Origin of the sequence: Nakamurella alba (assembly GCF_009707545.1) — a bacterium.
Taxonomy (GTDB): Bacteria; Actinomycetota; Actinomycetes; order Mycobacteriales; family Nakamurellaceae; genus Nakamurella; species Nakamurella alba.
Map to the genome: position 1 here is coordinate 1 of NZ_WLYK01000017.1, position 57,280 is coordinate 57,280.

Consider the following 57,280-nt stretch of genomic DNA (forward strand, 5'->3'; position numbering starts at 1 on the left):
GGCCTGGTCGACACCGTCTACGCCGAAGGCATCGCCGCCGGACAGCCACTCACCAGGCCCGCCGGTGAGGACCTGGCGGCGTTGGTGCCGCTGGCCGACCCGCACGGCATCGTCGCCACCAGCTGCCACCCTCTCGACGGCCACTACGACCCGGCCGCCGCCACCCGCCATTTCGCCGACCAACTCGCCCCCGCCGGCGTCACGTTGCTGCTGCGCACCACCGCCCGCCGCATCCGGACCCACCCCGACCACTCCGTCGCCGGCATCCACACCAGCCACGGCACCATCACCACCCCGATACTTGTCGTGGCCGCCGGCATCTGGACGCGGCACCTGTCCCGCACGGTCGGAGTCGACATCCCTTTCCAACAGCGCTCCGTCACCCTGGGCCGCACCACCCCCGCGACCCCCGGCCTGTTCGCCCCGGTGCTGCAGCACTCCGAGTTCACCGCCTGGCAACGAGAAGACGGCCGCATCGTCCTCGGCACCGGCCTCATCGGCCGCGACACCGTCCACCTGCCACCCGCCGCGCTGGCCGACCCGGACGTCCGCCGGCACCTGCGCGCCAACCGGCACGCCACCCGCATCCGCCCCGACCTGACCGGCACCACCCGACACACCCCCGACCACATCCCGGACACCATGCGCTGGTATCCGCCCGATCGCAGCGAGCTCACCCGGGCGCTGAAAGCCCTGCACCGGGCCGTCCCCGCCACCAGCAGCGTGAAGATCGAGCACACCTGGACCGGCATCCTGGACACCACCCCCGACGCCCTCCCCGTCCTGGACACCACCCAGGACGTCCCCGGACTCACCGTCCTGGCCGGCATGTCCGGCCACGGCATGGCCATCGGACCCGTCACCGGCACCATCGGCGCCCACCTCGCCCTCGGCAAAGACACCGGCTTCGACCTCACCGCCTTCCGCCACCGGCGCTTCGACCGACCGCGCAGAGCCACCGCCTCCCGACCGGGCTGAACCCACCATCCAGATCAACTGAGAGGTCACAGATGTCGCACTACCACGATCCGTCGGATGCCGACTACGACAAGGTCTACGCAGCGGAGACCCCGGATCTGCTGAAAGCTTTCGGCCGGTTCGACGCCGCGGTGTTCGCGCCCGAGGGTCGCGCACTCGATCTCAAGCACCGGGAACTGATCGCGGTGGCCGTCGCACTGACCACACAGTGCGTCTACTGCATCGAGTTCCACTCGCAGAACGCCATGAAGGCCGGCGCGACGACAGCCGAACTCGCGGAGGCAAGCTGGGTGGCGACCGCGATCCGAGCTGGGGGCGGCTTCGCGCACGGCCGGTTGGCCTTCAAGTACGCCGGGCAGACCGACGTCACTACCAGCTGAGTCGTTTTCGCCTAGCCAGCAGCAACGGCTGCGCTCGTTCCCCGATGGTGCCGGCCATTTAGCCGCTCGCAGTTGCTCACCGGTTGCAGGACCTCAGGTGTCGGGTCAGTGCACGTACTTCATCCAGTCGGCGGGCACCCGCCCGGCGGGGCCGGGGACGGGCTGGTCGGCGGGGTGCGCCTGCGGGTCGGCGAGCTCCGGCCCACCGAAACCGGAGTCCGAGGTGTAGTCCCAGAACCAGTCCTCGCCGGGCTCGAAGCTGCGGATGATCGGGTGGCCGGACTCCTTGAAGTGCGCCGTCGCGTGCTGGGAGGGCGAGGTGTCGCAGCAGCCGATGTGGCCGCACAGCGCGCACCGGCGCAGGTGCACCCACCAGCCGCCGGCCGCGTCGCACTCCACGCAACCGGTGCCGCTCGGCGGCACACTCGGGTCCACGCCGGGGATCTCGGACATCGGGTTCTCCTTCTGTCAGGCTCTATCTGGCACTCTCAGGCAATGTCCGGCACCGTCAGGCGTCGGTGGGCTGCGGGCCGGACAGTGGCAGCCGGACCAGGAACCGGGTGTCGCCAGGGGTGGACTGCAGGCTCAGGTCGCCGCGGTGCTTCTTGACGACGATGCGCCAGGAGATGTCCAGCCCGAGGCCGGTGCCCTCGCCGACCGGCTTCGTGGTGAAGAACGGCTCGAAGATCCGGTCGCGGATCTCCTCCGGCACACCGGGTCCGGTGTCGGCGATCTCGACGAACAGGTGGTCGTCGCCGAGCGGTCCGGTGGTGATGGCCAGCGTGCCCTCGCCGTGCATCGCGCCGACCGCGTTGTCGATGAGGTTGGTCCACACCTGGTTGAGTTCGGCGGCGTAGCAACCGATCCGCGGCAGCGAGGTGTCGTAGTGCTTGACCACCTGCACGCCGCTGCCGATCTTCTTGCCGAGCATCACCAATGTCGAGTCGAGCAGCTGGTGCACGTCGACGACCTGGAACGGCGCGCGATCCATCTGCGAGTACTGCTTGGCCGAGTCGACCAGGGTGGAGATGCGGGTGGTGGCGTCGGCGATCTCGTCCATCAGCTGCTCGGTCTCCACCGTGTAGCCGAGCCAGCGGACAGCACCGGGGAAGGCCTGCTCGCCGACGGTGTCACGGACCTCCTGCAGCCAGTCCGGTTCCAGCCCGGCCTGCACCAGGGTCGGCGCGATGTCCCAGCCGCCCGGCACGTCGTGCTCGTCCAGCCAGTCGGCGAGGGCGTCCTCCCGGTCCCCGGCCTCCAGCGGGCTGAGCTGCGGCGCCTTGGCCGCACGCTCGACCGCCTCCTCCTGGATCTTCACCACGGCCGCCATCGCGTCCGGGGTGAAGTGCCCGGAGGCGATGAAGCCGAGTTTGTGCCGCATACCGGCCACCCGCTCGCGCAGCGCCGCGGTCGCCCGGACCGCGGCCGCCGCCGGATTGTTCAGCTCGTGGGTGAGCCCGGCGGACAGCGAGCCCAGGGCCAGCAACCGCTCACGCTGGCCGACCGCGGCCTGCGAGCTCTGCAGGCCGAGGAACAGGCCCTCCAGCATGTGCATGGCCATCGGGAACCACTCGCGCATGATCCCGGCGAAGGTGCCGGCGTCCAGCACGTAGAACCGCGACGGCCGGATCACCCGGACCGAGTTGCGGTAGATCTGCGGCACCTGCTCGCCGAGGTAGGACTGCACCGCGCCGCTGTACACGCCGCGCTGCGAGGTCCGGGACGTCTCGATGTCCTCGCCGCCGACGCGGCGGAGCAGCGCGATCTCGCCCTCGAGCATCACGTAGAAGCAGGTGGCCGGGTCGCCCTCGGTGAACAGGTTGCCCGGCTCGGCACGGATCACGTGACCCTCACTGCAGATGCGCTGCAGCTGCTCGGGTTCCAGCTTCTCGAAGAGGAACAGCGTGCGCAGTTCCTCGATGTCGCAGGGCAGGGTCTCAGACATGTGCGGACTCACTCATGATCGCTCCAGGTATCGATGGACCAGCATCACGGCCATGGCTCCCTCGCCGACGGCGGAGGCCACCCGTTTCGCGGACTCGGACCGGGCGTCACCGGCGACGAACACGCCGGGCACGCTGGTCTCCAGGTGGTACGGCGGCCGCTCCAGCGGCCAGCTGCGCGGGTGTCCGTCGTCCAGCGGCAGGTCGGGACCGGCCACGACGAAACCCTTCCCGTCCTTCACCACGACGCCGTCCAGCCAGTCGGTGCGCGGCGCGGCGCCGATGAACACGAACAACCAGCCGGCCGGCACCGTCTCGGTCTCCCCCGTCGCGGTGCTGCGCAGGGTCAGCTCCTCCAGGTGGTCGGACCCGGTGCCGGCGATCACCTCCGTGCAGGTGCGGACGTGGATGTTCTCGATCGCAGCGATCTGTTGGATCAGGTAGTAGGACATCGACGACTCCAGCGTCGACCCGCGCACCAGCAGCGTCACCGACCGGGCACCACGGGCCAGGTACACCGCGGCCTGGCCGGCCGAGTTGGCCCCGCCGACGATGTAGACGTCCTGCTGCGCACAGGATGTCGCCTCGGTCAGTGCCGCGCCGTAGTAGACGCCGCGGCCGGTCAGGTCGCCCAGACCGTCGGCCGGCAGCTGCCGGTAGGACACGCCGGTGGCCAGCACCACGGCCCGGGCGTCGACCGAGCTGCCGTCGGCGAACCGCACCCGCCGGGCCGGGCCGTGCACCTCCAGGCCGACCACGTCCCGGGTGGTCAGCAGTTCGGCACCGAACCGGGTGGCCTGCCGGCGGGCCCGGTCCGCGAGCTGGGCGCCGGACAAGCCGTCCGGGAAACCGAGGTAGTTCTCGATCCGCGAGCTCTGCCCGGCCTGGCCCCCGGTCGCGGTGCGCTCCACCAACACGGTGCGCAGACCCTCGGAGGCCCCGTAGACCGCCGCGCCGAGACCGGCCGGCCCGCCGCCCACGACGATCAGGTCGTAGAAGTCGGAGATCGGTGTGGTGGCCAGCCCGACCCGGTCGGCCAGCTGGGCGTCCGACGGCGCCACCAGCGGTTGCCCCTCGGTGGTGATCACCACCGGCAGCGACTGCGCGTCCTGACCGGCCGCGGCCAGCAGCCGCTCGCCCTCCGCCTCGTCGGCGGCGAACCAGCGGTACGGGATCTGGTTGCGCGCCAGGAAGTCCCGCACCTCGGCCGAGCGCGCCGACCAGCGATGCCCGATCACCTTGGTCTCCGGCACCGCCCGGTGATCGGCCGCCTTCCATGCCTCCAGCAGGGAGTCCACCACCGGGTAGAGCTTCTCCTCCGGCGGGTCCCAGGGCTTGACCAGGTAGTGGTCCAGGTCGACGACGTTGATGGCGGTGATCGCCGCATCGGTGTCGGCGTAAGCGGTGAGCAGCACCCGGCGGGCCGCCGGGAACAGGTCCATCGCCTGCTCCAGGAACTCGATGCCGTTCATCTGCGGCATCCGGTAGTCGGCCAGCAGCACGGCGACCTGGTCCCCGCGGAGCTTCAGCTCGCGCAGCGCGTCCAGGGCCTGTGCCCCGGACTCGGCCCGCACGATGCGGTGGTCGGAGCCGTAGCGGCGGCGCAGGTCGCGGGCGACCGACCTGGACACCCCGGGATCGTCGTCGACGGTCAGGATCGCCGATCGGGAAGGACCGGGCACTGCTGCGGTCATGCCACTCCCTGCTGCCGTGGGACCCGGCCCTGCCGGACCGCGCCCCTCCAGTCTAGGAACGCCCGGGCCCGGCGCGCCGGGGTTGTGCGCTCAGGGCGCAATCGGCGCGACGCGGCGCCGGCCGTTCACGGAGCGACCCGGCCGGTGATCGACACCGGCAGCGGCATCCCGAACGGCCCGCCGCCGATCGGCGGCCGGTGCAGCAGGCCGGTCAGCACCACCGCCAGCACCTCCTGCAGCGCCGGGGCGAAGTCGAGCTTCATCGCGGCGAGATCCGGTGCGGCGCGGTAGGCCTCGAGCATCGCCGCGGACGGCTGGGTGTGCTGCCACAGCGCGCCGGCGACCACCGAGACGCCGGCCGCGGCCTCGATCGCCGCGGCGTCGGTCAGCTCCGGGACCGCCGCACCGATCACCGCCCCGAGCCGGGTGGCGTCGGTCAGGGAGGACCGCTTCCAGGCCGCGGCGACCTCGGGCGAGAGGTTGCGCTCCAGCACGCCGGCCTGCGCCCCGAGCAGGTCGCAGAGCACCGGTCGGGCGGCGGCCGCGGACGCCACCAGCTCCGCCACCCGCTCCACCCGGTCGGCCACCGGCGCGTCGGCCGGCACCGCGGCCAAGAGCCCGGGCAGCTCCTCGAGCCAGTCCGCCCACTGCGCGGTGAGCAGCTCGAGCAGCACCGCCTCGCGGGACTCGAAGTAGCGCAACACGTTCGACTTGGCCAGGCAGACCCGGCGGCTCAGCGCGTTCAGGCTCAGCTCGGCGACCGGCATCTCCTGGAGCATCTCCGCCGCGGTCGCCAGGATGGCGGTGCGGCGCACCTCGCGCTGCTCCGCGGAGCGCGCCCGTTGGAACCCGGTCATGATCGCCGATCCTACAGACCATCGGTCTGTAGGACGCGGGTCAGCGGGCCAGGTGCGCGCCCTGCCCGACCGCGTAGGCCTCGCCCAGCCAGCCGGCGAACTCCTCGTCCAACTGATCCGGCCGGGTCACCGTGACGTGGTGGACGAACAGCGACGTGGTGTACGGCGACACCGAGCTGATCCGCGGATCCCGGACGATCCGCTGCAGGTCCAGGTAGCAGCGCAGGCCGGTGGCCGTCGGCCGGGCGCCGGCGAACCCGCGCCGCGCACCTTTGAAGGTGATCGTCGTCTTGGACGGCGACAGCTCGTACGGCCCGCACCGGTCCAGCAGCTCCACGAACGACCGGTACAGCTCGAGCGATCCGGCGGGCTTGCCGCGCATGTGGTCCTCGACGCTCCATCGCGGGTCACCCATCCGGCCAGAGTGCCGGACCGGACCACGATCGACAACCGCCCACTTCGACTGCCGTTGGCCGACCGCACGAGCCGTCGGAAAGAACCGCCGGTCTGTTGATAACGAACCACCGGTCCGCTACGGTCGACGACAACAGACCGACGGTCTGCTGTACAACGGACACGAGGAGGACACCATGCTCGAGATCCCCGACCTGACCGGCCGCACCGTGGTCGTGACCGGCGCGAACAGCGGCACCGGCAAGGAGGCGACCCGTCGGCTCGCCGGCGCGGGCGCGACTGTGGTCATGGCCGTCCGGACGCCGGAGAAGGGCGAGCAGGCCCGATCCGAGATCCGGGCCGGGCTGCCGGACGCCGACCTGCAGGTGCGCCGGGTCGACCTCGCCGACCTGGCGTCGATCGCGGACTTCGCCGACGGCCTGGTCGCCGACGGCACGCCCATCGACCTGCTGATCAACAACGCCGGCGTGATGGCGCCGCCGCGGCGGCTGGAGACGGCCGACGGCTTCGAGCTGCAGTTCGGCAGCAACTTCCTCGGCCCGTTCGCGCTGACCCTGCGGCTGCTCCCGCTGCTGCTCGAAGCGGGCGGTGCCCGGGTCACCACCATGAGCAGCGGCGTCAGCCACATGGGCCGGATCGACGTCGATGACCTGCAGTGGCAGCGCAAGCGCTGGTCGCCGATGCGCAGCTACGCCCAGTCGAAGCTGGCCGACCTGATGTTCTCGCTGCAACTCGCGCGGATCGCCACCGAGCGTGACCTGGACCTGGTCAGCAATGCCGCGCACCCCGGGTTCACCCGGACCAACCTGCAGACGGCCGGCGCCAACCTGGGGCGGGCCACGCCGAAACGACGGCAGTCGCTGATGTTCTCGCTGGTGCCCTCGCAGTCGGTCGGGCCGGGCACCGAGCCGCTGCTGCACGCGGCCACGTCGCCGATCGCCGGATCCGGTTCCTATTGGGGCCCGGGCGGTTTCGCCAGTCTGATCGGCCCGACCGCGGTGTCCCGCATCCCGCGGCACGCGCTCGACGAGCAGGTGGCGGCGCGGCTCTGGACCACCGCCGAGGAACTGACCGGCGTCACGCTCGACGCGGCGGTGCGACCGCGCGCCTGAGGCCCGATGGCAAGGCACCGGCCTCAGGTGCGCGGTCCTAGGATCCGGGCATGGCCTTCCTCGAACCCGTCACACTCACCGGCGATCTCGTGGTGCTGGAGCCGCTGTCCACCGATCACCTCGAGGGTGCGGTCGCGGCGGTCCGGGACGGCGAGTTGTGGAAGCTGAGCTACACCGCCATCCCCGATCCGGACGGTGTCGCCGCCGAGATCGACCGCCGACTGGCCGAGCAGGCAGCCGGCCGGATGCTCCCGTTCACGGCCGTGCGTCGGGACACCGGCGAGGTCATCGGGATGACCACCTTCATGAACCCGGACCCGGTCAACCGCCGGGTGGAGATCGGGCACACGTGGAACGCGACCTCCGCGCACCGGACCGGCACCAACACCGAGAGCAAGCTGCTGCTGCTCGGCCACGCCTTCGAGACCCTCGGCTGCATCGCCGTGGAGTTCCGGACGAACTGGTTGAACATGCAGTCCCGGGCGGCGATCGCCAGGCTCGGCGCGAAGCAGGACGGCGTGCTGCGGCACCACATGGTGATGCCGGACGGCAGTTTCCGGGACACCGTGGTGTTCTCGATCATCGCCGTGGAGTGGCCGGCGATCCGTGGCGAGCTGCGCCGCCGGTTGGCCGCACACCGCTGAGGTCGGCCGTGCTCAGGCCGAGCCGACCCACTCGTCGGACCCGTCGGCGAACACCTGACGCTTCCAGATCGGGATCCGCTTCTTGACCTCGTCCACCAGTTCGGCGCAGGCGGCGAACGCCTCGCGCCGGTGGGCGGCGGACACCGCGGCGGCCAGTGCGACGTCACCGATCCCGAGCAGCCCGAACCGGTGACTGACCGCGACGGCGAGAACACCGTCCCGGGCGGCGATCTCGGCGGCGACCTCGGCGACCACCCGGGCCGCGGTGGGGTGCACCTGGTACTCCAACTCCTGCACCGACCGGCCGCCGTCGTGGTCACGCACCACCCCGGAGAAGCTCACCGTCGCGCCGGCGGCGGCCACGTCCACCGCCGCGACATGCGCTGCCACGTCCAGGTTCTCGTCGGACACCGCGGCGATGATCACCCGGCCGGTCATCCGGTGCCCGATCCGGGGTGGTCGCCGCCGGCCAGCTGGTCCAGGGCGTGGTCCAGCACCCGGTCCAGCACCGCCATGCCGTCCTTCACCCCGCCGGTCGACCCCGGCAGGTTGACCACCAGGGTGCGCCCGGCGACACCGGCGACCCCGCGGGACAGGATCGCCGTCGGCACCTTGTCCGCGCCCTCCCGGCGCAGCGCGTCGGCCAGGCCGGGGATCTGGTAGTCCAGCAGGGCGGCGGTCGCCTCCGGGGTGCCGTCGGTGGGGGTGAGGCCGGTCCCGCCGGAGGTGATCACCAGGTCGGCGGTCAGTGCGCCGCGCAGCGCGATCGGCAGGTCCGGCCCGTCGGCGACGACCACCGCGTCCTCGCAGTGGAACCCCTTGCCGCGCAACCATTCCACCAGCAGCGGTCCGGTCCGGTCCGGGTAGACACCGGCCGCCGCGCGGGTCGAGGCGACGATCACCACGGCGGTGCGCGGACCGCTCATCGGTCCGCCGGCCGCTGCCAGGACCCGGTCTTGCCGCCGTCCTTCGACTCGACGCGGACGGCATCCAGCACCGCGGCCGGGTCCACGGCCTTGACCATGTCGTGCAGCGTCAGCCCGGCGACGGCCACGCTGGTCAGCGCCTCCATCTCGACGCCGGTGCGATCCGCCGTCCGCACCGTCGCGGTGATCCGCACCTCGTCCCCGCCGAGCGAGAGATCAACGGTGACACCGGAGATCGCGATCGGGTGGCACAGCGGCACCAGGTCCGGGGTGCGCTTGGCGGCCATGATCCCGGCGATCCGGGCGGTGGCCAGCGCGTCGCCCTTGGGCAGACCGTCCCGGCGGAGCAGGTCGACCACCTCGGCGGTGGTCCGCAGCACGCCGGTGGCCACCGCCGTGCGAGCGGTGACCTCCTTGCCGGTCACGTCGACCATCCGGGCGGACCCGGCGGCGTCGACGTGGGTCAGCCCGGCTGCGTCAGTCATCGTCCTCGCCGACCGAGGAGAAGCTGGCGGCCGGCGCCGCGTGGCCCTGCTCGTGCGCGACCCGGGACACCGCCGCCGCCACCGCCTTCGAGACCTTCGCGTCGAACACGCTCGGCACGATGTAGGAGGCGTTGACCTGGTCCGGCGCCACCACGTCGGCGATCGCGGCGGCCGCGGCCAGCAGCATGTCGTCGGTGATGTTGTGCGCCTGGGCGTCCAGCAGCCCGCGGAACACCCCCGGGAAGGCCAGCACGTTGTTGATCTGGTTCGGGAAGTCGCTGCGGCCGGTGGCGACGACGGCGGCGTACTGCTGCGCCTCCAGCGGGTCGATCTCCGGGTCCGGGTTCGCCAGCGCGAACACCACCGCGTCGGAGTTCATCGCCCGGATGTCCGCGCCGGTCAGGATGTTCGGCGCGGAGACGCCGATGAACACGTCGGCCCCGACGATCGCGTCGTGGATGGTGCCGGTCTGCGCGTCCTTGTTGGTCTTGCCGGCCACCTCGGCCAGGTTCGGGTCCATGCCCTCCCGGCCGCGGTGCACGATGCCGTTGATGTCGACGGCGACGATGTCGGCCGGGGTCTGCTTCAGCAGCAGCCGGATGATGGCGTTGCCGGCGGCGCCGACCCCGGAGACCACGATCCGGCAGTTGGTGATGTCCTTGCCGACCACCCGCAGCGCGTTGCGCAGGGCCGCGACCACGACGATCGCGGTGCCGTGCTGGTCGTCGTGGAACACCGGGATGTCCAGCATCCCGCGCAGCCGCCGCTCGATCTCGAAACACCGTGGGGCGGCGATGTCCTCGAGGTTGATGCCGCCGTAGACCGGGGCGATCAGCTGCACCGTGCGGATGATCTCCTCGGTGTCGGTGGTGTCCAGGCAGACCGGCCAGGCGTCGACGCCGGCGAACTTCTTGAACAGCGCCGCCTTGCCCTCCATCACCGGCAGCGCCGCGGCCGGGCCGATGTTGCCCAGGCCCAGCACGGCGGTGCCGTCGGTGACCACGGCGACCGTGTTCCGCTTGATGGTGAGCCGGCGGGCGTCGTCCGGGTTGTCGGCGATGGCCCGGCAGACCCGCGCGACGCCGGGGGTGTAGGCGCGGGAGAGGTCGTCACGGTTGCGCAGCGGGACCTTGGAGGTGACCTCGATCTTGCCGCCGAGGTGGACCAGGAAGGTGCGGTCGGAGACCTTGCGCACCTCGACGCCCGGCAGGCTGCCGACCGCCTCGGTGATCAGGCCGGCGTGGTCGGCGGACAGCGCGTTCGCCGAGAGGTCGACGACCATCAGCCCGGCGGCCGATTCGACGACGTCGAAGGCGGTGATCACGCCGCCGGCCTTGCCCACAGCGGTGGTCAGATCCCCCGCTGCGGTGGCCGACGGCGGGGCCGCGATCCGCATGGTGATCGAGTAACCGGGACCTGGCATCGCCATGGGGAGGACTTCCTTCATCGGGTGGCGCGGGGCGCTTCTTCGGTGGCACGGGGCGTGACGCCGGCACGCTGACGGATGCCGTCCGCATTTCCGGCACCAGAAGGCTAGTCCGTCGCGGCGTGGTGTGCCGCTGCCCGACGTCCGTCACAGCGGTGACCCCGCGCACGCCGGTCACCTCAGGCAGGCGGCTCGTCGACGTCCAGTCCGGTGGCCAGGTCGCCGCACTCCACCAGCACGACGTCGCCGCGGGCCAGGTGGTCACGGGCGCCGCGATCCCCGGTGGCCGACGCGGCGATCGCCGCCAGGTGGTCGCGGCCGAGCAGCACCGGGTGTCCGGGCACCCCACCGTACGAGGCCCTGGCCAGCACCGACGGTCCGTGTACGACAGCGGCGGCGGCCACCCGGTCGACGACCCGGATGTCGACGTCGGGCAGGTCGACCAGCATCACCAGGACGGCAAGAAGGTCGGGCCGGGCGGCGAGTGCCTGCAGCCCGAGCCGCAGACTGCCGCCCATGCCGGTCTCCGGTTCCGGGTTCCGCACCACGGCGGTGCCCGGTGGCAGCACATCCTCGACCTCCTGCGCCGCTGCGCCGGTGACGACCAGCACAGGGTCCAGGGACCGCAGGGTGCTCAGCGCTCGCAGGACCCAGGGTCCGTCGCCGGTGTCGGCGAGCGCCTTCGGGCCGCCGAACCGGCGACCGGCGCCGGCAGCCAGCAGCAGCCCGGCGACCCCCGGATCAGCGATTGATGACCGTGCTGGGGTGGTGGTAGGGCAGAGAGGCCGGATCGAGCGGGAACTCGGTCTCGCCGAACGGCGACAGCGCACCCTGGCGGTCGGCGTTGAACTCGCTCACGGCGTGCTCACCGTCCGGCACCCGGGGCCATTCCGGATCGACACCCTTGCCGCGCTTGTCCGCCACCGGACCTCCTCGTTCGCCGCCGGTCCGCCACCGGCACGCGCCGCCCGGTCGACCGCGCGGCGCTCCCATCATCCCCGACCGCCGGGCGTCGCTCAACACGCTGTCCACACCCGCGCGGGACCCGTCCGGGACCACCGCCCGGACTGCGTACCGTGACCGCTGATGACCTCGTGCCTGGACTGGATGCGCGGGCGGTCCGACGCCGCCCTGATCGCGCTGCTGCGCGCCCGTCCCGACCTCGCCGTCCCGGCGCCGGGCGACCTGGCCGTCCTCGCCCGGCGGTTGGACACCCCGCCGTCGGTCTGGCGGGTGTTGGAAGGGCTGAACCGGTTCGAGGTCCAGTTGCTGCAGGCGCTGGTGCTGCTCCGCGGCGCGGCCCCCTCCGCCGGGGTGGTCACCCGCCTGCTCGGCCCGGACACCGATCCGGATGCGGTCCGGGCCGGCCTCGACCGGCTGGAGACCGTCGGCCTGGTGCGCGGACCGGACCTGGAACTGGCGCCGCCGGTCCCGACGGCGCTCGGGGAGTTCCCCGCCGGGCTCGGCCCGCCGGGGAGCCTCGACCCGGTGGCGGCGCGGCGCGCACTGGCCGGCCTCGACGAGGATGCGGCGGCCCTGCTGCGCCGGCTGGACGGCGGTCAGCCCCGCGGCACGCTGACGCCGGGCAGCCCGGTCGCCCGGCTCGCCGACGACCTGGTGGAGAAGGGTCTGCTGGTGCGGGCGGACGCGGCGACCGTGGTGCTGCCCCGCGAGGTCGGCATGGCGCTGCGCGGTCATGCCCCGCTGGGCGAGGTGCAGCCTGTGCTGCCGGACGTCCCGGTCGGCCGGCACACCCGGAAGACCGTCGACGGCACCGCCGGCGGCCAGGGGCTGACGGCGCTGGCCGCCGCCCGCGGGGTGATCGGCGCGATGGGCCGGAACCCGGCGCCGGCGCTGAAATCCGGCGGGCTCGGCGTCCGTGAGCTGCGCCGGATCGGCAAGGAGATCGACCTGCCGGAGTTCCGGGTCGCCCTGCTCGCCGAACTGCTCGCCGCTCTGGCGCTGATCGCCACCAGCGAGCCGCGCACCCGGTCCACCTCGATCGCCTGGGCACCCACCCCGGAGTCCGACGACTTCCTCGACGGCGAGGAGGCCGAGTGCTGGTCGCTGCTCTCCCGCACCTGGTTCGAGTTGCGCCGCGAACCGGCCCGGGCCGGCAGCAAGGACGCCGCCGGTCGCACGGTCAACGCCCTGGCCGCCGAGATGTCGTGGCTGCGCGGTCCCACCGACCGCCGGTTCGTGCTGCAGATGCTCGCCGACCTGCCGCCGGGCAGCGGTCTGGAGGGGGATGCACTCACCCAGCGGTTGGCCTGGTTGGCCCCGCTGCGTCCGCCGGAGCGCCGGGACCCGCTGGCCCGCGTGCTGGTGGAGGAAGCGACCTTCCTCGGCATCGTCGCCTTCGGTGCGATCACCTCGGCCGGCCGGGCACTGCTCGGTGATGATCCGGACGCGGTCACCCTGGCCTACCGGGAGTCACTGCCGGACCCGGTCGACAAGGTGCTGGTGCAGGCGGATCTCACCGTCGTCGCACCGGGTCGGCTGGAACCCGGACTGGCCGGCCGGCTGGCCGAGATCGCCGACATCGAATCCGCCGGCAGCGCCACCGTCTTCCGGGTCACCGCGCAGAGCCTGCGCCGCGGGTTCGACGGCGGTGCCACCGCCACCGACGTGCACAGCCTGTTCGAGCGTCACTCGGCGACCGGGGTGCCGCAGGCGCTGACCTACCTGATCGACGACACCGCCCGGCGGCACGGCATCCTCCGCGTCGGCGCCGCGACGAGCTACCTGCGCAGCGAGGACTCGACGCTGATCGACACCGCTCTCGCCCACGCGCAGGCCGCCGGCATCGAGTTGCGGCGGCTGGCGCCGACCGTCGCGCTGTCCACTACCCCGCCCGAGGACCTGCTGGCGGTGCTCGCCGCGGCGGGGCTGCTGCCCGCTGCCGAGGATGCGGACGGCACCGTCGTCGACCTGACCGCGGCGCCCGCCCGGGTGCGTTCGGCGCCGCCGGCGATCACCGGCCGCCGGGAGCCACCGGCGCCCAGCGAGGAGCAACTCGTCGCGCTGGTCCACCGGATGCGGGCCGGCGACCAGGAGTCCCGGCAGCGGGCCGGCGGGCAGTCGCCGGAGGAGTCGACGGCCCGCTCCCTGCAACTGCTCCGCGATGCCGCGGCCCAGCGGCAGCAGGTCTGGATCGGGTACGTCGACGCGGAGGGTGGGACCAGCCGGCGGCTGATCGAACCGATCGCGGTGTCCGGCGGTACCGTCGCCGCCTTCGACCAGCTGCGGCAGACCATGCGGACCTTCGCGCTGCACCGGATCACGGGGGTGGGCATCCCGGAGCCCGGGGAGACCTCGGGCGCGACCGGGGCCTGACGGCTGTTCTGTTCTGCCCGGTCCGCCCGTCAGGTCCGCCGGCCACCGGACGGGTCTGCACACCCCCATGGCTGCACCGGTGCCGTTGACGCTGCCGGTCCTGTCCGTCCTCTACGGCAGATCCGACTCCGTGACCCCAACGGGTGAAACTCGGCGCGAAGCGGACGACCTGCCGATCCGGGTCCGGCCGAACTCAACCGATCCGTGACTTCGCGCGTCTAACCTGCACATCAGGTCCTCACGTGCACCGATCGCGCTCCGCGCCGCACCCCGGGATCACCAACAGCACGGCGAGGGGCCCTGCGGGGCGGGACGGGTACCACCATGAAGCGATCACTCCTTTCCGGGATCACTGCGGCCTTCGCGGCCGTGGTCACCGGGTTCGCGCTCACCGCGTGCACCTCGGCCGGCGCGGCCGACCCGGCGATCACCGCGCCCGCGATCGGCACCACCTCCCCGGCCGCAGCGACCACCACCGCCCCCAGCGCCACCACCTCGGTGAGCGTGCCGAGCCTGCCGTCGGTCACCAGCGTGACCACCTCCACCGACTCCTCGACGACGTCCTCCTCGTCGAGCAGTTCGACCTCCACCTCCACGACGACCTCCACCACGACCTCGACCCCCGCGCCCATCGCGAAGCCGACCGTGGCCACCAGCCCGAAGTCCGGCGCCGACAACATCTCCCCGCGGACCGCCATCACGGTCAGCACGAAGACCGGCACCATCACCTCGGTCAAGCTGGTGAACGAGGAGGGCGGCTCGGTCATCGGCAAGTTGAGCGCCGACAAGAAGTCCTGGACCACCGCCGAGGTGCTCGGCTACGGCCGGACCTACACGCTGTCCGGTACCGCGAAGAACGCCGGCGGCAGCACCGCGCTCAAGGGCTCCTGGAAGACCGCGGCGCCGGACGGGATCGTCTCGGTCAACATCTCCCCGCGTGAGGACCGGGTCGTCGGCATCGCCGCCCCGATCCTGGTCAGCATCGGCACCGACATCACCGACCAGACCGCCCGGGCGAACATCGAGAAGGCCATCACCGTCACCACGTCGCCGAAGACCGAGGGCTCCTTCGCCTGGATCCAGCACGACGACGGCTGGGGCCTGGACTGGCGGCCGAAGAACTACTGGAAGGCCGGCACCAAGGTCACCGTGACCGCCGACATGTACGGCGTGGACATGGGCAACGGGCTGTGGGGCGAGGAGGACAAGGTCGCGACCTTCTCCATCGGCCGCGCCCAGGTCACCAAGGGCGACGTGCAGACCCACCGGCTGCAGGTCTTCCGCGACGGCAAGCTGGTCCACGACTACCCGGCGTCCTTCGGCTACGAGGGCGATCCGGGCCGGGTGACCCGCAGCGGCACCTACATCGTCATGGAGAAGCACGACCTCTACCTGATGAGCAACCCGACCTACGGCTACACCGACTTCAAGGCCTACTACGCCACCCGGATCTCCAACAACGGCGAGTTCATCCACGCCAACGACGGGACCGCCGACGTGCAGGGCTACGAGAACGTGACCCACGGCTGCATCAACCTGACCTACGACCGGGCCAAGGAGTACCAGGAGGAGGCGCTCTGGGGTGACCCGGTCGAGATCACCGGCTCCTCCATCCCCCTCACCGAGTCCGAGGGCGACATCTACGACTGGGCCATCCCGTGGGAGGACTGGATCACCCGGTCCGCCCTCTACGGCTCCAGCTGATCCATCGTCCCTGAACGCCCCCTCCCGCTCGTCGGGTGGGGGCGTTCGGCGTTGGTGCCCGGTGCCGGCTGGTGGACAGCGCCTGGAGGGGCGGGAGTCCCGCAGCGGGCGGGTTTCTCGACGCCCCGGAGCGGTTCCGATCGCCGGCTGATCGGCACCGGGTTCCGCGATCCGGGCGGCGGTGGGCGTGGCCCCGACCACGGGTGCGAACGCAGGCCCACCTCGAAGGAATCGGGGACCGGAACCATCGGCCGGCGATGGAAATGGTCCCCGATCGGGCCACCCACCGCACCACCCGCGGCCGGCCCCTCACCGCGCTACGGACCCGACCACCTCCCCACCGGCGTCGACCGCTCCGATCGGGGACCGCAACCATCGGCAGGCGATGGAAAAGGTCCCCGATTCCGGTGCGCACCCTCGACCACCTCGTCTCCAGACCGGAGCACCCACCACAGACGGGATCAACGAGCAGCGGTGAGCAGCACCCCGGCGATCTGGTCGGCGGAGTCGACGGTCATCACGGTGCCGTCGACGGCGTCGGCGAGGCGGCCGAGGGCATCGAGATCGGCATCACCGAAGGCGAGTAGCACCAGGGTGACCGGGCGCTCCGGATCGCGGGCCGCCTGCAACGCCGCGACCGTGCCGTCGAGGTCCTGCCCGCCGTCGACATCCTCGTTCCGGCCGTCGGTCATCACGGCGAGCACGGTCCGGGCTCCTGGTCGGGCCGAGTCCCTCGCCGCCGCATAGGCATCGACGAGGGTGTTGTAGAAAGCGGTGCCGGTCGGCAGCACCTCCGCCCGGGCGAGCGAGTCCTGCAGGGTCGCGGTGCCGGCGGGGTCCAGGGTCGTCAGCGGCACCCGCTCGATCCAGTCCCGCGGGGCGTCGAGCTGGTTGCCGAAGATCCAGAGGCCCATCCGGGACCCGACCGGCAGCGCCGCCGGCAATGCCTCGCCGGCCGCACGAGCGGTCGCCAGCGGGGTCGGCGTGCCGTCCCCCTTGTCCCCCATCGATCCGCTCACGTCCACGACGGTCAGCACGTCCAGCGGCCAGGCCTTGTCGGTCAGCGAGCGGGCGTTCGTCAGGGTGACCGCGTCCAGCGGCGGCAGCACCGCCATCCGGCCGACACCCGGAAGATCGATCTCCTTGGTGCCGGGCTTGGTGAAACCGGCAGCGGCACGGGCCTTGTCGCCGGCCGCGCCGAGCAGCGACTGCTGCAGGGCAGCGGTCGCCGGGGACGACGGGCGCAGGTTCATCCACGGATACGCCAGTGCCGGAACACCTTCGGCGGTCTTCACCACCACTCCGAGCGGCCCGCGCGGGCTGTTCAGCAGTCGCTGCTCGGTGACCCGCAGGTGCCCGTCGGGGATGACCCGGCCCGCATCGACCGGACGCGCCGTCTTCAGCACGGCCGACGCCACCCCGACCCCGGAGTACCCGTCCCCGGTGTCCGCGGTGGCGAGACCGGTGAGCCGGCCGGCGATGTCGGTGGCGGTGCCGGACGTCGCCGGTGACTGGATCTGCAGGGTGGTCCCGGCGTGGGCGGCCGGGTCGAGCAGCGAGGCCCAGCTGGACCCGGAGGAGTTCAGCGAGCTCGCCAGCGCCGGCGCCGCCGCGAGCACCACGGGGCTGCCCGCCATGCTCCGCGCGCCGGTCGCAGCCGCCACCCCGAGGGCCGCGGCGCGTTCGCGGGAGTCCGGGATCCACGCGTCGACGGTGCCGTTGCGCAGCAGCCGCGCACCGTCGGACGTGTCGACGACGGTGAGGGCGAGATCGACGCAGGCGTCCTCCGCCGCCGCCCGGACGACCGGGGCGAACCCGGTGGTGGTGGCGATGCGGACGGTGCCGACCGACGTGCAGGTGGCCGGCGGCGTCGCGGGCGGAGTCGTGGCCGGCGGCTCCGAGGTCGGCGGAGCAGTGGTGGACGGCGCAGTGGTGGACGGCGCAGTGGTGGACGGCGCAGTCGATGGTGAACCGCTCGTTGATACCGAAGAGGTGGGCGTCGGAGAAGGAGCGGGCGCACCGGTCGACGTCCCGGAACCGGAGGGCACGGAAGGCACGGAAGGCACCGCCGGCGGGGACGCGGCATCCGTCCCCGTGGTCCCCGTGGCGCCAGGCACCGAGTTTCCGGGATCGGATTCCTCGGGATCGGACACGACCGGAGCGGCCGACGGATCCGAGGTACCGCGCTGTGCAGCACCTTCCGTACCGGATCCGGGGCGGATGATCAGCAGCGCCACGGCAGTGATCACCGCCGCAGCGACCACCACGACGATCGCCGCGACCCACCCCCGGTGCACCTTCGGCTGCTCGTGCCTTCCCACCGCACCTCCTCATTGAGGTCACGGAGCGTGGTCAATCAGCTCCGCAAACGTCGAATCCCACCCTTTCAGCCGGTGATTCGACACCCAGCCTACCCAAGATGGGCACGATACGAGCGGAATGCAGCACGTTCGGGTGCATCGGGAGTCGGCAGGATCAAGAGGATCAGGCCGGACCGACGTCACGCAGCGTCAGAACGATCTCGCCCTCCTCGTCGGAGGCGGCCAGGTCGACGTCGGCGCGCAGGCCCCAGTCGTGGTCGCCGTCGGGATCGTCGAAGATCTGCCGGACGTGCCAGACGCCGGGCTCCTTGTCGATGACGACCAGCGCCGCCGAGCGGGCAGGCCCGCCGGTGCCGAGGTGGTCGTACTCGTCGCGGTAGTCCTCGATCGCCTCCTGCCAGCGGGCCGAGTCCCAGCCCGCCCCGCCGTCGAGTTCCCCGAGTTCGGCGAAGGCTCCCCGGCTCGCCAGCTCGACGCGCCGGAAGAGCGCGTTCCGCACCAGGATGGTGAAGCCCCGCACGTTCGCACTGATCCCCCGGGACGCCGACGGCGGCCGGATCCCGGCCCCGGGTGTCGCCGGATCCTCGTCGTCCGGGTGCGCGAGTGCTTCCCACTCGTCGAGCAGGCTCGAGTCGACACCACGGACCAGTTCGCCGAGCCAGGCGATGATGTCCTGCAGGTCCTCGGTCCGAGCCTGTTCCGGCACCGTCCGGCGCAGCGCCCGGTACGCATCGGCCAGGTACCGCAGCACCACGCCCTCCGACCGCTGCAGGCCGTAGAAGGCGATGAACTCGCCGAAGGTCATGGCCCGCTCGTACAGGTCCCGCACCACCGACTTCGGCTGCGGCTCGTACTCCGCCACCCACGGGTGACCCTTGCGGTAGGTCTCGTAGGCCACCTCGACAAGATCGGCCAGCGGGCGTGGGTATTCGACGTCCTCGAGCAGCTCCATCCGCTCCTCGTACTCGATGCCGTCGGCCTTCATCGCGGCCACCGCCTCGCCGCGGGCCTTGAAGCGCTGCGCCGAGAGCACCGGACCGGGACCGTCCAGGATCGCCTCGATCAGCGAGACCACATCCAGCGCATACGATTCCGACTCCCGGTCCAGGATGTCCAGGGCGGCCAGCGCCAGCGGGGCCAGCGGCTGGTCCAGGGCGAAGTCCACCTGCAGGTCGGCGGTCAGCCGGTACCGACGGCCGTACTCGTCCGGCTCGTCCAGTCGCTCCACCACGCCGGCGGTCAGCAGCGCGCGGCCGATCGCGAGTGCCCGCAACGCATGTCGGAGCTGACGTGGTCGCGGGTCGTGGCTGCTCTCGATCAACCGGCGCATCGCGGTGAAGGCGTCCTCGGGGCGGGCCAGCAACGACAGGATCATGCTGTGACTGACCCGGAAGTGCGATCCCAGTGGCTCCGGATCAGCGGCGAGCAGTCGGTCGTAGGTCTGCTCCGTCCAGGCCACGAAACCCTCGGGAGGCTTGCGGCGCTGCACCTTCCGGCGTTTCGCCGGGTCGTCCCCGGCCTTCGCCAACGCCCGCTCGTACTCGATCACGTGCTCCGGCGCGAGCACCACGACATCGCCGGAGGTGTCGAAGCCGGCCCGGCCCGCGCGCCCGGCGATCTGGTGGAACTCGCGGGCGGTGAGCAGGCGGGTGCGGTGACCGTCGTACTTGGACAGCTGGGTGAGCAGCACGGTGCGGATCGGTACGTTGATGCCGACGCCGAGGGTGTCCGTCCCACAGATGACCTTGAGAAGGCCTGACTGGGCGAGCTTCTCGACCAGGCGACGGTACTTGGGGAGCATGCCGGCATGGTGCACGCCGATGCCGTGCCGGACCAGCCGGGACAGCGTGCGGCCGAACCCGGCGGAGAACCGGAAGTCGCCGATCAGCTCGGCGATGGCGTCCCGGTCGGCACGCGAGGCGACGGTGACGCTCATCAGCGCCTGTGCCCGCTCCAGCGCCGCGGCCTGGGTGAAGTGCACGATGTAGACCGGCGCCAGTCCGGTGGACAGCAGTTCCTCCAGCGTCTCCTGCAGCGGCATGGTGACGTACGAGAAGTGCAGCGGCACCGGACGTTTCGCGTCGTCGATGATGCTGACCGCACGCTCCGTCCGCTGCTCGAGGTCGTCGGCGAGCGGGCGGATGTCGCCCAGGGTCGCCGACATCAGCACGAACTGCGGACGGTCCAGCTCGAGCAGCGGCACCTGCCAGGCCCACCCGCGCTGCCGGTCGCCGTAGTAGTGGAACTCGTCCATCACCACCATGCCCGGGTCCGAGTCGCGGCCGCCGCGCAGGGCGACCAGCGCGAGGATCTCGGCGGTGCAGCAGATGATCGGGGCGTCGGCGTTGACCGCGGAGTCGCCGGTGATCATCCCGACCGATGCCGGGCCGAAGATGTCGGTGAGGTCGAAGAACTTCTCGCTCACCAGCGCCTTGATGGGGGCCGTGTAGTACGACCGGCGGCCGGTGGCCAGCGCGACGAACAGCGCGGCGGTGGCGATCATGCTCTTGCCGGAGCCGGTCGGGGTGGCCGCGACCACGTGGTTGCCGGAGACGATCTCCAGCAGGGCCTCCTCCTGGTGCGGGTACAGCACCGTCCCGCGCCGCTGCGCCCAGTCGGTGAAATGGTCGAACAGGGTGTCGGCGTCGGTGGCCGGCGGCGGCGTCAGCAGCTCGACGACGGCCTCGGGGTCCAGCACCTCGTCGGAGGCCGGGCGGTCGGCGAGGTCGTCGGTCACCCGTACACCCTTGCACGCCGCGGGCGGCGGATCAGCCGGTCCGCTCCCGCGACAGCTGGGCCAGGACCTGCTGGATGCCGCGGGTGGAGGTGTGCAGGCCGAGGTAGTGCGGCCAGAGCCGGTCGTACACCTGCTGCCAGTCGCCGTCCGGCCGGGTCTCGCCGACCACCGGGTTCCACTCCGTGATGTCCGGGTCCAAGCCGGTCGCCACCGCGGCGAGGTAGGCATCGCCCAGCGCGGCGCCGATGTTCTCCCTGGTCAGTTGCTGCGGGAAGCCGGTCACCGAGCTGACAATGCGCGGCCAGAGCGCGCTCTGCGAGCCACCGCCGACGGCGACCAGCCGGTCGAGTCGGGCGCCGGCGTCGGTGAAGGCCTGCAGGTTGTGCCGGACGCCGAAGGCGATCGCCTCCAGGATCGCCCGGTAGAGCTCGCCGCGGCCGGTGTCCAGGGTCAGGCCGGCGACGACGCCGCGGGCATCCGGCTCGAACAGCGGCGTCCGCTCACCGGCGAAGTACGGCAGCATCAGCAGCCCGCGGGATCCGGCCGGCACCTCCCCCGCCGCGTCCACCAGGCCGGCGTAGTCCTCGCCGGTGATCCGGCGGAACCAGTCGGTGACCGCGCCGCTGGTGGCCATGCCGGCTGCCAGGGTGAAGGTGTCGCGGCGGGCGCCGGCGGTCGACCAGAGGCCCGGGCTGGACAGCGGCTGCTCGGTGACCGCGGTGATGAACATCGTCGTGCCGTACATGACCATGACGTCGCCGACCCCGGTGGCGCCGACGCTGACCCCCTCGGCCCAGGCGTCGATGGTCCCCGCGGTGACCGGGATGCCCTGCGGCAGGCCGGTGGCGGCGGCAGCCTCGGCGGTCACCGTGCCGACGACGTCCTCCGGCCAGGCCAGCGCCGGCAACTCGAGCTCGGGGAACAGCTGTGCGCACCACTCCCGGTTCCAGTCGCGGTCGGCGGGCCGGTACAGCGGTGCTGACTGGCTGGCCGAGTGGTGGTCGAGCACGTACTCGCCGGTGAGCCGAGCGACGAGGAAGGAGGCCGTGGTGTGGAACCGCCGGGTCCGCGACCAGGCGTCGGGTTCGTTCTGCCGCACCCAGAGCAGCTTCGGGCCGACCGCCTGGCTGGTCAGCCGGTTCCCGGACTGCCGGAGGATCTCTGCCTCACCGAGAAGTGCGTCCAGCTCGTCGATCTGGGCGCCGGCGCGGGTGTCGATGCCGTACAGAATGCCGGGGCGCACCGGCCGGTCCTGCGCGTCGGTGGGCAGCACGCACGGGCCCAGGCCGCTGATCCCGACCGCGGTGATCCGGACGTCCGGCGTCGCTGCGAGCTCGCGGGTGAGGGCGACGAGGTCGCCCCACCAGACGGTGTCGGCGTCCTGCTCGAACCAGCCGGGGTGCGGGGTGGACGTGCCGTGGGGCCGGGTCGCCCGGGCGACCACCGTGCCGCCCGCGTCGACCAGCACGGCCTTGCTGCTGGAGGTTCCGATGTCCAGGCCCAGAACGACCGCGTTGTCACCCATGCGGCCACCCTAGAGCAGCACGCCGCGCGAGGATCTTCTTCGGCTGCGCGTACGAAGTCGGCGACTCGCGCCACATCCGTCCCAGATGCGGCATCTTCGTACGCGTCGTGGAAGTTGATCCTCGCGCGGCGGGGGTGGTGCGGGAGAAGGGGTGCGGGTCAGACGTTCTCGCTCATCCGCAGATCCTTGTGGTGGTCCAGCGGCCCGGTCATCCGCAGCGGCGAGTCCAGCAGGTACTTCACGTAGGCGTAGTTGGTGAAGAACCCGGGCATGTACTCACCGAGGGCCACCTCGGTGAAGACGTCCTCGGCCGCGGCGAACCGGGCCTTCGCGGCGTCGTCGGCGTCCCGGGTCAGCCGGGTCATCTCCTCGGCCAGGATCCGCTGCACCAGCGGTCGGCTGACGGTGATGCCCTCGGCCAGCCGGGTGGAGTTGCGGATCCACTGGAACACCTGCGCCCGGGAGATCTCGACCGTGGCCGCGTCCTCCATCAGGTGGTGCAGCGCCACCGCACCGGAGCCGCCGATCCAGGCGGCCAGGTACTCCAGGGCCACGGCGACGTTGGCCCGCAGGCCGCTCATCGTCGCCTCCCCGGCGGTGCGGGACAGCGACAGCAGGTCCGCCGCGGTGGTCCGGACCTCCGGCCGCTGCCGCTCGAGCTGGTTCGGGCGGTCGCCCAGCACCTTCTCGAACACCTCGGCGACCACCGGGACCAGGCCCGGGTGCGCCACCCAGGAGCCGTCGAAGCCGTCGCCGGCCTCCCGGGTCTTGTCGCCGCGCACCGCGGTCAGCGCCCGGGTGGTGGCCGCCGGGTCGTCCTTGGACGGGACGAACGCGGCCATGCCGCCGATGGCGTGCGCACCGCGCCGGTGGCAGGTCGACACCAACAATTCGGTGTAGGCCCGCAGGAACGGGGTGGTCATGGTGACCTGACCGCGGTCCGGCAGGTCGTAACCCTGGCCGCGCTGGGCGAAGGTGCGGATCGCCGAGAAGATGTAGTCCCAGCGACCGGCGTTCAGACCGGCCGCGTGCTCCCGCAGTTCGTAGAGGATCTCCTCCATCTCGAAGGCCGCGGGCAGCGTCTCGATCAGCACGGTCGCCCGGATGGTGCCGCGCTCCAGCCCGTAGGTGTCCTCGGCCAGGGTGAACGCGTCGTTCCACAGCCGCGCCTCCAGGTGCGACTCCAGCTTCGGCAGGTAGAAGAACGGCCCCTGCTCCCGGTCGGCCAGCAGTTGCGCGTTGTGGTGCACGAACAGGCCGAAGTCCACCAGGCTGGCCGGAAGCGGCCGCCCGTCGATGGTCAGGTGCTTCTCGCAGAGGTGCCAGCCACGTGGCCGGACCACCACGGTCGGCGTGACATCGCCGACGCTGTAACGCTTGCCGTTCTTCTCGAAGTCCAACTGCCCGCGCAGCGCCAGGTACAGGTTGTGCTGCCCGTCGACGATGTTGAACCAGGTCGGTGCGGTGGAGTCCTCGAAGTCCGCCATCCAGACGTCGGCGCCGGAGTTCAGCGCGTTGACCGTCATCGTCGGCGTCGGCGGGCCGGTGATCTCCACCCGGCGCCGGGTCAGCGCCGGGGCGGGCGGGGCGACCTTCCAGGACCCGTCGGCGCGGATCGACCGGGTGGATCCCAGGAAGTCCAGGTTCTCGCCGGCCGAGATCCGCTTGGACCGTTCGCGTCTGGCCTGCAGCAGTTCCGCGCGGCGGCCGGCGAACTCGCCGTCCAGGGTGGCCACGAAGGCGAGCGCCTCGGCGCTCAGGATGGTCTCGAAGCCGGGGTGGATGGTGCCACGGACCGTCGGGGTGCGGGGCAGGGTGGTGGTCATCGGTCGTGTCCTCTCGTCATCGCTGTGCTGGTACCGGCGTCGATCAGTGGAACTGCTCGGCCTCGGTGGACCCGGCGAGGGCCAGCGTGCCGCTGTCGGGGTTGATGGCGGTGGACACCTTGTCGAAGTAGCCGGTGCCGACCTCCGCCTGGTGCTTGACCGCGGTGTAACCGTCTGCGGCAGCGGCGAACTCGGCCTCCTGCAGCTCCACGTAGGCGGTCATGCCCTGCCGCGAGTAGCCCTGCGCCAGGTGGAACATCGAATGGTTCAGCGCGTGGAAGCCGGCCAGCGTGATGAACTGGTAGCGGTAGCCCAGGTCCCCCAGCTCGTCCTGGAAGGTGGCGATCTGCGCGTCGGTGAGCGCCGAGCGCCAGTTGAACGACGGCGAGCAGTTGTAGGCGAGCATCTTGCCCGGGAACTCGCGGTGCAGCTCGGTGGCGAACTCGCGGGCCAGACCCAGGTCGGGGGTGCCGGTCTCGACCCAGATCAGGTCGGAGTACGGGGCGTAGGCCTTGGCCCGGGCGAGCACCGGATCCAGGCCGCTGCGCACCCGGAAGAAGCCCTCCGAGGTCCGCTCGCCGGTGAGGAACGGCTCGTCGATCGGGTCGACGTCGCTGGTCAGCAGATCGGCGGCGAGCGCGTCGGTGCGGGCGATGACCAGCGTGCGGGTGCCGCTGATGTCGGCCGCCAGCCGGGCCGAGTTCAGCGTGCGGACGTGCTGCGAGGTCGGGATGAGCACCTTGCCGCCGAGGTGGCCGCACTTCTTCTCGGCCGCCAGCTGGTCCTCCCAGTGCACACCGGACGCGCCGGCGGCGATCATCGACTTCATCAGCTCGAAGGCGTTGAGCGGGCCACCGAAGCCGGCCTCGGCGTCCGCGACGATCGGCACCAGGTAGTCGGTCTCGTCGTTGCCCTCGGCCCAGTCGATCTGGTCGGCCCGCAGCAGCGCGTTGTTGATCCGGCGGACCACGGCCGGCACCGAGTTCGCCGGGTACAGGCTCTGGTCCGGGTAGGTCTGCCCGGCGAGGTTGGCATCGGCCGCGACCTGCCAGCCGGAAAGGTAGATGGCCTCCAGCCCGCCGCGGACCATCTGCACCGCCTGGTTGCCGGTCAGCGCGCCCAGCGCGCGGGTGAACGTCTTGCGCTGCAGCAGGTCCCACAGCCGCTCCGCGCCGATCCGGGCCAGGGTGAAGTCCTCGGTGACCCGGCCGCGGAGGTTGACCACGTCGGCCGCCGAGTAGGTCCGCTTGATGCCGGCCCAGCGCGGGTCGGTCGCCCAGTCCTGCTCGAGCAGGGTGGCGGCGTCGGCGCGGGAGAGAGTGCCGGGAGTGTCCAACGTGGCGGTCATGTCGGCCGTTCCTTTCGGGTGCTGCGGGACCGTCGGTGGTCCCGCCGGTGAGGCGTGGGACCACCGTCGCGTCAAGGAACAACTCTCTTCAAGACAGATTTCCTGTCAAGAACTGCACTTCTTGCGATAACGTGCAGCAATGTCAAAGGCCACGGTGACAGCGGTCACCAGCGACACCCGGCGGCGCGGATCCGGCGAAGCGGCCAGGCCACGCACGGTCGCCGGGCCGCAGCTGCCGCCGCCCGAGGTCGAGGAGGCCGACGGCGCCACGGATTCGCTGACCCTGGGGCGCCGTATCAGGCACCTGCGGCGGGCCAAGGGGCTCACCCTGGATGCGGTCGGCGCCGAGGTCGGGCTGTCCGCCAGCGCCCTGTCGCTGATCGAGAACGGCAAGCGCGAGCCGAAGCTGAGCATGCTGGCCGCGCTCGCCGCCGCGCTCGGCACCGACCCGGCCGGGCTGCTGTCCGAGCAGGCCCCGAGCCGCCGGGCGGCGCTGGAGATCGAGCTGGTCCGGGCCCAGCGCTCCCCCGCCTTCCAGGCACTGCAGGTGCCGGCGGTGCGGCCGGGGCCGCGGCTGCCCACCGAGGCGCTGGAGGCGCTGGTCGGGATGCACCGCGCGATGGCCGCCATGCAGGCCGAGAGGGCGGCCACCCCGGAACAGGCCCGCCGGGCCAACGCCGGGCTGCGCGAGCGCATGCGGGCCCAGGACAACTACTTCCGCGAGGTCGAGCAGACCGCCGAGGACCTGCTCCGGCACACCGGCTACCAGGGTGGCCCGGTCACCCGGGTCACGGTGGACCGGATGGTGGCGCACCTGGGCTTCGAGATCCAGCACGCCACCGACCTGCCGCCGTCCACCCGGACGGTCACCGATCTGGCGAACCGGCGGATCTTCCTGCCCCAGCCGGCTGCGGGCCAGCACAACTCGCGCACCCTGGCACTGCAGGCCCTCGGACACGTGGTGCTCGGGCACAAGGTGCCCGCCGACTACGGCGACTTCCTCGAGCAGCGGGTGGAGACCAACTACTTCGCCGCCGCCGTCCTGGTGCCGCAGACCCCGGCCGTCCGGCTGCTGAGCACGGCGAAGGCGAGCAAGGACATCGCCATCGAGGACCTGCGCGATGCGTTCGGGGTGTCGTACGAGACGGCCGCGCACCGGTTCACCAACCTGGCCACCGAGCACCTCGGCCTGCCGGTGCACTTCATGCGCATCTCCGCCTCCGGGATCATCTACAAGGCCTATGCCAACGACGGCGTGCACTTCCCCACCGACAGCTCCGGGGCGATCGAGGGGCAGCGGGTGTGCCGCTACTGGACCGCGCGGGTGGTCTTCGACCAGCCCGACCAGACCGCGTCGTACCAGCAGTACACCGACACCGGGTCCGGCACCTATTGGTGCACGGCGATCGTCGATCACACGTCGCAGGGCGACTTCTCGGTGAGCGTCGGCGTGCCCTACGCCCATGCGAAGTGGATGCGCGGCCGGGAGACCACGGAGCGCGGCGCCTCCCGCTGCCCCGACCCGGCCTGCTGCTCGCGGCCGTCGGACGAGCTCGCCGAGCGGTGGTCCGGCCGGGTCTGGCCCAGCGCCCGGGCGCACTCGCACCTGCTCGCCGCCATGCCGCCCGGCGTCTTCCCCGGCGTCGACGACTCCGATGTGCTCGACTTCCTGGAGCGGCACTCCGGCCGCTGATCGGTCTCCGGCGCGACCGCAGGGCCGGGAATGCGCCGGCAGGGCCGGGAATGCACGAACGTCCGGGGACGCGGTCGTGACGACCACGTCCCCGGACGTTTCCGGGTGGAATTGTCAGACGTCGCCGAAGCAGTAGACGATGTTGCGCTTCTCGATCGGCAGCACCTGCGTCGTCTCGTCGGGACAACGGTTCTCGTCCGCGCTGTCGGTGATCACCTCGAGCACCTTGAAGTCGGTGGCGGCGGAAGCCGACGCACAGTCGACCTTGGTCGGCGCGTCGAAGTCGGTGGCCCCGGGATCGAAGCACTCGCCCGCCTTGAGATTCAGTCGCAGGCAGACCTTGTCGGTCGGATCGTCGCTGGTGGTGCCCTCGGTGTACGCGGCCTCCGATCTGTCGCAGGAGATGTCACTGCCTCCGGTCTCGGTGACGACGTACACGGCCTTCGGGTCGTTGCAGTCGATCTGCGCGGTATCGGCGTCGGTGGCGCTCGCGCTCTTGACCTCGATGCAGGCGCCGACCGCGGCGCGGGTGGTCTCGGTCTTGCCCTCCCGCACGAACAGGAAGATGCCGACGCCGATGATGGCCAGCACCAGCACCCCGATGAGCACGTAGACCACCGGCGACTTCTTCGCCCGGGCGGGCGGGGGCGGCGGTGCGCCGAAAGGCGCGCCGGGAACTCCGCCGGGCGGCGGGTAGCCCTGGCCCGGCGCGGGGTACGGCTGACCGGGCGCCGGGTACTGCTGCCCCTGCGGGTACGGCTCTCCGGCCGGCGGGTACTGGCCGGCCGGCGGGTACTGGCCGCCGGGCTGGTACTGGCCGGCCGGCGGGTACTGCTGTCCGCCCGGGTAGCCGCTGGCCCCTGCCTGCGGGTCGGGGTTCGGCCCGGCGGGCCCGGTGGGTGTGGACATGGCAATTCCCTTCGCGTACCGAATCGATCGGTGCGAACCCTAACGGCTTCCACACACCGCGGAGGGCCGTTCGGGGCAGGTGTGGACAACTGACCGGGGCGAACCCGGAGGAACCGGACACAACGCCGTCCCGGTACCCGGAATGTCACTCCGGTGCCCGCCGTTGAACGACGACGAAGGGGTGTCGGCGGGGCGGGGCACACTGGACGGGTCGAGGGCTGCAGTGACGGCCCGGGCCGCGGGCGATGGTGAAGGAAGAGGATCGGGTGAACGACGGACCGTTGATCGTGCAGTCGGACAAGACGCTGCTGCTGGAGATCGGGCATGCCGATGCCCCGGCGGCGCGCGCGCAGATCGCACCGTTCGCCGAACTGGAACGCTCCCCGGAGCACGTGCACACCTATCGCATCACCCCGCTCGCGCTGTGGAACGCGCGGGCTGCCGGGCACGACGCGGAGCAGGTGGTCGACGCGCTGGTCCGCTGGTCACGGTTCCCGGTCCCGCAGGCGCTGCTGGTCGACGTGGTCGACACCATGGGCCGGTACGGCCGGCTGGTGCTGCAGACCCATCCGACGCTGGGGCTCATCCTGGTCAGCCGGGACCGCGCCGTGCTGGAGGAGATCCTGCGGCACAAGAAGGTCTCGCCGATGCTGGGGGCGCGGATCGACGATGACACCGTCGCTGTCCACCCGTCCGAGCGCGGCCGGCTCAAGCAGATCCTGCTGAAGGTCGGCTGGCCCGCCGAGGACGAGGCCGGGTACGTCGACGGCGAGGCCCACCCGATCAGCCTGGACACCACCAGCGGCTGGGAGCTGCGCTCCTACCAGGCCGATGCGGTCACCGGCTTCTGGGCCGGCGGTTCCGGCGTGGTCGTACTGCCCTGCGGTGCCGGCAAGACCCTGGTCGGCGCCGCGGCGATGGCGCAGGCGTCGGCGACCACACTCATCCTGGTCACCAACACGGTGTCCGGTCGGCAGTGGAAGCGGGAGCTGATCGCGCGCACCTCGCTCACCGAGGAGGAGATCGGCGAGTACTCCGGCGAGCGCAAGGAGATCCGGCCGGTCACCATCGCCACCTACCAGGTGATGACCCGCAAGTCCGGCGGCGTCTACAAGCACCTCGACCTCTTCGACTCCCGGGACTGGGGCCTGGTGATCTACGACGAGGTGCACCTGCTGCCGGCACCGGTGTTCCGGATGACCGCCGACCTGCAGTCCCGCCGCCGGCTCGGCCTGACCGCCACCCTGGTCCGTGAGGACGGCCGGGAGGGCGACGTCTTCTCACTCATCGGGCCGAAACGGTACGACGCGCCGTGGAAGGACATCGAGACGCAGGGCTGGATCGCACCGGCCGAGTGCACCGAGGTCCGGGTCACCCTCACCGAACACGAGCGGCTCACCTACGCGGTGGCCGAGCCGGAGGAGCGGTACCGGATCGCCTCCACCGCCCGCACCAAGATCCCCGTGGTCCGGTCGATCCTGGACCGGCACCCGGACGAACCGACCCTGGTGATCGGCGCCTACCTCGATCAGCTCGACGAGCTCGGCGAGGCGCTCGACGCCCCTGTCATCCAGGGCTCCACCCGGAATGCGGAGCGGGAACGGCTTTTCGACGCCTTCCGCAGCGGCGAGATCAGCCGGCTGGTCGTCTCCAAGGTCGCCAACTTCTCCATCGACCTGCCGGATGCGACGGTGGCCGTGCAGGTCTCGGGCACCTTCGGGTCACGCCAGGAGGAGGCGCAGCGGCTCGGCCGGCTGCTCCGCCCGAAGGCCGACCAGCGACAGGCGCACTTCTACTCGGTCGTCTCCCGGGACACGGTCGACACCGACTACGCCGCGCACCGGCAGCGGTTCCTCGCCGAGCAGGGCTATGCCTACCGGATCGTGGACGCCGACGACCTGCTCGGCCCGGCGATCCCCGGCACGGAGGGCTGAGCGCCGGGCGGTGCGGGCACCGCTGCGGTGAACCCTTCGCCGAACGCGGCGGGCAGAGCGCTGCTCCACAGCGCCGTCGACACCAGCTCCACCAACAGGCCGCCGCCCACCTCGAGATAGACCATCGGCAGGCCGACCGGCAGCCGGCCCCGGACGAGGTCTGCGACGAAGTCCTCGCCGGCATCCGGCGGCACCCTCGCCGTGATCAGCCGCGCACCACGCCGGATCAGCCGGTTCCCGGCGGAGGCGACATCGTCCACCCAGTAGCCGATGTGGGACGTCGCGGTGATGCGCGCCGGATCCCACGCCCACGGAACTGAGCCGCTTCGATCGGTAGCGATGAGCTCCAGGCAGGTGTCGCTCCCGAGCCGTCCCAGGGCGATGCTCACCCCGGTGTCGACGACCTCTGCGCGGTCCGCGTCGAAGTAGTGGCCGACAGTCCGGCCGCTGCTGACCCATGTCCGGACGCCGAGCGAGCGATGCAGGTCCATCGTGGCGTCCAGATCGTCGACCAGAGTGCCGATCTGGAACGGAACGAGGCCGTCGATCACGCGTCGCCGCCGCCGACCCCCAGCGCGATGAGGGCATCCCGCATCATCACTGCGGCGTCACGGGGATCTCGTCGCTGCAGGTCCGTGGACAGCACCTCGGGGCTGATCACACCGCGATACCCGATGGCGGCCAGGGATTCCAGGAACCGCCGGAGGTCGAACCTACCTGCCCCGGGCACCACGCGGCGGAACCGGCTCTCGAATCGTTGATCGTCCGTGATCGGCGGCGGGGCGTCGTTGATCTGGACGAAAGCGATCTGTTCGCCGTCCATCTCGCTCAGCACCTGCCAGGGGGACCCGCTGTTGAAGAAGTGCCAGCTGTCCAGCAGGACCCCGCAGTTCGACCAGCCGACCTGCCCGCACAGGTCGACGGTGTCCTCGAGCGCGGACAGCGGGCCGTAGGGCAGGAACTCCAGCGCCATCCGGACGCCGTACTCCGCCAGCACGTCGGCGCTCGCCCGGAGCCGCGCTGCCACGTCGGCCGACGGCGGCACATCGATCACCGTCACGCACACCGGGGCACCGACCGCGGCGGCGAGTCCGCCCAGGCGTTCCGCCGCGGCGAGCCCGTCGTCCGAGCCGACGGACAGGACTCCGACGTCGGTGCAGCGCAACCCGCGGGAGTCCAGGGCGTCAGCGACGCCGGCAGGCTTCAGCCCGGATGCCTCGAGGGTGAAGAGGTCGATCCCGACCGCTCCGAAGCCTGCGTCGGACGCTGTGGTGAGCAGGTCCTCGAGACCTCTGGTGGCCTCCGGGATCCCGGTGTCACCTTCGGGGAACCGTACCCAGTTGATGGTGGGGAGGGACAGTGTCATCGATGGTCCGTCGTCCTCACGCTGTGAACCTGCCGCCGTTGCTCAGCACCACGGCGCCGATGACGTTCACCGCGCCGGGCGAGGCGAGATACACGATGGTGTCGGCCAGTTCGTCCGGCGAGGCGTATCCCCGCGCTCCCGATGCGGCCAGCACCTCCCGCACCGACGCCGGTGTGCGCGCCGCCATCGCGGTGTCCACCGGTCCCGGGGCCACGGTGTTGACCCGGATGCCGAAATGCGCGAGTTCCTTCGCCACCGACTGACTCATCGCCTGGACCCCGGCCTTGGACGCGGCGTACGCGGCGTACCCGGCGAAGGTGTCGAACGCCGCCGAGGAGCCGATGGTCACGATCGCACCGGAACGACGCGGGATCATCGCGCGGGCCGCGGCCCGGAGCACGTAGAAGGTCCCGTCCAGGTTGACCGCCAGGATCTTCCGCCACATCTCGTCGGTCACCTTGTCGGTCACCAGCACCGGGCGCTTCTCCTCCGCGGCTGACAGGATCTCCGCCTTGGCGAACGGATCGTCGATCCCGGCCGCATGCACGACGACATCGATCTGCCCGTGCTTCCCGAGCGCCTCCGCGAACACTCCGTCCACCGCGGCCGGGTCCGAGATGTCCACGACCGCGGTGTCGATCACCTCCGAGAACTCCGCCGTGTGGCGCAGCCCCTCGGCCGACAGGTCGACCGCGACGACGGCCCGGCACCCCTCGCGGACCAGCCGGCGCACGGTCGCGGCACCCATCCCGGATCCACCGCCGGTGACGAGCGCCACCTGTCCGTCGAACCACCCGGCAGCGGCCCGGTCACTCACGAGCGCTCCAGGGCAACGGACGTCGACGTCGCGACGGCGTCCTCGGCCGCGGCCAGCCCGAAGACCACGGCCGGCGCCAGGGAACCGGCGTAGGCGCGGACGTACAGGCCACCGGAGTCCGACCCCGCGGCGTACAGTCCCCGGATCGGCGTGCCCGCTGCGTCGAGAACCCTTGCCCGGTCGTCGATCCGCAGCCCGTGGAACGGGAAGGTGATGGCCGGGATCGCCTCGATCACGTAGTAGGGCGGCTCGTCGAGCGGCGTGGCGTCCAGCTTCCGGCCGGGAGTCAGGGACGAGCCCGCCGCCACCGCCTCGTTGTACGCGCGAACCTGTGCGGCGATCGCGGCGCCGTCGTACCCCCAGGATTCCGGCAGGGCCTCCAGCTCGTCGATGCTCTCGGCGATCCCGCACCGGCCCCCGCGCCGGTAGGCTATCGCGTACTTGTCGGTGCTCGGCGCCCCGGCGACGTACGGCTTGATGATGTAGTCGCGGTGCACGCGCGCGTCCGCGATCAACAGCCCCCTGGCCTCCGGCTGCTCGAGCAGTGCCATCGTGGTCAGGTGGTCGGCGAGACTCTCGTCGGTGAAACGCTCGTTGTCCAGGTTGAACAGCAGGCCGTGCTCGCTGTAGTACAGGGACAGGTCGACGAAGTCGGCAGGATCGGCGAACGGGATCCCCGACGGGATCAGATGCCCGTAGAAGCCCGCGTTGTCCCCGGCCTCCGCAGCTCCCACCACCCGCCCGAGCCGGAGGCCGTCGCCCCGGCTGGCCGGACCCGAGCGCAGCGGGATGTCCCGCGCCGCCGGGTGCACCAGCTCGGCGACCAGGTCCGGGTCGCCCTGGAAGCCGCCGGTCGCCAACACCGTCGCGGTGGCGTGCACCTCACGGGAGGAGCCGTCCGGGAGCCGGAGCAGCGCACCGACGACGGCCCCGTCCTCGGTCAACAGCCGCTCGGTGAACGTGCTGGTCAGCAGCTCTCCGCCGGCCACCACGACGGCCCGGCAGAGGTCAATGTAGTGGTTCGTGTCGAACTTGTACCCGACGCCGAAGGCCAGTTGCTTCTGCGCCGGCCCGACCTCCACACCGACGTGCCGCAGCCAGTCCAGGGCGTCCGGGAGGCCGTCGACAAGCGTGCGCCGCAGCGACTCGTCGCCGTCCGGGTTCCACTCGGCCATCACCTGGTGATCCGGCGCGGTCCAGATGTAGCCCGCGTACCGGCCGTTGCCCCCGACCACGTCGTTGCTCTCGACCAGCAGCACGGATGCGCCCCGGTCCACCGCGCGCGCGGCCGCCGTGAGTCCGGCCATCCCGGCCCCGATCACGAGAAGGTCGACCTGCGACTGCGGCTCGACGGAGGAGTTCATCCGCGCCGCCTCCTTTCCCACGCCGCCGGGCACCGCCGGAGCGTCCGGCCGGGCCTCGATGCCTGGCGCGCCCCCAGCTTACTGAACTGAAACCGGTTCATGTCAAGACTCCGACGGCGAATGTGCTGTCCGCCAGCAGGTTCGGACCACGCAGTCCCCGGCGACCTGCCGGTACCGCTCACCCGCCGAGCGCGCGCAGCCCTGCCTTCGCCCAGCGTCCGGCCCGGTCCGCCCGTCCGCGGCCGGTGCCGGACATCGCGGCACCGGCCAGCAGCAGGTTCCGCTCGGCCTTGCGGCGGGCACGCGGGTCGACACCGGACCCGTCGAGGGCGTTCTCCAGGTTCTCGATCAACGCACGGGCCTCCACCTCGCTGATCGCACTGCCACGGCGCCGGTTCCGCCGCAGCACCGGCCACAGTGCGACCACCACGATCAGCACCGCCACCACGATCCAGACCAGCAGCTCCACGTTCATCGCGACGCTCCCTTCCCACGCCCGTGTGCGTCGTCCTCGTCATCGTCGCCGTCCGCGCCCCACTGGGCCGCGTCCAGCAGCGCCTTGGCCTCCCGGGTCAGATCCGCCAGGCCGTCCTCGCCGGCCGCTCCCATCCGGTGGGCGAGATCGGCGTAGCCGGCAGCGGTCCCGGCTGCCCACGGCTGCATGGCCGTCCGCCGTGGATCGGCCGGCGCCGCACCGACGACCACCAGGGCGAGTTCGTCGAGCACGTCCTGCAGGTCCTCACGCCGGCGACGCAGCGCCTCGGTCCTGGCCCGGCTGCTGACTGCCACCAGCGCCAGGGCCCGGATCCCGACGACCACCAGCACCACCCCGGCCACCACGCCGAGCGCGACTCCGACGCCGGCCAGGGTCGCCCCGACCGGGGCCCGGAACTCCCGTTCACCGGCGACCAGCCGACCGCTGCGGACCATCGAGTCGTACTGCAGCGCAGCGGTTCTGGCGATGTCGACAGGTCGGTCGTCGAGGTACCGGGTCGACAGGTCGAGGGACCGGGAGAGGTACGCGTCGAAGGCCACCCAGCTGTCGTCGGTGTAGGGCAGGTCCTCGCTCCAGCACTCGTACGCGAACTCGCCGTCCTGGATCACCAGCAGGATGACGCCGTCGATCCGCTCCACCACCGCACTGCAGAAGTCGCCGGCATCGGTGTCGTCCCCGGCCAGGAAGGCGAGCATCAGCGGGCGGGTGCCGACGGCGCCCGCCACCCCGGCCCGCTGCTCCTGATCGAGCGTGCCCTGGTCGTACACCACCGACGAGTCCAGCACCTCGACAGCATTTGCGGCCTCGGAGAACGGCAGGGTGAGCCGTGGCCAGAAGGCCCAGGTCCAGCCGGCGAGGAGCGCGACGAGCACGAGCAGCAGCATCCGCCGCGGGCGGCGCGGCGACAGGCGCGCGGCAAGGCCGACGGAGAGCGGGACCGGCCGGCCCTTGCCGGTGCCAGGACGGCCTGGCTTCGAGAGCTCGACGGTGGTGCGCTTCTTCGTGGGGTTCCGGCGGTTCATCGCAGGGCTCCGGGCACGTTCGGCACGTCGAGAAGGTCGGCGGCGGTGGCGATCTCCCGGCCCGCGGTGTCGACGAGCTCGCCGGCCCGATCGGAATCGGGGGTGCCGGTCAGGATCTGGCGGGCCTCGCGGTAGTTCCGGCTCGCCCGCTCGAGCGCGATGCCGGCATCGGTGCCGGTGCGGGCCAGACCGTCCAGGGCGAGGATCCCGGCCGCCAGGTCCGGCAACCGGGCGGCCGCAGCGGCCCGGCGGTCGGCGGCGTCCGCCGCCTCCTGCAGTTCTTGCACCCGTTCCTGCGAACGCCGCCGGAGGGTCACCACGACAAGGACGAGCACGGTCGCGAGCGCGACGAACGGGAGCACACGCAGGACGAACCCGAGCGGGTCGGACCGGTCGGGGGTCGCCTGGTCGGTGACGACACCGGAGCGGATCTCCGCCAGTCGTCGCGCGACCAGGGCCACCTGCGGACCCGGGTCGAGCTCCCAGCCGAACAGCCCGCTGGAGGCGAAACCGTAGGACCAGGCGACCGCGCTGTCCAGTTCCTGCTGGTCCGGGCCGGCGATGTCGATCCACCGCCCGCGCAGCACCACCACCGTCTCACCGGGGAACGACGGCGCGAGATCAGCTGCGGTCGGCCCGATGTCGTCGCTCCCTACGGCGATCGGCGGCATCACCACCAGCCGCAGCGCCCCGTCCGGCAATCTGTTGCGCCACAACTGTTCCGGGTCGCTGTCCACCACCGCGCCGTCCCGGACGACGACCGGATCCCGCCGCAGGTCGGCCACCGTCGCGGCCACCTCGGCGGCCGTGGCGGCAGTGGCCGGTGTGGCCTGCGGCGCGTCGTCGGGCAGTTCCCGGGTCTGCAGGTACACCGCTGCGGCCACCACCTGCCCGGTGACGTCGAAGCGCTCCAGCACGGGGTGCAGCTCCGCCAGGTCGCTGGGCACGATGTCGAAGATGCTCGCGCCGACGCTCAGCCCCGTCACCTCGATGACCTCGACGTCGTCGACCTCGATCGCATCACGCACCTCGCTGATCGCGTCGTACTGCGCGTCCCGGTCCTCCTCGGACAGCCCGGAGAACGGCGTGACCAGCACCTTGATCCCGGAGTCGCCGATCGCGGCCTCGACGGCCGTCCGGTCGATCACCGCCACCGACCCCGGCATCACCGCCCAGTCGGAGGTGCGCAGCTCGCCGATCGCCGCTTCCGGGCTCCAGGTCACCTCGCCGGCGGGCTCGGACTGCTCGGTCCCGGTCGGGTCATCAGGTGCGGCTGACACAGCGGTCGGCGCTGCGATCAGCAGCAGCGCGAGCAGCGCCAGCAGCACCGGGACGGCACGGGTCGGGCGGGACGAACGGGCGGTGCGGATGCCGGAGATCCCTTCGGCGCGGGTGCAGGACCCGGCCAGTCTGACACGAACGGCCCAACCACCGTGGCCGTTCGGCCCATGCCCCTGCCGGAGCCCTGGCCCGGCCCCGGACCGACCGGGACAGCGGCGTCAGGCGGAGCGACGCCGTCCCTGCCGGGCCCTGAGGTAGTCGGACACCACGTACTGGCCGAGCTGCCCGAGCTCCGGGGTGAACACCCGGCCGCCGGAGCGGCGGGCCACCGAGTCCATGAACCGGGCCAGGCCCGGGTCGTCGCCGAGCATGAAGATGTTCAGCGTCGCCCCGGACCGCGTCACCTGGTCCACCTCGGCCACCGTCGCGCGCACCGACTCGGCACTGGGCGGCCATTGGAACCGCGGCGTCCCGTCGGTGTCGATGTGCGCCGTCGGCTCGCCGTCGGTGACCACCAGGATCACCGGTTCGGCCTCCGGGTGCCGCCGGACGTGCCGCTGGGCCAACTGCAGCGCGTGCTGCAGGTTGGTGCCCTTCACCCACTCCGGCTCGGCGACCGCCAGCTCCTGCACCGACATGTGCCGGGCGACCAGGTCGAACCCGATGATCTGCAAGGCGTCCGAGCGGAACCGGGTCGAGACCAGGTGCGCCAGCGCCAGTGCCGTCTGCTTCATCGGTGCCCAGCGGTCCTCCATCACCATGGAGAAGGACAGGTCGACGCAGAGCGCGACGGCCGCCGCGGTGCGCTTCTCGGTCTCGGCCGCCTCGAAGTCGGTCACCTGCAGGTCCAGCGGGAAGTCGCCGAACCCGTCGCCCGCCCGGGCGCGCCGGGTCACCGCGTTCTGCACGGTCCGGACGGCGTCGATCGGCCGTTCCGAGCCGATCTCCCACGGCACGAAGGCACCGGTGCGTTCTTCGGCGACCCCGGTCCGTCGGTCGTCGTGCGAGCCGGAGTCCTGCCCGGTCAGTTGCTGGAAGATCCGTTTGAGCGCGGTCTCGCCGAGCCGGCGCAGCGCCTTCGGCGACAGCCCGAGATCGCCGGCGTCCCGGGTCAGGTACCCCTGCCGCTCCATCTCGCGCTCGAGATCGCGCAGCGCCTTCAGATCCGCCGCGGCGGACGGCGGCAGCTGCCGCTCCAGTGCCTCCACGTCCACGTCGTCCAGCGTCGATCCGGGATAGTCCTGGCCGAGCTGCCGGTCCAGCGACTCCAGGTCCGCCAGGTCCGACATGACCCCGACCGCCTCGCCGTAACCCAGGCCCTCCTCGCCGTCCACGTCCATCGGCCGGGCGCCGCGCATCATGCCCGGCCGCAGCGCCGTCAGGTTGTCCTGCAGCTGGCTGAGCTGGGACTCCAGGTCGACGTCCTGCATGGCCTGCTCGATCAGCTGCTGCATCTCGGCCCGCTGCTCCGGGGTGAGGGAGCGCATCAGCCGCTCCGCATCGGCCTGCCGGCGTGCCAGCAGATCGATGAGATCGTCGATGTTCTCAGGGTTCTCGGGGAAGAACCGGCCGTGCTTGTCCATGAAGGAAGAGAACCGGTCGGTGACGTCCTCGCCGCGGGCGTGCGATGCGAGCATCTCGTTGAGGTCACCGAGCATCGCCTGGATCGCCTTCATGGCCTCCGGGTCGTTGCCCTGCAGCGCCTGCTTCATCCCGGCGAACTGGCGGTCCAGCACCTGCTCGCGCAGCATCTGCCCGATCTGCTCGAACTGCTGCCTGGCCTCCTCCGAGTGCCACTGGTAGTCCTGCAGACCCTTGACCGCCGAGGCGGTGTCGTCCGGCAGGTCGTCCAGCGTCATCTCGGCGAGACGGGCCGCGTCGGTGTCCTCCGCGCCGAGCTGCTCGCGCTCCGCGGCCAGCGCCTGGTCCAGCATCTGCCGCACCTGGTCCAGCGCACCGGAGAGCCGGCCGCTGCGCTGCAACTGCCGCCGCCGTTGCCGGATCTGCTTGCGCAGCTCGTCCAGGCCCTTCCGGCCGGACAGCCCGCGCCGCAACATCTCCCGCATCGCATCGCGCACGCTCGAGCCGGCCAGCACCTTCTCGCCGAGCTCGTCGACGGCGGCACGCACGTCGAACGGCGGCTTCAGCGGATCCTCGCCGCCACTGAAGGACCCGTACCGGTACCTGCCCGGCACCTCCGGCATCGCTCAGCTCCCGTAGATCGTCGTGCCGTCGACGCTGTCCTTGGACAGCCGGCGGGTCAGGTACATGCCCTCCAGGACGAACTCGACGGCGGCCGCCGCCTGCCCCGGGGTGACGGTGTCCTCCTCGACCTGCAGGCCGCGCAGCACGGCGGCCAGACCGGGGACGGACCCGAACTGCGACAACAGGTCCCGGGCCGGGACGATCGCACCGGTCTCCACGGTGCGGCCGTCCTCGAACACCGCGGCGAAGCCGGCCAGGTCCAGCCCGCGCAGCCGCTCCCGGAACACCGCGGCAGTGGCCAGCCGGAGCAGGTGCGAGAGCACCTCGTCCTCCCGGCCCTCCTCGCCCATCTCGAACTCCAGCTTGCCGCGGAGGGTGCCGAGCACCCCGGGCAGGTCGCCGATCCGGGCCACCGCGTCCTGCTCACCGGTGAGCGCGGCACGGCGCAGCGCCGCGGCGGCCACCGCTTCCGCGGCCGCGACGGCGAACCGGGCGGACACCCCCGACCGCTGGTCGATCGCGGTCGACCCGCGCAGCTCCGAGACGAACCGGGCGATCACCCGGATCACGTGGTCCGGGACGGCCGCGTGCAGCTCGGCCTCCTGCTCCAAGAGGGCGATCTCGTGGTCCAGGTCGAGCGGGTAGTGCGTACGGATCTCCGCACCGAACCGGTCCTTGAGCGGGGTGATGATGCGCCCGCGGTTGGTGTAGTCCTCGGGGTTCGCCGACGCGATGACCAGCATGTCCAGCGGCAGCTGCAGGTTGTAACCGCGGATCTGGATGTCCCGCTCCTCCAGCACGTTGAACAGGCCGACCTGGATCCGCTCGGCGAGGTCCGGCAGCTCGTTGATGCCGAAGATCCCGCGGTTCGCCCGGGGCAGCAGCCCGTAGTGCACCGTCTCCGGGTCGCCGAGCGAGAGGCCCTGGGCCAGCTTGGTGGGGTCGACGTCGCCGATCAGGTCGCCGACGCTGGTGTCCGGCGTGGCGAGCTTCTCGGTGTACCGGGTGCTGCGGTGCTTCCAGCTGATCGGGGCGGCGTCGCCGAGCTCCTCGACCAGGCGTCGGGACCCGACGGTGACCGGGGCGTAGGGGTGTTCGTTGAGGTCGGAGAAGGCCAGCACCGGCGTCCACTCGTCGAGCAGGCCGGTGAGGGTGCGCATCAGCCGGGTCTTGCCCTGGCCGCGCTCGCCGAGCAGCACGAAGTCGTGCCCGGCCAGCACGGACCGCTCGACCGCCGGCCCGACGGTGTTCTCGAACCCGACGATGCCCGGGAGCGTCTCCTCGCCGGCCCGCAGCCGGGCCAGCAGGTTCTCCCGGAGTTCTTCCTTGACGGTGCGGTGCACGTGCCCGGACGCGCGGAGCTCGCCGAGGGTCGCGATCTCCGGGGCCGGTGCTGCGGTGTTGTCTGCCACCCGTCCGACAGTACGACCGGCCGGACCCGGCAACCAGGGTCCGGCCGATACCTCCCGCCGGAATGCGCCCGCAGCTGAACGGCTTCCCTGCCGCCCGGGCGGAGCGGTAGAATCCGGGGCCTGCCGGTCAGTCCAGCCGTTCCCAGGTCCGGCTGCCGGCGCTTCCGGTGACCCGCCCCCACTGCAGGCCGGGGAAGTGCGCCCCGGCCACCGGCAGCCCCTCGTCGATCACGATCCGACGGATCCGCTCCAGCGACTCCAACGCCTTCGCCTCGTCGTGGTGGAAGCAGAAGTTCCACTGCCCGCGGGCGTTCTCGTCGTACAGCTCGGGCGCGGTGTGCACGGTGTCGCCGAGGAACAGCCCGCTCTCACCGGCGGAGGTCAGCCGCAGCACCGTCTCGCCCGGCGTGTGCCCGGACGCCTCGATCGACGACAGTCCCGGCAGCAGCTCGTCGTCGCCCTCGAACAGCTCGATCCGGTCCATCACCGGGCCGAGACGCACTCCCGGGGCGTCGGTCTCGGGAGTGCAATAGGCGGCCTCCACCTCGTTGAAGGTGAAGTCCGGCGCGCAGTAGAGGTCGAAGTCGCGCCGGTCCACCCGGTGCACGGCGTTCGGGAAGAACGCCTTCCCGTCCACCGAGGTCCAGCCGATGTGGTCGACGTGCAGGTGGGTGAACACCACGTCGGTGACCTCGTCCCGCCGCAGTCCGGTGGCGGCGAACGCCGACCGGAAACCGCCGCCGACGAACGGGAACGTCGCATGCACTCCGACACCGGTGTCCACCACGATCACCCGGTCGCCGTGGCGGATCACGAAGCCGCCCAACGTGTACAGGTGCATCGCCTCGCCGAACACCGGCTCCAGGAACTGCTCGCTCCCGCGCCAGTCCGCCGCCGTCTGCCCCGGGTAGAACGCATCCGCAGGCACCACCATTTCGCCGTCCACCAGAGGGTCAACGACTGCATCGCCGATCTTCATCGATCCGCCCATCTGAACTGAATTCGGTCTGGGAGGCTGAGTGTTCCCTCTGCCGGCGCCCGGCGTCAAGACCTGATCAGGTCTCGACCAGGATCCGGAAACCAGGAGCAGCCAGGGCATGTCGCAGGACGTCGTCGAGCAGTCGGCGCTCTGCCACGGTCCAGCGACGGCTCTGCACGTCGGCCCATTCGACGAGCGAGCGCATGCGGAAGGTCTCCACGACGAGCACCGCATCGCCACCGTGCCCCGGCCCTCCCTCCTCCCGCCACGCGGCCCAGCGCTCCGCGCCGAGCCGCCGCCTGGTGCCTTCCAGCAGCCGCAGTGCTGCCATGAACGGCTCCACCCCGCAAGGATCGACCCGGTACTCGACCACGAGCAGCACCGCCCGCCGGTCGTCACCGACCGGATTCCGGAACTGCGACGGTGCGGCCGACGGGTCCATGCCGTCGACCGGGAGCATGCCCCACCGGACGGCGGTGAGCGCGGCGGCGGCCATCACCCCGCCGGCGATCACCGCGGTCGTCCGCACCCCCAGCCCGTCGGCGATCCATCCCCAGAGCAGCGCGCCGCCACCCTGACACACCTGGTGCACCACCAGGATCAGCGCGATGCTGCGCGCCCGCACCCAGTCCGGCAGCACCCGGTGCGCACCCGTGAGCCAGGCGCTCTGCACCGTCACCCAGGCCGTCCCGATGACGAACAGGGCCACCACCAGGACGGCGACCGGGACGTCGAGGGCGACCAGCACCAGTCCGGCGGCGTAGCCGGTGCAGCCGACCGCCACGAAGACGTTGACCGGCCACCGGCGCCGCACCGGCTGCACCAGCGCCGGACCGAGCACCGCTCCGGCCCCGATCACCAGGAAGGCCAGACCGAACTCGACCGTGCCGAGGCCGATCACGTCGTGCGCGATCACCGGGAACAGCGCCCAGAACGCCGCAGCCGGCAGCGAGAACAGCACCAGGCGCAACAGTGTCCGCCGCATCCAGGGCGAGTGGCGGACGAACCGTACGCCACCACGGACGGCCGGACCCATCGACCCCGGCGGGGTGGCATCCGAGCGCACCGGGGTCGGGAACCGGGTGCAGATCGCCGCCGCCGCCGCGAAGATGAGCGCGTCGACGGCGAACACCCAGGCCGCCCCGAGGAAGGCGAGCAGCAGTCCGCCGACCGCCGGACCGATGGCCCGGGCGCCGTTGAAGACCATCCCGTCCAGGGTCGCCGCGGAACCCATCCGCTCGCGGCCGACCAGCTGCGGCATCCGGTTCTGCCAGCCGACGATGCAGAGCACCAGGCCGCACCCGAGCACCGCGGTCGCGGCGATCAGCAGCCAGGACCCGACCGGGCCTCGGGCGGCCACGAGGGCCAGACCGGCGGAGGCCAGCGCCATCGCCGCCATCGCGCCCGGGATCATCCGGCCGGCGCCACGGCTGTCCACCACGTGTCCCACCGGCAGCGCCAGCACCAGGAAGGGCAGCACCAACGCCGCCTGCACCCCGGCCACGGCCGCAGGCGAGGCGCCGCCCACGGTGAGCACCCACTGCGCCACCACGGTGTGCAGCCAGAGTGCGGTGTTCGCCCCGAGCAGCGCCAGCAGCAGGACCCGGAAGGCCCGGACGCGGAGCGCGGAGAACAGCCCCGGGGCGGGAGCCTCGGCGTCCGCCCCGGGCCCGGTCATCAGGCTGCCCGGCGTTCCGTCGGGTAGAGCCGCACCAGCACCTCGGCGACACAGGCCGGACGGTCGGCGTTCTCGACCGCGATGACGAGCTCGAAGGTCGCCTGGTAGCCACCGGCGACCGGGTCGGCGGCGAGCAGGGACAGTGTGCCCCGGACCCGGCTGCCGGACGGGACCGGCGACGGGAAGCGGACCTTGCCGAGCCCGTAGTTCACCGCGCTGCCGAGATCGCCGATGTGCAGCACCTGCTCCATCACCGGGGCGGCCAGCGCCAGGGTCAGGTAGCCGTGGGCGATCGTGCCGCCGAAGGGTCCGCCGGCCGCCCGGTCCGGATCCACGTGGATCCACTGGTGGTCGTCGGTGACGTCGGCGAACCCGTTGATCCGGTCCTGGCCGACCTCGATCCAGTCACTGGTCCCGATCACCACGCCGACGGCATCGGCCAGGTCGGTCACACTGTCGAAAACCGGCACGGTCGACCTCATCTCGTTGCAGAAGCAGCTCGCAGAGGGCAGAGTGTAATCGAAGTGAGTTCAGCTCGACAACTGGAGGCATCGTGGCCACTGCAGAAGGCGGCACCGTCGTACTGACCGGGGCGACCGGCGGTATCGGCGAGGCGACGGCGAGGCGGCTCGCCGCCGACGGTCACACGGTCCTGGTGACCGACCTCGACGGCGGTCGGTGCGCCGCTCTCGCGGACGAGTTGCGCGCCGCCGGGGGCTGCGCCGAGCCGTTCGCCCTGGACGTCGGGGACGAGTCGCAGTGGGCGGCGCTGGCCACCCGACTGCAGGAGAACGGTGACACCACGGTTGGTCTGGTGAACAACGCCGGGATCGCATCCATGGGCACCGTGGAGTCCGAGACGGTGGCCGACTGGGAGCGGGTGCTCCGGGTGACGCAGACCGGGGTCTGGTTGGGGATGAAGCACATCGGCCCGTTGCTGGCCGGACCCGGCGGCGGATCGATCGTGAACATCTGCTCGATCTTCGGCACCGTCGGCGGTTTCGGCGGCGAGGTGGCCTACCACGCGGCGAAGGGCGCGGTCCGCACCATGACCAAGAACGCCGCGCTGTACTGGGCCGGGCAGGCGGTCCGGGTCAACTCCGTCCATCCCGGCTTCATCGAGACCGAGCGGTCGAAGAAGATGTGGGCCGGCACCGAGCGCCGGGAGCGCATGGTCGGTGGGACGCCGATGGGCCGGCTGGGTGCGCCGTCCGAGGTCGCCGGGGTGATCGCCTTCCTGCTCTCGCCGGACGCGAGTTACGTCACCGGCTCCGAGCTGTACGTGGACGGCGGCTGGACGGCGCGCTGACCTTCACCGGCGGTGCGGGCCCGTCGGGGGCCGGGCTCGCGCCGTCCGCCGCCGTCCCGGCGGACGGGCGGCGTGTCCGGGTCGGCGTCGCGGCGACAGGGCCGTCGGCGTCGCCGATGTCGACCCCACGGGCGAAGCGCTCGACCCCCGCGGTCATCATGTCGCTGATCTCCGGCAGGCTGAGCGCACCACCGGGCCGGTACCAGTCCCACACGCTGATCACCAGGCCGAGCGTCGCCCGGCCGATCAGCGTGGCGTTGCGTTCCGGGAAGATCCCGGTGTCCATGCCCCGCTGCATCAGGTCGGTCCAGTTGTGCTCGATCTGTTGCACCAGGGCCCGCGAGGCCTGCCTCTCCTCCTCCTCGCGCACCGAACCACGCGGGTGCGCCAGCATCGAGGTGTGCGTGTGCAGGATGCGCATCTGCAGCACCTCCTGCTTCTTCACGTCGTAGGCGGTCCGGACGGCGGCCCGGAGCGCGGGCAGCGGCTCGAGACCCTGCGTGGCGGCGGTGAAGTTGTCCGCCGAGCGGGCGAGCTCCATGTGCATGATGGTCAGCAGGCAGTGGGCCTTCGACTCGAAGTAGTGGTAGAGCGCGGTCTGCCCGATGCCGACCCGGTCGGCCACTGCCGACCATTTCGTGTGCTCGTAACCGGTCTCGCCGAAACTGCGCACCGCCGCCTGCAGGATCGCCGCCCGCTTGCTGCGCGGGCCGGCCTCCGCCACCGTCGTCGCCATGCCGTCCTCCTCGTCCCGTGCACCAGGCGGTGCCGTACCACCCCGGGGATCGACCCGACCTCAGTTCGATGGACGATCCTAACGCCTGGGCTCCCGGGGCAGGCCCAGCACGCGCTCGGACAGGATCGTGCGCTGGATCTCGTCGGTGCCACCGGCGATGCTGTAACCCGGGGCGCCGAGCACGTGCTCGGTCCAGGCCCAGCTACCCCAGCTGCCGTCATCGGCCACCAGACGCGGTCCCAGCAGGTCGGCGACCAGGTCGGAGGTCTCGCGCAGGGTCCGGGTGGCGACCAGCTTGCCGACCGACGCCTCAGGGCCGGGCTGACCGCCGGCGGACAGCGTGGCCATCACCCGCAGTCCGAGCGCCCGTTGCACCAGCGTCCGCACCGCCAGGTCCGCCGCGGCCGCCCGGCGGGCGGCATCCAGATCCGGCTGGTGACCGGCCAGATCGACAGCCCGCAGGGCGTTGTCGATGCCCAACGATCCGGAGTCCAGCCGTTCGGCGGCGAGCACCGTCTGGGTGACCCGCCATCCCTCGCCCACCGGTCCCAGTCGGTCCGTGTCCGGGACGTGCACCCCCTCGAGGTACACCTCGTTGAAGCTCTCGCCGCCGGTCATCTGGCGGATCGGCCGGACGGTGACCCCCGGCGCGTCCATCCGCACCATGAACGCCGTGATGCCGGCGTGCTTGGCCGCGTCCGGATCGGTCCGGCACACCGCCAGCCCCCAGGTCGACACCCGGGCACCCGAGGTCCAGACCTTGTGCCCGTCAAGTCGCCAGCCGTCGGACTCCCGGACCGCCCGGGTGCGCACCGCGGCGAGGTCCGACCCGGCCTCGGTCTCCGAGAACAACTGGCAGGTCAGCTCGTCGGAGCGCAGCAGCTTCGGCAGCCAGCGCGCGGTCTGCTCGGGGATGCCCCAGGCGGCGATCGCCGGGGCGATCAGCTGGCAGGTGACCGGGAAGATCTCGGTCCGCTGCGGGACGTCGAAGTCGGCCTCCTCCATCCGGTACAGGTACTCGTAGTGGGTGGGCAGCGAGCGCCCGCCGACGGCTGGGTCGAAGGCCAGTGCGCCCCAACCGCTGTCGTAGCGCAGCCGCTCCCAGTCCCGGGTGGCATCGGTGTACCGGTGCTCCTCCTCCTCGGTCCAGTTCTCGAAGACCGCGACCGCATCGGACCCGCTGCCCCATCGCGTCGAGGTGTCACGCGGTGCCGCGACCTCGGCGAGCCAGCCACGCGCGGCGCGGCGGAACTCCTCTGGCGTCGGCACGATCGTCTCAGCGGACATGGCTGTTCCCTCCCGGCAGTCCGAGCAGATCGGCGATCTGCAGCCGGATCTCGTGCGCCGATCCGAACAGGCCGGCCGATGCGCGCACCCGCCGGACGTACCGGTGCGCGGGATGTTCCCAGGTGAACCCGATCCCGCCGTGCAGCTGGACGTACTCCTTGACCGCCAGGGCGGCGGCATTCCCGGCGGTCAGCTGCGCTGCGGCCGCGGTCACCGGCAGCAGCTCGGGCGCCCCGACCGCGCAGGCCGCGGCGAGCGCCACTGCCGACCGGGCCGCCTCGAGCTCCACCAGCAGATCGGCGAGCCGGTGCTTGACGGCCTGGAAGGAGCCGATGGGGCGGCCGAACTGCTGCCGGCCGGTCACGTAGGCCACCGTCTCGCGCAGGGCATGATCGGTGATCCCGACCGACTCGGCGGCCAGGGCGATGCTGCCGATGGCCAGCGCGGGGTCGAGATCCGCCTCCCGGGCGAGTATCCGGGCGGGGACATCGGTGAGATCGAGCCGCACCAGCGGCCGGGTCGGGTCCAGCACCGTCAGACCGGTCCGGGTGATGCCGTCGGCATCCCCGGCACAGCAGACCAGCACGGGCGTACCTGCGGTGTCGGTCGCGACGAGCAGGACCAGGTCGGCGTCAGGGTCGAGCACCGGCCCGGCCGACCCGGTGACCCGGTCGCCCTCGAGCGTCACCGAGCTGTGCTGCGGCAGAGCGAGTGTCGCCCGGAGCGAGCCGTCGGCGATGCCCGGCAGCAGATCTGCCGCATCCGGCAGACCGGCCAGCACCGCGACCGCGAAGGCGCCGGACAGCAGCGGCGCATCTGACAGTGTTGCCCCCGCCGCCTCCATCACCACCGCGAGATCCCGTGCATCACCGCCGCTCCCGCCTGCCTCCTCCGGGATCAGCAGTCCGACCAGGCCCAGCGCGGCCAGCTCTGCCCATCCCTGCCCGGCGGACCCGGACAGCACGTCGCGGGCCATCCCGGCCAGCGCGACCTGCTCCTCACCGCGGGCCAACAGGCCGGGATCGACCTGCAGGCCGGCGATGTCGGGTGTGACCGGACCGGTCGTCGTTGTCGTGGGCACCGGCCCACCTCCTCGTGCACCTCTGGTCGGTCCTGCAGCGGTCCGCGGGATCGAACTGCAGGATCCTCGTACGGTCTACGGACGTCGGTAGCGCGTGATCTCGCCGGCGGACTCTGTCGCGAGCTCGCCCCGCTGCGCGAGAACGTCCAGATGGGCGACGGTCTCGCAGACGGCCAACATCCGGTCGAAGTCGCGCAGGTCCTCGAACGGACGGCGGCTGTTGGTCCAGCGCAGCCGCCGGGCGACCTCCCCGCCGGCGGACGGTCCGCGGCCGACGACCACCGCGAGCGCCTCCGCCAGTCGGTCGTCGTGGTGCCGGAGCAACTCGCGGACCCGGGCGTGCACCTGTGGCACGGGATCACCGTGGGCCGGCAGCATCCGGGCGTCGTCCAGGTCGAGCACGGCCTGCAAGGAGTCCAGGTAGTCGCCGAGCGGCAGCCCGCCGTCCGCCAGCTCGAACCCGATCGACGGGGTGATGTGCGGCAGGACGTGATCACCGGTGAACATCAACCCGGCCGCGTGGTCGACGAACATCAGGTGCCCGCGGGTGTGCCCGGGTGTGTGCACCACCTGCAGCCGCCGGTCGCCGAGCTGGAACTTCCCGGGCTGCAGCCACTCGTCGGGGTCCTCCCAGATCGAGGCCTCGTAGCGGTCGTCCGCCTGCATCTCGGCGAGAATGCTGTCCGCCAGCAGGCTCTCGCCCGCCGCGCGGAGGGTGACCAGCGAGCTGACCGGCACGTCGGTGGCGATGCGGCGCAGCGTGGTGAGCCCGGGGCGTTCGCCCAGCCCCAGATACACCCGGCAGCCGACCTCACGGCGCAGCGTGATCGCCTGCGTGTAGTGGTCCCGGTGGATGTGCGTGGCCAGCACCGTGCGGATGTCGGACAGTGACCTGCCCAGCTCCGCCAGTCCCCGCCGCAGCTCACCCATCGCCTCCGGGGTGGCCCAGCCGGCGTCGATCAGCGCGATGCCGTCCGGCAGGTCGATCACGTAGACGTTGACCGCCCGCAGGCCGTCCTGCGGCAGCGACAGCGGCAGCCGGTGCACGCCGGGCGCGACCGGGTGCGGCCCCGGGAGTGCCCAGCGGTGCCGGTCGGCATGCCCGGCGACGGCGAGGGGCGTGTGCCCCCCGGTCACAGCGGGATCCCGCCGGTGCACAGCAGCACGTGCCCGGTGATGTAGTCGCTCTCCGGCAGACACATCAGGTACACCGCACCGGCGGCCTCCTCCGGCGTCGCACCGCGGCCGAGGGAGATGGTCCGTTCGATCGCCTCGATGTGCTCGGTGCGGACCGCCTTGGCGATGCTGCGCTCCCCCACCTGCAGACTGCTGTCGGCGTCCGGGGTGTCCACCGGGGCGGTCAATCTGGTCCGGATCAGCCCGAAGGCGACGCTGTTCACGTTGACCCGGTAACGACCCCACTCCTTCGCGAGAGTGGCGGTCACCCCGTTGATCCCGGCCTTCGCCGCGGCGTAGTTGACCTGCCCGGCGTTCCCGCCGATGCCCACCGCGGAGGAGATGTTGACGACCTTGCGGAAGACCTCGTGACCGCTCTGCGTCTCCAGCTTCGCCTGCTCGCGGAACCACGGCGCGGCCGCCCGCAGGATCCGGAACGGCGCCTTCAGGTGGATGTCCAGCATCGCGTCGAACTGCTCGTCCGACATCTTCCCGATGATGCCGTCCCAGGTGTACCCGGCGTTGTTGACGATGATGTCGAGACCGCCGAGCGTGTCCACCGCGGTACCGACGAGGCGGTCACCCATGTCCGGCGCCGTGACGTCACCGGCCAGCGACTCGGCGCGGATACCGCCGGCGCGCAGGGCGTCCCGGGTCTCCTCCAGGACACCGGCATCGAGATCGTTGAGCAGCAGGCGCGCACCGCTGCCGCCGAGCTTCTCGGCGATGGCCCGGCCGATGCCGCGGCCGGCACCGGTGATCAGCGCGACCTTGCCGTCGAGTGTTCCGGTCATGATGCCGCTCCGATCTGTGTGCCGGCCCGGTGCAGCCGGGCGGCCAGGTCCTTGGCCTCCGGCCGGGACAGCTTGCCGACCCGGGTCTGCGGCAGCGCCTCGACCTGGAACAGGTACTCCGGCCACTTGGTCTTGGACAGCCCGACGGATCCCAGGTGCGCCAACAGGTCCGGCAGGGCGACGGGGTGGCCCGGCTCGGTGACCACCAGCACCCCGATGCGTTCACCGAGCTCGGGGTCCGGCAGCGGCACCACGCACGCGGACTCGATGCCGGGGTGGGAGGCCACCGCGGTCTCCACCTCGAGCACGTCGATGTTGCGGCCGCCACGGATGATCACGTCCTTCTCCCGGCCCATGATCGAGATCGTGCCGTCGCCGTTGCGCCGCACCAGGTCCCCGGTCGGGAACCAGCCGTCGGCGGTGACCTCCACCGGGTGCAGCCGCCCGGCCCGGGCGTAGCCGAGGAACAGCGAGGGCCCACGGACCTGGGCCCGCCCGACCTCGCCCTCCGGGACCGGCAGCCCGTCGGTGTCCACCCCGCGCACCTCGGTGCCGGGGAACGGGCGCCCGTCCCGCCCGAGCCGGACCTCGACCGGGTCGGTCGGCAGCGGAGAGGTGTGGCCGAGGCACTCGGACATGCCGAACACCCGCAGGATCCTGGTGTGCAGGGCGGTCTCGGCCCGCTGCAGTGCGGCCAGGTCCATCGGACCACCGCCCACCGTCATCGAGGCGAGATCGTCTCCGGCACCGTGCTCCTCGGCGGCACGGCCGAGTTGCAGCGCCATCGTCGGCACGCACATCACCCAGCGCACGCCCGCGGCGCCCATCCGTTCCAGCAGGGCGTCCGGACGCCAGCGCGACGCGGTCACCAACGGGCCGCCGAGTTGCAGCGCCACCCCGATACCGAAGCAGAACGCCGCGGTCGACGAGAGCGGGACGATGGCCGCGATCGGGTCTCCCGGCCGTAGGTCGTTGATCTCGATGGTCCGCGCGCCGGCGTAGGCGATGGCGTCGCCGGACTGCACGACACCCTTCGCCCGCCCGGTGGATCCGGAGGTGAGCCCGATCAGGCCGCCACCGGACCAGCGGCCGACCCCGGCCGGATCGGTCGTCGCCACGGTCCAGCCGTCCAGCGCCGTGCCCGACGGGCCGGCGCCGAGCAGGGTGGCCAGCTGCCACTCCTCGAAGGCGGACGGGTCGACCACCACGGCGTCCGGTCGGATGTCGTCGAAGGCATCGGCCAGCTCCGCGGCGGTGGTGTGCCGGTTCACCACGGCGATGACCCCGCCGGCCCGGCCGACCGCCACCGTCGCGGCCAGTGTCCGCCACGAGTTGTCGGCCTGCACCAGCACCGTCCGCGGTACCCCGTCGCCGAGTGCGGCGGCCAGGTCGTCGGCGGCGGCGACGATCTCGCTCGCCGGGTGCGGCCCACTGTCGTCGATCACGGCGATGTGGTCCGCGGCGGCCGCCCGGTCCAGGAACTGCTTCACCAACTGCTGCACTGCCACCAACCCCACTCGTCCACGGCCTGCGCCGTCCGGAAGATCGCCTGCGGAAAGTCCTCAGGCGGTGAACATCTGGGCCTCGGACCCGAAGACCGCGATGCGCCGGCCACGCATGTCGCCGACCTGGTCGACGGCCGCCTGCCACTGCGGGCTGGCCAGTGCCGCGTCCATCGCGGCCCGCGACTCGAAGGACAGGATCGACACCCCGTCCCAGCCCTTAGAGCGCTCCTCGAACGCGTCCTCGACCTCGGTGTGCAGCCAGCGCAGCAAGCCGGGCAGCTCCACCGTCAGCTCCGCGTGCGGCCCGCGCCACCAGTCGATGAACTGCTCGTGCGTCCAGTCCGGCGGCCGGGAGGCCAGCAGCACCAGGTTGTACATCTCAGTTCCCTCCCGGGACGTCGGAGAAGTTGGCCGCAGGCGAGCGGCCGATCAGCAGCCGGGTCAGCTTCCCGGACGGGCCCACCCGGCCGGCCGCGACGAAGCTCGCCTCGAACTCGCCGGACCGGCGGACCTCGCCGAGGAACAGCTCGTCGTGACCGGTGATCGCGTGCGAGAGCAGGTGGTGGGTCCGGGTGCCGCGCTCCCGCTGCGCCAGGTAGCCGACCAGCGCCGCCCGGTCGCCGGCGAAGTCCGCGGCCTGCCCGCCGGTGGAGAAGACGATGCCGAGCTGGAAGTCGTCGTCGACGAGATCCAGGACCCGGTCCGGGGTGTCGCTGTCCATGATGGCGAACCAGCGGGTCAGGAAGCTGTCGGTGACATCGGCACTCATACCGAGCCCCCGGGCAGCGCGGGCTCCGCGGCGTCGAAGAGGGAGAACGACGGGTCGAAGTAGGACTGGTACCCGGCGATCGTCCCGTCGGCGGTCAGCCGGCCGATCGACATGAAGGCCCCGGTGGCCCGGTGGCCACCCTCCTCGACGACGCCGTAGACCACCTCGGTGTCACCCTCGTGCAGGTGCCGCAGGATCCGGTGCACCCGGTCGGCCGGCGCGCTCCGGCTGCTGACGTAGTCGCGGTAGTCCTCCCGGCTGCTGCCGGTGACCTGCCGGCCGGGCAGCGCCAGCAGGAACGTCACGTCGGGCGCCATCAGCGCCAGCGCCTCCTCGAACCGGCCGGCGTCCAGGTGCGCCATGTACTCGGGTACTGCCATCGTTCCTCCTCCTCGAGTGAACGGACCGCGCTGCCGCCTCCGGGCGTCAGAGCATCTCCACGATCGTCGCGTTGGCCATGCCGCCGCCCTCGCACATCACCTGCAGACCGTAACGGCCACCGGTGCGGCGCAGCTCGTGCACCATGGTGGTCAGCAGCCGGGCGCCGCTGGCGCCGAGCGGGTGACCCAGGGCGATCGCGCCGCCGTTCGGGTTGACCTTCTCCAGCGGGGCGCCGGTCTCCTTCAGCCAGGCCAGCACCACCGAGGCGAAGGCCTCGTTCACCTCGAAGGTGTCGATGTCGTCGATGGTGAGACCGGAGCGCTGCAGCACCTTCTCGGTGGCAGGGATCGGCCCGGTGAGCATGAACACCGGATCGGACCCGACGGCGGCGACGGTGTGCACCCGGGCGACCGGGGTCAGGCCGTGCTGCTGCACCGCCCGCTCCGAGGCCACCAGCACCGCGGCCGCACCGTCGGAGACCTGGCTGGAGACCGCCGCGGTCAGCCGCCCGCCCGCGCTCAGCGGCTTCAACCCGGCCATCTTCTCCAGGGTGGTGTCGGGACGGGGTCCCTCGTCGGTCGTCACCCCGAACGCAGGCACGATCTCGTCGTCGAAGCGACCGGCGGCGATGGCGGCGGCAGCCCGGGTGTGGCTGCGCAGCGCGTACTCCTCCATGTCGGAGCGCTCGATCCCCCAGTGCTGCGCGATCAGCTCGGCGCCGCGGAACTGCGAGATCTCCTGGTCGCCGTAGCGTTTCGTCCAGCCGGTCGCGGCGAACGGCGACGGCATGCCCTTCTCCATGCCCAGGATCGCCGGGCTCATGATCGGCACCACGCTCATCGACTCGACACCACCGGCAAGGACCAGGTCGGAGGTACCGGACAAGACCGCCTGGGCGGCCTGCTGCACCGCTTGCTGCGAGGACCCGCACTGCCGGTCGATGGTCACCCCCGGCACGTGCTCCGGCAGGTCCGCGGCCAGCCAGGCGAGCCGGGCGATGTTGCCGGTCTGCGGCCCGATCTGGCCGACGCAGCCGAACACCACGTCGTCCACCGCGCCGGGGTCGACGCCGGCGGCGGCCAGCGTGCCGAGCATGCCGGCGCCGGCCAGGTCGAGCGGGTGCACGGCCGACAGTCCGCCGTTCCGCCGACCGACCGGGGTGCGCCGTGGGGCGACGAGGTAGGCCTGGTTCGTGGTGGTCATCGGTTCTCTCCGGATTCTTCTGTGGTGGCGGTCATCTCGCGCAGGTGGTGGCCGGTGATGCGGTACGGGCCGGTCACCGGGCGGTCCAGCCGCCGTCGACGACCAGCACCTGGCCGGTGGTGTAGGACGAGGCGTCGGACGCCAGGTACAGCAGGGCGCCGTCCAGCTCCGACACCTCACCCGGCCGCCTGATCTGGGTGTTCTTGACGACCCAGCGGGCCGCGCTCTCGTCGGCGAAGAGGGCCTGGGTCATCTCGGACCGGAACCAGCCCGGGGCCAGCGCGTTGACCCGGATGCCGCGGGCGGCCCACTGGCCGGACAGCTCACGGGTGAGCGCGATGATGCCGCCCTTCGAGGCGGCGTAGCCGGCGCCGGACAGCGGGAAGGTGGAACCGAGGCCGACGATCGAGGCGATGTTGACGATCACCTTGCCCTGCTGCGGCTCCGGCGCCGCGGCCAGCAGGCACGAGAGATGGTACGGCGCAACCAGGTTCACCTCCAGGGTCTCGCGGTAGACGCGGACGCCCTCCTCCTCGGCGTTGCCGTGGCCGCCGATGCCGGCGTTGTTGACGAGCACGTCGAACCGTCCGGTGAGCTCGAGGGCCCGGGCGGCCAGCGCCTCCCGGTCCTCGGCATCGGCGACGTCGCAGCGCACCGCGTGGATGTTCTCCGTGCCGGCGGCCAGCTCCTCCAGCCGGTCCAGCCGGCGGGCCGCGGCCACCACCTGCGCCCCGGCGGCGGCGAGCAGGGTGGCGAAGCGCAGGCCGAGCCCGGCGGACGCGCCGGTCACCACCACGGTCCGGTCGGTGAGCGAGAACGACGGCAGGGCAACGGCTCCGACGGTCTGCGCCGGGGTGTCCAGGGCGGTCACGTCTGCACCGCCCGGGGCAGTCCGAGCGCGCCGCCGTCGATCACCAGGGTGTGCCCGGTGATCCACGACGACAGGTCGCTGGCCAGGAACACCGCGGCGTTCCCGCAGTCCTCGACCGTGCCGAGCCGGCGCATGGGCAGCTGGGCGGTCAGCACACCCTCGCGCGCCTCCCAGACCGCCCGCGCCAGTTCCGTCTTGATCACGCCCGGGGCGATGGCGTTGACCCGGATGTCCGGACCCAGCTCGTACCCCAACTGCATGGTCAGGTGGATCAGCGCCGCCTTGGTGGCGTTGTAGAAGCCGATGTGCGGGTCGACCAGCAACCCGCCGACCGACGCCACGTTGATCACCGCGGCGCCCGAGTCCCGGCCCATGCCGTGTTCGCGGGCGGCGTGGATCCACAACATCGGGGCGATCTGGTTGACCTGCGCGGTCTTCGCGGCCCGGGACAGGTCGATGTCGGCCAGCGGACCCATGTACGGGTTGGTGGCGGCGTTGTTGACCAGTACGTCGAGCGGCCCGAAGCGTTCGGCCGTCTCCGCCACCGCGGCGGCGGCCTGGTCGGGGTCACCTGCATTGGCGACGACCGTGTGCACCTGTCCGGTGCCCGGGGTGGCCAGCAGCTGCTCGCGCGCCTCGTCCAGGCCGGCCGCCTTGCGGGCCGTGAGCACCACGGTGGCACCCTCGGCCCGGAAGGCCGTCGCGATCCCGAAGCCGATCCCCCGGGACCCGCCGGTGATCAGGGCCACCTTGCCGTCCAACAGCGGTCGGTCCATCAGACACCTTCCCGGGTCTTGTGCTTGTCGAGTTCCTGGCGGGTGATGGTCCGCAGGTGCACCTCGTCCGGACCGTCGGCGATCCGGAGCGCGCGGGTGAGGGCGTAGAACCGGGCGATCGGGGTGTCCTCGCTGACGCCCGCGGCACCGAAGGCCTGCACGGCCCGGTCGCAGACCCGGTGCGCGACACCCATCGCCGACACCTTGATCGCGGCCACCTCGATGCGGGCGGTCCGGGCACCACCGTTGTCCATCATCCAGGCCGACTTCAGGACCAGCAGCCGGGCCTCGTCGATCTCGATCCGGCTGCGGGCGATCCATTCGCCGATGACTCCCTGCCGGGCCAGCGGGCCGCCGAACGCCTCGCGCTGCAGCACCCTCCGGCACATCAGTTCCAGCGCGCGCTCGGCGATCCCGATCGCGCGCATGGCGTAGTGCATACGCCCGGGCCCGAGCCGACCCTGGGCGAGGGCGAAACCGTCCCCCTCGCGGCCGAGCATGTTCTCCGCCGGGACGGTCACCCCGTCGAAGAGCACCTCGCCGTGCCCCAGCCGGTCCTGGTAACCGAAGGTGGTGAGGTCACGGAGAACCTCCAGACCGGGCGAGTCCCTGGGCACCAGCACCATGCTCTGCCGACGGTAGGGTTCGGCTTCCGGGTCGGACACGCCCATCACGATCACCAACTCGCAGTCCGGGTCGAGAATGCCGGAGGTGTACCATTTCCGGCCGGTGATCCGGTAGCTGTCGCCGTCCCGCTCGATCCGCGTGGCGATGTTGCGGGCGTCGGAGCTGGCCACCTCCGGCTCGGTCATCGCGAAGCAGGACCGGATCCGGGCGTCCAGCAGCGGCCGCAGCCAGCGGTCCTGCTGGGCCGGCGTGCCGAACAGCGACAGCAGTTCCATGTTCCCGGTGTCCGGCGCCGAACAGTTGAAGACCTCGTTGCCGATGATCGACCGGCCCATCTCCTCGGCCAACGGCGCGTACTCGAGGTTGGTCAGGCCGGCGCCCCAGGTCCCGTGGGTGAGGAACAGGTTCCACAGCCCCTGCTCCCGGGCGGCCGCCTTCAGCTCCGTCATCACCGGAGGCAGCGCGTGCGGGTCGGACCCGGCGGCGAGCTGCGCCTCGTAGACGGTCTCGGCGGGGATCACCCGCTCGTCCATGAACTGCCGCAGCTGCTGCTGCAGCGCCACGGTGCGGTCGGAGTATCTGAAGTCCACGGCTGCTGCTCCCTTGCGGCGCCTCGGTGGTGCTCGGAATCGTCTGTCGGTGTTCGTGTCTCGTACCGGTGCCGGTGTTCTACGACAGCAGGCGCACCCCGTTGCGCAGCATGGCCGCCACCGTCGGCGGCAGGGTCTCCTGCACCGGGTCGACGTGCGTGCCCTCGCGGTGCCGTTTGACGTTGTGCCCCATGATCGCGGCCATCTTCAACCGGGCCAGCGCGCGGAACCAGTCGAGATCCTCGACCGGCGGTCCGTTCTCACTGTAGACATCGATCATCTGCGCCTCGGACGGCACCCCGGCCGCGGCGTGGCCGACACCGGGGAAGTTGTCCGGCTCGCAGAACAGCAGGAACCAGGCCAGGTCGATCCGCGGGTCGCCGACGGCCCAGATCTCCCAGTCGATGATCGCCGTCAGCGACGGACCGTCGAACAGCGAGTTCCCCAGTCGGCAGTCGCCGTGGGTCAACGCCGACCGGGCCGCAGCCGGGGGTGCCGCTGCCAGCAGCGCCACCAGTTCTTCGCCCTGCGGTCGTAGTTCCTCCGGGACGGCGCGCAGGGTGCGGGTCCAGCGAGCCAGCTCGTCCGCCGGGGCCAGCACCTCCTGATCGCCGAGATCCAGTGCCGTGACGTCGATCCCGTGCATGACACGCATCGCCCGGGCCAGCGCGGACATCCGCACCGGTACCAGCTCCGGGTCGACGGTCTGCGTGTCGAGCACCGGTTCCACACTTTCGCCGGCCGCCCGGGTCATCGCGAACCAGGCCGGCGGATCGGCCGACTCCGCGGCCACGGTCGGCACCGGCACGCCGCGTCCGTGCAGTGCCCGCAGGGCCACCGCCTGCCGCAGCACGTCGTTGCGGCCGACCGCCCGGCGCCCCTCGGGGACGGCCTTGACCACGTACCCGTGGCCACCGGCATCCACCGCGTAGGTGAGACCGGACCGACCGCCCTCGAGCACGGCCAGCTCCGAGACCTCTGCTCCCGGATGCAGATCCGCCAGTGCGGCCTGCACCCGGTCGGTGACGGCGGGGCGGGTGCTCAGCACGACAGCACCGCGCAGGCGCTGACGCCGGGGGCACCGTAGACATGGGTGAAGCCGACGGTCGGGGCCGATGGCACCTGACGGTCACCGGCCTCGCCCCGCAGTTGCAGCACCACCTCGACCACCTGGCGGAGCCCGGAGGCGCCGATCGGTTCGCCGTTGGCGATGCAGCCGCCGTCCGTGTTCACCGGTAACAGGCCGTCGATCTCGGTCATCCCTTCGCGGATCCACTTGTCCTGCTCGCCGTCGGCGACGAATCCGCACTCGGCCATGTGCATCAGCTCGGCGCCGGCCTCGGTGTCCTGCAGCTGCGCGACA

53 protein-coding genes and 1 pseudogene (1 of these 54 cut by a window edge) are annotated in these 57,280 nt (G+C 71.9%); 9 read left to right on the forward strand and 45 right to left on the reverse strand.

All coding sequences use genetic code 11. The features are described 5' to 3' along the window. A partial coding sequence (locus tag GIS00_RS25090; RefSeq protein ID WP_154771217.1) for an NAD(P)/FAD-dependent oxidoreductase occupies positions 1-978 on the forward strand: 978 nt, incomplete at its 5' end. Between the two features lie 32 nt (positions 979-1,010). After that, the gene (locus GIS00_RS25095; protein ID WP_154771218.1) at positions 1,011-1,358 is read left to right on the forward strand and encodes a carboxymuconolactone decarboxylase family protein; all 348 of its coding nucleotides are present in this window, start codon (positions 1,011-1,013) and stop codon (positions 1,356-1,358) included. Positions 1,359-1,463: 105 nt separating this feature from the next. Here the strand turns inward: GIS00_RS25095 and GIS00_RS25100 are convergent, their stop codons facing one another. From GIS00_RS25100 to GIS00_RS25120, 5 genes are all read right to left on the reverse strand, one after another. Next, positions 1,464-1,811: a UBP-type zinc finger domain-containing protein gene (locus tag GIS00_RS25100; RefSeq protein ID WP_154771219.1), complete on the reverse strand. Its 348-nt coding sequence runs from the start codon at positions 1,809-1,811 to the stop codon at positions 1,464-1,466. Positions 1,812-1,866: 55 nt separating this feature from the next. Continuing rightward, complete coding sequence (locus GIS00_RS28710) at positions 1,867-3,303, reverse strand: ATP-binding protein (RefSeq protein ID WP_154771220.1); 1,437 nt, start codon at positions 3,301-3,303, stop codon at positions 1,867-1,869. A 12-nt stretch (positions 3,304-3,315) separates the two neighbouring features. After that, positions 3,316-4,995 (reverse strand): FAD-dependent oxidoreductase, encoded by a 1,680-nt coding sequence (locus GIS00_RS25110; RefSeq protein ID WP_154771221.1) that lies wholly within the window; start codon positions 4,993-4,995, stop codon positions 3,316-3,318. 125 nt (positions 4,996-5,120) lie between these two features. Beyond that, positions 5,121-5,852: a TetR/AcrR family transcriptional regulator gene (locus tag GIS00_RS25115; RefSeq protein WP_154771222.1), complete on the reverse strand. Its 732-nt coding sequence runs from the start codon at positions 5,850-5,852 to the stop codon at positions 5,121-5,123. Between the two features lie 40 nt (positions 5,853-5,892). Beyond that, complete coding sequence (locus GIS00_RS25120) at positions 5,893-6,267, reverse strand: DUF5655 domain-containing protein (protein ID WP_154771223.1); 375 nt, start codon at positions 6,265-6,267, stop codon at positions 5,893-5,895. A gap of 175 nt (positions 6,268-6,442) precedes the next feature. Between GIS00_RS25120 and GIS00_RS25125 the strand changes: the two genes are divergently transcribed. Together GIS00_RS25125 and GIS00_RS25130 are read left to right on the forward strand one after the other, a co-directional pair. Further along, positions 6,443-7,378 (forward strand): SDR family oxidoreductase, encoded by a 936-nt coding sequence (locus GIS00_RS25125; protein WP_154771224.1) that lies wholly within the window; start codon positions 6,443-6,445, stop codon positions 7,376-7,378. A 50-nt stretch (positions 7,379-7,428) separates the two neighbouring features. Then, the gene (locus GIS00_RS25130; RefSeq protein ID WP_154771225.1) at positions 7,429-8,022 is read left to right on the forward strand and encodes a GNAT family N-acetyltransferase; all 594 of its coding nucleotides are present in this window, start codon (positions 7,429-7,431) and stop codon (positions 8,020-8,022) included. 12 nt (positions 8,023-8,034) lie between these two features. Here GIS00_RS25130 and GIS00_RS25135 read toward each other — a convergent pair whose 3' ends face one another. The 6 genes from GIS00_RS25135 to GIS00_RS25160 all read right to left on the reverse strand — a co-directional run bounded on the left by GIS00_RS25135 (position 8,035) and on the right by GIS00_RS25160 (position 11,783). Further along, positions 8,035-8,460, reverse strand: coding sequence for a molybdenum cofactor biosynthesis protein MoaE (locus tag GIS00_RS25135; RefSeq protein WP_154771226.1), 426 nt, complete (start codon positions 8,458-8,460; stop codon positions 8,035-8,037). Next, complete coding sequence (locus tag GIS00_RS25140; RefSeq protein ID WP_407666925.1) at positions 8,457-8,924, reverse strand: MogA/MoaB family molybdenum cofactor biosynthesis protein; 468 nt, start codon at positions 8,922-8,924, stop codon at positions 8,457-8,459. The genes GIS00_RS25135 and GIS00_RS25140 overlap by 4 nt, the downstream gene beginning before the upstream one ends. A gap of 20 nt (positions 8,925-8,944) precedes the next feature. Further along, positions 8,945-9,433, reverse strand: a complete 489-nt coding sequence (gene moaC, locus GIS00_RS25145; protein WP_154771228.1) for a cyclic pyranopterin monophosphate synthase MoaC — start codon at positions 9,431-9,433, stop codon at positions 8,945-8,947. Beyond that, positions 9,426-10,862, reverse strand: a complete 1,437-nt coding sequence (locus GIS00_RS25150; RefSeq protein ID WP_154771229.1) for an NAD-dependent malic enzyme — start codon at positions 10,860-10,862, stop codon at positions 9,426-9,428. The genes moaC and GIS00_RS25150 overlap by 8 nt, the downstream gene beginning before the upstream one ends. Positions 10,863-11,038: 176 nt before the next feature. Then, positions 11,039-11,689, reverse strand: coding sequence for a nucleotidyltransferase family protein (locus GIS00_RS25155; RefSeq protein WP_322098415.1), 651 nt, complete (start codon positions 11,687-11,689; stop codon positions 11,039-11,041). Beyond that, positions 11,601-11,783, reverse strand: coding sequence for a hypothetical protein (locus tag GIS00_RS25160; RefSeq protein ID WP_154771230.1), 183 nt, complete (start codon positions 11,781-11,783; stop codon positions 11,601-11,603). Before GIS00_RS25160 ends, GIS00_RS25155 begins: the two co-directional genes overlap by 89 nt. A 162-nt stretch (positions 11,784-11,945) precedes the next feature. Here GIS00_RS25160 and GIS00_RS28715 point away from each other — a divergent pair, with 162 nt between their 5' ends. Continuing rightward, the gene (locus GIS00_RS28715) at positions 11,946-14,195 is read left to right on the forward strand and encodes a helicase-associated domain-containing protein (protein WP_154771231.1); all 2,250 of its coding nucleotides are present in this window, start codon (positions 11,946-11,948) and stop codon (positions 14,193-14,195) included. A 230-nt stretch (positions 14,196-14,425) separates the two neighbouring features. On the opposite strand, the gene GIS00_RS29195 is transcribed toward GIS00_RS28715, so the two are convergent. Further along, positions 14,426-14,962, reverse strand: coding sequence for a hypothetical protein (locus tag GIS00_RS29195; protein WP_154771232.1), 537 nt, complete (start codon positions 14,960-14,962; stop codon positions 14,426-14,428). Here GIS00_RS29195 and GIS00_RS25175 point away from each other — a divergent pair. Next, on the forward strand, positions 14,919-15,899 hold the full coding sequence (locus GIS00_RS25175) for a L,D-transpeptidase (RefSeq protein WP_322098436.1): 981 nt from the start codon (positions 14,919-14,921) through the stop codon (positions 15,897-15,899). The genes GIS00_RS29195 and GIS00_RS25175 overlap by 44 nt on opposite strands. 461 nt (positions 15,900-16,360) lie before the next feature. Here the strand turns inward: GIS00_RS25175 and GIS00_RS29200 are convergent, their stop codons facing one another. From GIS00_RS29200 to aceA, 5 genes are all read right to left on the reverse strand, one after another. Continuing rightward, positions 16,361-18,220, reverse strand: a complete 1,860-nt coding sequence (locus tag GIS00_RS29200; protein ID WP_154771234.1) for a VWA domain-containing protein — start codon at positions 18,218-18,220, stop codon at positions 16,361-16,363. A 163-nt stretch (positions 18,221-18,383) separates the two neighbouring features. After that, positions 18,384-20,891 carry a DEAD/DEAH box helicase gene (locus tag GIS00_RS25185; RefSeq protein WP_154771288.1) on the reverse strand — a complete coding sequence of 836 codons (2,508 nt, stop codon included), beginning with the start codon at positions 20,889-20,891 and terminating at the stop codon, positions 18,384-18,386. A 97-nt stretch (positions 20,892-20,988) separates the two neighbouring features. Further along, positions 20,989-22,482: an FGGY-family carbohydrate kinase gene (locus GIS00_RS25190; protein ID WP_154771235.1), complete on the reverse strand. Its 1,494-nt coding sequence runs from the start codon at positions 22,480-22,482 to the stop codon at positions 20,989-20,991. A gap of 158 nt (positions 22,483-22,640) precedes the next feature. Beyond that, entirely contained in the window at positions 22,641-24,308 is a 1,668-nt protein-coding gene (gene aceB, locus GIS00_RS25195; RefSeq protein ID WP_154771236.1) for a malate synthase A, read from the reverse strand. 43 nt (positions 24,309-24,351) lie between these two features. Continuing rightward, positions 24,352-25,656, reverse strand: a complete 1,305-nt coding sequence (gene aceA, locus GIS00_RS25200; protein ID WP_154771237.1) for an isocitrate lyase — start codon at positions 25,654-25,656, stop codon at positions 24,352-24,354. A 139-nt stretch (positions 25,657-25,795) separates the two neighbouring features. Between aceA and GIS00_RS25205 the strand changes: the two genes are divergently transcribed. Then, entirely contained in the window at positions 25,796-27,349 is a 1,554-nt protein-coding gene (locus GIS00_RS25205) for a helix-turn-helix transcriptional regulator (protein WP_154771238.1), read from the forward strand. A 114-nt stretch (positions 27,350-27,463) separates the two neighbouring features. Here the strand turns inward: GIS00_RS25205 and GIS00_RS25210 are convergent, their stop codons facing one another. After that, complete coding sequence (locus GIS00_RS25210; protein ID WP_154771239.1) at positions 27,464-28,258, reverse strand: LppU/SCO3897 family protein; 795 nt, start codon at positions 28,256-28,258, stop codon at positions 27,464-27,466. A gap of 266 nt (positions 28,259-28,524) precedes the next feature. Between GIS00_RS25210 and GIS00_RS25215 the strand changes: the two genes are divergently transcribed. Beyond that, positions 28,525-30,192 carry a DNA repair helicase XPB gene (locus GIS00_RS25215; protein ID WP_322098417.1) on the forward strand — a complete coding sequence of 556 codons (1,668 nt, stop codon included), beginning with the start codon at positions 28,525-28,527 and terminating at the stop codon, positions 30,190-30,192. Here GIS00_RS25215 and GIS00_RS25220 read toward each other — a convergent pair. From GIS00_RS25220 to GIS00_RS25275, 12 genes are all read right to left on the reverse strand, one after another. Further along, positions 30,132-30,743 (reverse strand): VOC family protein, encoded by a 612-nt coding sequence (locus tag GIS00_RS25220; RefSeq protein WP_154771241.1) that lies wholly within the window; start codon positions 30,741-30,743, stop codon positions 30,132-30,134. The genes GIS00_RS25215 and GIS00_RS25220 overlap by 61 nt on opposite strands. After that, on the reverse strand, positions 30,740-31,558 hold the full coding sequence (locus GIS00_RS25225) for a sugar phosphate isomerase/epimerase family protein (protein WP_154771242.1): 819 nt from the start codon (positions 31,556-31,558) through the stop codon (positions 30,740-30,742). The genes GIS00_RS25220 and GIS00_RS25225 overlap by 4 nt, the downstream gene beginning before the upstream one ends. 16 nt (positions 31,559-31,574) lie before the next feature. Beyond that, positions 31,575-32,375 carry an SDR family NAD(P)-dependent oxidoreductase gene (locus GIS00_RS25230; RefSeq protein WP_322098418.1) on the reverse strand — a complete coding sequence of 267 codons (801 nt, stop codon included), beginning with the start codon at positions 32,373-32,375 and terminating at the stop codon, positions 31,575-31,577. After that, positions 32,372-33,739 (reverse strand): FAD-dependent oxidoreductase, encoded by a 1,368-nt coding sequence (locus tag GIS00_RS25235; RefSeq protein ID WP_154771243.1) that lies wholly within the window; start codon positions 33,737-33,739, stop codon positions 32,372-32,374. The genes GIS00_RS25230 and GIS00_RS25235 overlap by 4 nt, the downstream gene beginning before the upstream one ends. A gap of 178 nt (positions 33,740-33,917) precedes the next feature. Further along, positions 33,918-34,214, reverse strand: coding sequence for a hypothetical protein (locus GIS00_RS25240; RefSeq protein ID WP_154771244.1), 297 nt, complete (start codon positions 34,212-34,214; stop codon positions 33,918-33,920). Then, entirely contained in the window at positions 34,211-35,257 is a 1,047-nt protein-coding gene (locus GIS00_RS25245; protein ID WP_154771245.1) for a hypothetical protein, read from the reverse strand. The genes GIS00_RS25240 and GIS00_RS25245 overlap by 4 nt, the downstream gene beginning before the upstream one ends. After that, entirely contained in the window at positions 35,254-36,585 is a 1,332-nt protein-coding gene (locus tag GIS00_RS25250; RefSeq protein WP_154771246.1) for a hypothetical protein, read from the reverse strand. The genes GIS00_RS25245 and GIS00_RS25250 overlap by 4 nt, the downstream gene beginning before the upstream one ends. Before the next feature lie 171 nt (positions 36,586-36,756). Next, complete coding sequence (locus GIS00_RS25255) at positions 36,757-38,742, reverse strand: vWA domain-containing protein (protein ID WP_154771247.1); 1,986 nt, start codon at positions 38,740-38,742, stop codon at positions 36,757-36,759. A gap of 3 nt (positions 38,743-38,745) precedes the next feature. Further along, a complete protein-coding gene (locus GIS00_RS25260; protein ID WP_322098419.1) occupies positions 38,746-40,155 on the reverse strand; it encodes a sigma 54-interacting transcriptional regulator in 1,410 nt (469 codons plus the stop codon). A 127-nt stretch (positions 40,156-40,282) separates the two neighbouring features. Continuing rightward, a complete protein-coding gene (locus tag GIS00_RS25265; protein ID WP_196073462.1) occupies positions 40,283-41,089 on the reverse strand; it encodes an MBL fold metallo-hydrolase in 807 nt (268 codons plus the stop codon). 121 nt (positions 41,090-41,210) lie between these two features. After that, the gene (locus GIS00_RS25270) at positions 41,211-42,812 is read right to left on the reverse strand and encodes an MFS transporter (RefSeq protein WP_154771250.1); all 1,602 of its coding nucleotides are present in this window, start codon (positions 42,810-42,812) and stop codon (positions 41,211-41,213) included. Next, the gene (locus tag GIS00_RS25275) at positions 42,812-43,282 is read right to left on the reverse strand and encodes a MaoC family dehydratase (RefSeq protein ID WP_322098420.1); all 471 of its coding nucleotides are present in this window, start codon (positions 43,280-43,282) and stop codon (positions 42,812-42,814) included. Before GIS00_RS25275 ends, GIS00_RS25270 begins: the two co-directional genes overlap by 1 nt. 80 nt (positions 43,283-43,362) lie before the next feature. Between GIS00_RS25275 and GIS00_RS25280 the strand changes: the two genes are divergently transcribed. After that, positions 43,363-44,121 (forward strand): SDR family NAD(P)-dependent oxidoreductase, encoded by a 759-nt coding sequence (locus tag GIS00_RS25280; protein WP_407666926.1) that lies wholly within the window; start codon positions 43,363-43,365, stop codon positions 44,119-44,121. Between the two features lie 136 nt (positions 44,122-44,257). On the opposite strand, the pseudogene GIS00_RS25285 reads toward GIS00_RS25280, so the two are convergent. The 15 genes and pseudogenes from GIS00_RS25285 to GIS00_RS25355 form a co-directional block, all read right to left on the reverse strand. Continuing rightward, positions 44,258-44,857: pseudogene (locus GIS00_RS25285) on the reverse strand (TetR/AcrR family transcriptional regulator); the annotation flags it as partial. Between the two features lie 78 nt (positions 44,858-44,935). Then, the gene (locus GIS00_RS25290; RefSeq protein WP_154771253.1) at positions 44,936-46,144 is read right to left on the reverse strand and encodes an acyl-CoA dehydrogenase family protein; all 1,209 of its coding nucleotides are present in this window, start codon (positions 46,142-46,144) and stop codon (positions 44,936-44,938) included. Then, positions 46,134-47,225 (reverse strand): acyl-CoA dehydrogenase family protein, encoded by a 1,092-nt coding sequence (locus GIS00_RS25295; protein WP_322098422.1) that lies wholly within the window; start codon positions 47,223-47,225, stop codon positions 46,134-46,136. Before GIS00_RS25295 ends, GIS00_RS25290 begins: the two co-directional genes overlap by 11 nt. A gap of 75 nt (positions 47,226-47,300) precedes the next feature. Next, positions 47,301-48,362: an MBL fold metallo-hydrolase gene (locus tag GIS00_RS25300; RefSeq protein ID WP_322098423.1), complete on the reverse strand. Its 1,062-nt coding sequence runs from the start codon at positions 48,360-48,362 to the stop codon at positions 47,301-47,303. Continuing rightward, complete coding sequence (locus GIS00_RS25305) at positions 48,359-49,195, reverse strand: SDR family NAD(P)-dependent oxidoreductase (protein ID WP_154771254.1); 837 nt, start codon at positions 49,193-49,195, stop codon at positions 48,359-48,361. The genes GIS00_RS25300 and GIS00_RS25305 overlap by 4 nt, the downstream gene beginning before the upstream one ends. Continuing rightward, the gene (locus GIS00_RS25310; RefSeq protein ID WP_407666927.1) at positions 49,192-50,697 is read right to left on the reverse strand and encodes a class I adenylate-forming enzyme family protein; all 1,506 of its coding nucleotides are present in this window, start codon (positions 50,695-50,697) and stop codon (positions 49,192-49,194) included. Before GIS00_RS25310 ends, GIS00_RS25305 begins: the two co-directional genes overlap by 4 nt. 60 nt (positions 50,698-50,757) lie before the next feature. Then, the gene (locus GIS00_RS25315; RefSeq protein WP_154771256.1) at positions 50,758-51,078 is read right to left on the reverse strand and encodes an EthD domain-containing protein; all 321 of its coding nucleotides are present in this window, start codon (positions 51,076-51,078) and stop codon (positions 50,758-50,760) included. A 1-nt stretch (position 51,079) separates the two neighbouring features. After that, on the reverse strand, positions 51,080-51,469 hold the full coding sequence (locus tag GIS00_RS25320; RefSeq protein ID WP_154771257.1) for a hypothetical protein: 390 nt from the start codon (positions 51,467-51,469) through the stop codon (positions 51,080-51,082). Continuing rightward, positions 51,466-51,849 (reverse strand): nuclear transport factor 2 family protein, encoded by a 384-nt coding sequence (locus GIS00_RS25325; RefSeq protein ID WP_154771258.1) that lies wholly within the window; start codon positions 51,847-51,849, stop codon positions 51,466-51,468. Before GIS00_RS25325 ends, GIS00_RS25320 begins: the two co-directional genes overlap by 4 nt. Before the next feature lie 46 nt (positions 51,850-51,895). Beyond that, on the reverse strand, positions 51,896-53,053 hold the full coding sequence (locus GIS00_RS25330; RefSeq protein WP_154771259.1) for an acetyl-CoA C-acetyltransferase: 1,158 nt from the start codon (positions 53,051-53,053) through the stop codon (positions 51,896-51,898). Positions 53,054-53,126: 73 nt separating this feature from the next. Next, a complete protein-coding gene (locus GIS00_RS25335; protein ID WP_322098426.1) occupies positions 53,127-53,924 on the reverse strand; it encodes an SDR family NAD(P)-dependent oxidoreductase in 798 nt (265 codons plus the stop codon). Continuing rightward, positions 53,921-54,700 (reverse strand): SDR family oxidoreductase, encoded by a 780-nt coding sequence (locus GIS00_RS25340; protein WP_154771260.1) that lies wholly within the window; start codon positions 54,698-54,700, stop codon positions 53,921-53,923. The genes GIS00_RS25335 and GIS00_RS25340 overlap by 4 nt, the downstream gene beginning before the upstream one ends. After that, on the reverse strand, positions 54,700-55,917 hold the full coding sequence (locus GIS00_RS25345) for an acyl-CoA dehydrogenase family protein (protein WP_322098427.1): 1,218 nt from the start codon (positions 55,915-55,917) through the stop codon (positions 54,700-54,702). The genes GIS00_RS25340 and GIS00_RS25345 overlap by 1 nt, the downstream gene beginning before the upstream one ends. Positions 55,918-55,996: 79 nt before the next feature. After that, the gene (locus tag GIS00_RS25350; protein WP_322098428.1) at positions 55,997-56,965 is read right to left on the reverse strand and encodes a phosphotransferase family protein; all 969 of its coding nucleotides are present in this window, start codon (positions 56,963-56,965) and stop codon (positions 55,997-55,999) included. Then, a protein-coding gene (locus GIS00_RS25355) for a thiolase family protein (protein WP_154771261.1) crosses the window boundary here: on the reverse strand, positions 56,959-57,280 show its end. 818 nt of this gene lie beyond the right edge of the window; 322 of the gene's 1,140 nt are visible here — the last part of the coding sequence; the start codon falls outside the window, past its right edge; it ends in the stop codon at positions 56,959-56,961. Before GIS00_RS25355 ends, GIS00_RS25350 begins: the two co-directional genes overlap by 7 nt.

Excerpts from the sequence above, each read along its gene's own strand:
- GIS00_RS25270 (WP_154771250.1), bottom strand. The coding sequence starts at position 42,812 with ATGACCGGGCCCGGGGCGGACGCCGAGGCTCCCGCCCCGGGGCTGTTC.
- GIS00_RS25120 (WP_154771223.1), bottom strand. The coding sequence starts at position 6,267 with ATGGGTGACCCGCGATGGAGCGTCGAGGACCACATGCGCGGCAAGCCC.
- GIS00_RS25305 (WP_154771254.1), bottom strand. The coding sequence starts at position 49,195 with ATGACCGGAACACTCGACGGCAAGGTCGCGCTGATCACCGGTGCCGGC.
- GIS00_RS25130 (WP_154771225.1), top strand. The coding sequence starts at position 7,429 with ATGGCCTTCCTCGAACCCGTCACACTCACCGGCGATCTCGTGGTGCTG.
- GIS00_RS25265 (WP_196073462.1), bottom strand. The coding sequence starts at position 41,089 with ATGGTGGTGCCTGCGGATGCGTTCTACCCGGGGCAGACGGCGGCGGAC.
- GIS00_RS25205 (WP_154771238.1), top strand. The coding sequence starts at position 25,796 with ATGTCAAAGGCCACGGTGACAGCGGTCACCAGCGACACCCGGCGGCGC.
- GIS00_RS25325 (WP_154771258.1), bottom strand. The coding sequence starts at position 51,849 with ATGGCAGTACCCGAGTACATGGCGCACCTGGACGCCGGCCGGTTCGAG.
- GIS00_RS25330 (WP_154771259.1), bottom strand. The coding sequence starts at position 53,053 with ATGACCACCACGAACCAGGCCTACCTCGTCGCCCCACGGCGCACCCCG.
- GIS00_RS25255 (WP_154771247.1), bottom strand. The coding sequence starts at position 38,742 with ATGCCGGAGGTGCCGGGCAGGTACCGGTACGGGTCCTTCAGTGGCGGC.
- GIS00_RS25315 (WP_154771256.1), bottom strand. The coding sequence starts at position 51,078 with ATGTACAACCTGGTGCTGCTGGCCTCCCGGCCGCCGGACTGGACGCAC.
- moaC (WP_154771228.1), bottom strand. The coding sequence starts at position 9,433 with ATGACTGACGCAGCCGGGCTGACCCACGTCGACGCCGCCGGGTCCGCC.
- GIS00_RS25125 (WP_154771224.1), top strand. The coding sequence starts at position 6,443 with ATGCTCGAGATCCCCGACCTGACCGGCCGCACCGTGGTCGTGACCGGC.
- GIS00_RS28710 (WP_154771220.1), bottom strand. The coding sequence starts at position 3,303 with ATGTCTGAGACCCTGCCCTGCGACATCGAGGAACTGCGCACGCTGTTC.
- GIS00_RS25235 (WP_154771243.1), bottom strand. The coding sequence starts at position 33,739 with ATGAACTCCTCCGTCGAGCCGCAGTCGCAGGTCGACCTTCTCGTGATC.
- GIS00_RS25115 (WP_154771222.1), bottom strand. The coding sequence starts at position 5,852 with ATGACCGGGTTCCAACGGGCGCGCTCCGCGGAGCAGCGCGAGGTGCGC.
- GIS00_RS25100 (WP_154771219.1), bottom strand. The coding sequence starts at position 1,811 with ATGTCCGAGATCCCCGGCGTGGACCCGAGTGTGCCGCCGAGCGGCACC.
- GIS00_RS25320 (WP_154771257.1), bottom strand. The coding sequence starts at position 51,469 with ATGAGTGCCGATGTCACCGACAGCTTCCTGACCCGCTGGTTCGCCATC.
- aceA (WP_154771237.1), bottom strand. The coding sequence starts at position 25,656 with ATGACCGCCACGTTGGACACTCCCGGCACTCTCTCCCGCGCCGACGCC.
- GIS00_RS25210 (WP_154771239.1), bottom strand. The coding sequence starts at position 28,258 with ATGTCCACACCCACCGGGCCCGCCGGGCCGAACCCCGACCCGCAGGCA.
- GIS00_RS28715 (WP_154771231.1), top strand. The coding sequence starts at position 11,946 with ATGACCTCGTGCCTGGACTGGATGCGCGGGCGGTCCGACGCCGCCCTG.
- GIS00_RS25240 (WP_154771244.1), bottom strand. The coding sequence starts at position 34,214 with ATGAACGTGGAGCTGCTGGTCTGGATCGTGGTGGCGGTGCTGATCGTG.
- GIS00_RS25190 (WP_154771235.1), bottom strand. The coding sequence starts at position 22,482 with ATGGGTGACAACGCGGTCGTTCTGGGCCTGGACATCGGAACCTCCAGC.
- GIS00_RS29195 (WP_154771232.1), bottom strand. The coding sequence starts at position 14,962 with ATGACCGAGCCGCCCTCCTCGTTCACCAGCTTGACCGAGGTGATGGTG.
- GIS00_RS25110 (WP_154771221.1), bottom strand. The coding sequence starts at position 4,995 with ATGACCGCAGCAGTGCCCGGTCCTTCCCGATCGGCGATCCTGACCGTC.
- GIS00_RS25225 (WP_154771242.1), bottom strand. The coding sequence starts at position 31,558 with ATGACACTGTCCCTCCCCACCATCAACTGGGTACGGTTCCCCGAAGGT.
- aceB (WP_154771236.1), bottom strand. The coding sequence starts at position 24,308 with ATGACCACCACCCTGCCCCGCACCCCGACGGTCCGTGGCACCATCCAC.
- GIS00_RS25150 (WP_154771229.1), bottom strand. The coding sequence starts at position 10,862 with ATGGCGATGCCAGGTCCCGGTTACTCGATCACCATGCGGATCGCGGCC.
- GIS00_RS25340 (WP_154771260.1), bottom strand. The coding sequence starts at position 54,700 with ATGGACCGACCGCTGTTGGACGGCAAGGTGGCCCTGATCACCGGCGGG.
- GIS00_RS25095 (WP_154771218.1), top strand. The coding sequence starts at position 1,011 with ATGTCGCACTACCACGATCCGTCGGATGCCGACTACGACAAGGTCTAC.
- GIS00_RS25290 (WP_154771253.1), bottom strand. The coding sequence starts at position 46,144 with ATGTCCGCTGAGACGATCGTGCCGACGCCAGAGGAGTTCCGCCGCGCC.
- GIS00_RS25135 (WP_154771226.1), bottom strand. The coding sequence starts at position 8,460 with ATGACCGGCCGGGTGATCATCGCCGCGGTGTCCGACGAGAACCTGGAC.
- GIS00_RS25245 (WP_154771245.1), bottom strand. The coding sequence starts at position 35,257 with ATGAACCGCCGGAACCCCACGAAGAAGCGCACCACCGTCGAGCTCTCG.